Below are 56,992 nucleotides of genomic sequence, written 5' to 3' on the forward strand. Positions count from 1 at the left end.
CAAGCAGGCCGCCCTTCCTCCTACCCTGCCGCCGCGCCTGATCGGGCGGGATGCAGCGGCGGCCTATGTCTGCGTCTCGCCCGGCACCTTCGACAAGATGCAGGTGGATGGCCGGATGCCGCCGCCTCGGGTACTGGTGGATGGCCGGTTTGCGTGGGATGTCCGGGAACTTGATTCGGCGGTAGACTTGCTACCCCACCGTGGCGAGGAGGAGACGATCGCCGCAGACACCGGATGGACATGATGCCCCGCAAGCTGCCGCCGCACGTCGAGCGCAACCGAGTCAAAGGCAAAAACTACTTCTCCTTCCGGATCGGCAAGGGACCGCGCATCCGGCTTCCCGATGATCCGACAACGCAGGAATTCCGGGACGCCTACGCCGCAGCGATGGCCGGTGACACCAAGGAAAGGCCGAGTCCGAAGAAAGATAAGCCGGGCACGATCGGCGCCCTGGTGACGTCCTACAAGGCCAGCGCGGCCTATACCGGGCTCGGCGATGGCAGCAAGGCCGGCTACACGTCCCGCCTAGAGCAGATCAGGAAAGACCACGGCCACCGCGCGGTGGCTGGTCTGACACAGGATCGTATCCAAGAATTCATCCTAGATCCGCTGCTGAAGAAGAAACACAAGGGTGCCGCACTCGATACACTGAAGAAACTGCGCATCCTGATCCGTCACGCGATCGCAAAGAAGTGGCTGAAGGCCGACGCATCCATCGGCATCAGTCGGCCGCAAGGCAAAGAGATCAGGGCGTGGACCGACGCCGAGATGGCCGCATTCGAAACGCGCTGGCCTATCGGCACAAAGCAGCGCACGGCCTATGCGCTGATGCTGAACATGGGCACAGCCCGCATCGACACCCACACCATCACGTGGTCGCAGGTCGACAACGGCGCCTGTTATCGCCGCCGCAAGACCGGCGTCGCGGTCGACATGGCAGTGAGTGAGGATCTGCAGAGGGCCCTCGCCGCGATGCCACGCAAGGGCGATTACGTGCTACCGACCGAGTGGGGCAAGACGTTCACGGTCGACGGTTTCTCAGGCTTCATGCGCGATGCGATCTCGGCCGCCGGCATCAAGGATCTGACCTGTCGGCCTCATGGTTTGCGCAAGACGCTCGGCCGCATGCTGGCGGACGCCGGATGTTCCGCGCATGACATCATGGCGGCGCTCGGCCACAAGACCCTAGCTGAGGCGGAGCGCTACACCCGCGAGGCTGATCGGCGACGCGGCGGCAAGCGTGCTGTTGCCAGCCTCAACGAACACAGAAAGAGCAAGATTCCCCAAACCCCTCTTTTGCGTTTGGGGAAAATCGAAAAAAGTGAAGGAAAAACAACGCCGAGCCATGCGCAATGGCGCTCCCTAGCGGAATCGAACCGCTCTCTCCACCGTGAAAGGGTGGCGTCCTAACCGATAGACGAAGGGAGCAAAACTCCCGGCAAATCAATACGTTAGACGTGAGATATGCCGTACTGGCCGCTACCGGCGAACGGCCGCGACGGGCGAACGTATAGTGGCGATTGGCCGGACGGGCAAGCGTTCAGAACGCTTTTCCCGGACTGCCCGCCCAGGTCACCTGCGGGAGATTACCTGCACGACAATCCGGCCTCGATCGAGGTCCAGAAACCGCAATGCGACGGCACATGCGCATGGGCCCGCGAACCGCCCCCATGAATCAGGATGGCGGCGGCAAGCGCGACGACGACGGCGGGAACAATGAGTCTACGGAGCGACATGGGCCTGCGCATCGAACGACATCGTGGCCTAACTAAGGCCCGCAGGCCGGGTTGATGTCTGGCGACAGCGCGCTAGTGATTGGTCACGCTCGCGACGTCCTGACGATTGGTCGGCTGCGCCGCCGCCACCGGCGTCTGCTTGATACAGGTGCTGCAGATCACGAGCTTGCGCGCCAACCGGTCGTCCGCATCCGCTTCAGACAGTTGCGTCTCTGCCGTCGCCGGCGACGCATTCCGCGCATGCCGTCGCGGCTGCGGCTGATTGGGATCCTGCCCGGCCCCGTCCCAGGCCAGCGGACCGGTTCCCGGCTGCGGGGTCGTCATGCTGTATTGCTGCGAATATTGCGCGCAGGCGCCGAGCGCGATCGGGAGAAACAGCACAGCGGCCTTGCGGGCCCAGTTCCTGAATGCAGACATGATCACACTCACACGCTATTCGTACCGCGACATCGGTACTGCGACCTAAGAGCAGAACCGCTAAGAAATCGTTTGCCCTGATTGTTCCGTCGCATCCAACCGCGACGGCATCAAGACGGGATTGAGGCACCAAGACGCTCATCCGGAGTCCAACCATGCCAGGCATCAACGGTCGCTTCGACGGCAAGCGCGTGCTCGCCGATCTCAATGCGCTGCGCGCGATCGGCGCCTACAGGACCGGCGTGCACAAGCCGACATTCTCGGAGCCGCATCTGCGCTCGCTCGACTGGCTTGCGGCGCACCTGCCCGATGCCGACCTCACCGCGACGATCGACGGAATCGGCAACGTGTTCGGCACCAGTGCGAAAGCGGGACCGAAGCTGCTCGCGGGCTCGCATCTCGAAAGCCAGAACCATGCGGGCTGGCTCGATGGGCCGCTCGGCGTCATCTATGCGCTGGAGGCCGCGCGCGTCATCAACGGCGATCCCGGCATCAACGGCGCGGTCGAGGTCGCCGCATGGTGCGACGAGGAAGGACATTTCGGCAGCTTCCTCGGCAGCCGGTCGTTCGCCGGCGTCGTGACCGAGGCCGACATCGATGCGGCGCGCGACCGCTCCAGCGATCGCACCATGCGACAGGCGTTGCACGATGCGGGCTTTGCCGGCCGCCCGCGCCTCACCGCCGAACCTCGCCGCCACATCGGCTATCTCGAGGCCCATATCGAGCAAGGCGACACGCTGGAAAGCAGCCGGCTCAAGATCGGCGTCGTCACCTCCATCGTCGGCATCTGGCAATATCGCATCACGTTCAGCGGCGTGCAGAACCATGCAGGCACCACGCGGATGGCGGCGCGCAAGGATGCCGGCCTCGCGTTGGCGCGGTTCTGCGTCGCGATCGACGACAGCTTCCCTGCCCTGTGCGGACCGCGCACGGTCTGGACCACCGGCCGCATCACGCTGGACCCGGGCGCGCCGAGCATCATTCCAGGCCACGCCGATATGCTGTTCCAGATCCGCGACGACAATCCCGAGGTGATCGCGCGTCTCGAGGCGCACCTGCATCAGTTGGCGAAAGAAGCCAGCGCGCAGGGCCGCTGCGGCGTGAAGGTCGAGCGCATCCGCACCGGCGTGCCCGCGATGATGACGCCTGCCTTCCAGGATGCGATCGAGGCCGCGAGCGCCGCCTGCGCCGGCGGCAAATCAATCCGGATGCCGAGCGGCGCCGGCCATGACGCCCAGGTCCTCGCCACCATCATGCCGGCCGCGATGCTGTTCGTGCCGTCGATCGGCGGCATCAGCCATCACTGGAGCGAGAACACCGACGACGCCGATATCGTCACGGGCGCCGAGGTGTTCGTCGAAACCTGCCGCCGCCTGCTGGCAGGTTAGAGCGTTTTCGAGCGAAGTGGACACCGGTTCGCGTGAAGAAAACGCGTCAAAACAAGAATCTAGAGCTTCGGTTCTGATTCGATCAGAACCGAAGCTCTAGCCACCTTGCGAACGCCGCTCCGCGGCATTGTCGCCATCAGGTTGGGCCGCCCCGATTCCGGATCGCAGCGGAGCCAACGCGTGCGAGCTCTGCGCGATCCCTCTCCGCGCGGTGAAGAAGACATACAACAAGCAGATGTCGATCAGGATCGTGCCGGCCATGACGCTGTAAGCCCACGGGCTTTCCAGCAGCTTCACTTCGACCAACACGCGCGACAGTCCGAATCCCACGACCCATGCATCAAAGCTCATGCAAATCCGGCGAAACGTCTCGGCATCCAGCCGCCGGATCAGCCAGGCACCGAACGGGATGCCGACGACCACGCAGGGAACGAGCACGAACAAGATGCTCCGGCTCTCTTCGATGAACAGACCGAGCTTGTAATACGCGATCGCAGTCAGGCCGGACTCTGTCACCCGCACCAGTGCGAGACCGGCCCGAAACTCGTCTTTGACCAGGCCCTGATTGTTGAAAAGCATCGCCAGCGGCGGTCCCGAGATGGTCGTGACCGAGTACAGGACCCCGAGCGCCGTTCCGAACGGCAGACCGACCAGCCACTTCGACTGGATCGGCTTCCGCCAACCGGCCGCCTGCAGCAGGATAAGCGGCAGAATGATCGAGTAGGTGGCGAATTTGATCCAGCCGGGCTGCAGTGACGTCAGGGCAAAGGCTCCGACTGCGATGCCGGGCAGCATGCCGATGAGAATAGGCAGCACGCGCCGCCACACGGCCGGAACGCCGCTCAGGTTGATGCACAGAACATACAGGTTGACGAAGACTTCGACGATGACGACCGCAGGATTGAGAACGCGGTTGGTGTAGAAGACAAGCGCGACCGGCACGGTGAGCGAGGAAAACCCGTAACCCAGCGCACCATTTACAAAGGCCGCAAACAGGGCGATCACGGCAAGAACGATCACAGCAGAATCAATCGAAGACATCTTTGCCTTTTACCGGATCAGTCGCTTTGCCCGCGACATTATAGCCCATGGAAAGGGCCGAGGTGCCGAAACTTGCCGCCGCTACGTCGTGCCACGGCCACGCGCCGTGAAGTTCGCGCGATCTGCGGGTCGGCGACCTCGTCATGCCCTGAGCCACCTTGTCGGTGCGCCTCCCGTCTCACTCCGACACGCCATCGCCGTGCGGCTCGCGACATCAAAGCAAGCTGGCTGGACCGACAGATCGTCATCCGATCGCGGTTCGGGTACTGGGCACTGCGCCTGGAACGCCGCACGGGGCGTTTTCGCTGCCAGGAACTGCCCGGCAACCGGTAGTCGCCCACTGCTTTGAGCCGATCGAGGCCCGCGCCGCGCTTTCGCCGGCAACCGTGGCATATTGGACACGAGAAGGGCGTCAGCCGAGCCGATTCCTCAGTTGCCCGATTTGCAATCCGCTGAACTTGCTGCCATTTCTTCGGTACGCATCGCTTTGGTGCCGTAAAAGGGGCCGTCCGGCTCATGTTGTTGCTTGAGTCGCTTCCGACTGTGATTGGCGCCGCCGCCATCGCGCCCGCCCTGCTGGTGCTGTGGCTGGTGATTGCCGCCGACGAGCGCCCCGGACCGCCGGTGCAGGTGTGGCTCGCCTTCGTGCTCGGCGCGGCCAGCATCTCGCTGCTCGGCCTGGCGCGAGTCCCCTTCAATGCGCTGCTTGCCATTCCCGACAATCCCTGGGCGACCCAGGCGGTCCGCGCCGCGTTCGGCGTCGCGGCGCCGGAGGAGATCGTCAAGGTTCTCGTCATCGTCGCCATCTCGACGCGCCGCCGCGCGTTCGCCGATCCGATGGATACGGTGGTCTATGGCGCGGCCGCGGGCCTCGGATTTGCGGCTTACGAGAACCTCGCCTACCTCGTCCAGCACAAGGACATGTGGCGGGCGCTCGCGGCGTTGCGCAGCGTGCTCACGGTGCCGTTTCACGGCGCGCTCGGCATCATCGCCGGAGCCTACCTTGCGATCGCGCGCTCCGGCGGCGCGCTCGGCGCCTACCGGGGTCACCGTGACTGGGCGCGCATCACCAACTGGGCGCTGGTGCTGGTCGCGCCGGTCGCGCTGCACGCGGCGTTCGACTTTCCGCTGCTCGCGCTCCAGCGCATTCCCGATCTCAGCTCGACCACGCATCTGCTGCTTGGTTCGGCCAGCGTGCTGATCGGCTTCTCGTCGATCGGCTTTGCGATCCGCCTGGTGCGCCGCCTCGGCAGGCATCATGCCCCGCGCACCGACGTTGCGCGCGAGCGGCTGAGCCAGCTGCGGCGGATGTGGGCGCTGCTGCTGGTCGGCGGCGGCACCGGCTTTGCCGGGGTCTCCTTCCTGCTCACCTCGCTGCATCACTGGTACATCAATCCCGAGCGCAATGCGTCGTTCATCCTGGTCCCGATCGGCTTCACCTCGATCCTGATCGGACTGGCGCTGCTGATCGCGACCACCGCCGTCTATTTCCTCGGCCGCAACCGGATGCGGACCGCCGCGGAGGGCTTTCCGTCCACGCCGGGCCAGGGCTAGGATACGCCGCACGCTCGCAGACTTTACCGTCGCCGATTTGGAGAGCCGCGATGACCCTGTCCAACGATCTCGACAAACTGCGATCGCAGATGCAGGCCGCGGTCAAGCAACACTGGAAGGCGTTCCTGTTCGAAGGCATCCTGCTCGTGATCCTCGGGATCGCAGCGATGATCGTGCCGACATTCGCGAGCCTCGCCGTCACCATCTTCCTCGGCTGGATGTTCCTGATCTCAGGCATCGGCGGGCTGATCGTGACCTTCTGGGCGCGCAACATGCCGGGTTTCTGGTGGTCGCTGATCTCGGCCGCGCTCGCCGTGCTGGCCGGCATGGTGCTGCTGGCCCGCCCGATGCAGGGCGTGCTGACGCTGACCATCGTGATCGGCGCCTATTTTATCGCCGAGGGCGTCGCCACCATCATGTATGCGCTGGAGCACCGCCGCGAATTGTCGGGACGCTGGTCCTGGCTCTTGATCGCCGGCCTGATGGACGTCGTCGTCGCCTTCTTCATCATCGCGGGCTTGCCGGAGTCGGCGGGATGGGCGATCGGCCTCCTCGTCGGCCTCAATCTGATGTTCGGCGGGGCGACCCTGATAGGTATGGCGTTGGCGGCGCGCAACACCTGACGGCGAACCGGCTCGCCTGCGGATTTGGGGGGTGACAGGCCAATATCGCTGCGGTATAGAGCCCGCCATGATCACCGTCGCCACCAGCTATTTTTGGTACTTTAGCTACGACAGCTCGCTGGCGGCAGGAGGATCGCGCTCAATCTGAAGAATTGCAGCAAACGTCCAAAACAAGCCGCCAGACCTGGCGGCTTTTTTGTGTGCCGGCAGGTCCGAAAAATCCAAAGGAGCCAGCCGTGTTGAGTACGACAGACGATCTTCGCATCAAGGAACTGAAAGAGCTGAGTACGCCCGAAGAGGTGATGCGGGAGGTCCCGCGCACCCTGACGGCGACCCGCGTCGTAATGGGCGCCCGCAACGCCATCCACGCGATCCTCAACGGCACCGATGACCGCCTGCTGGTCGTCGTCGGCCCCTGCTCCATCCACGATCCCGCGGCGGCCGTCGATTACGCCGAGCGTCTCGCCGGCCTGCGCGAACAGCTCGCCGACCGCCTCGAGATCGTGATGCGGGTCTATTTCGAGAAGCCGCGCACCACCGTCGGCTGGAAGGGGCTGATCAACGATCCGGATCTCGACGGCAGCTTCGACATCAACAAGGGCCTGCGGCTTGCACGCAACGTGCTGTCGGCCGTGAACAATCTCGGCCTTCCGGCCGGCACCGAATTCCTCGACATGACGACGCCGCAATACATCGCCGATCTGGTCTCCTGGGCCGCGATCGGGGCGCGCACCACCGAGAGCCAGATCCATCGCGAGCTGGCGTCCGGCCTGTCGTGCCCGGTCGGCTTCAAGAACAGCACCGATGGTGGCGTGCGGATCGCGGCGGACGCGGTGAAGTCGGCGTCGCACCCGCATCATTTCATGGCGGTCACCAAGGGCGGCCGTTCGGCGATCGCTGCGACCAGCGGCAACGAGGACTGCCACGTCATCCTGCGCGGCGGGCGGATGCCGAACTATGATGCAGCGAGCGTCGATGCGGCTGCCGCCGAGCTCGGCCACGCCGGTGTCGCGCCGCGGCTGATGATCGACACCAGCCACGCCAACAGCAGCAAGAAGCCGGAGAACCAGCCGCTGGTTGCCGCTGACATCGCCCAGCAGGTCGCAGGCGGCGAACAGCGCATCATCGGCGTGATGATCGAGAGCAACCTTGTCGCGGGACGTCAGGACGTCGTTCCGGGCAAGCCGCTGACCTACGGCCAGAGCATCACGGACGGCTGCATCGACCTCGCGACGACGGCTGACGTGTTGAAGCAGCTCGCCGATGCCGTCGAGGCAAGGCGCAGCGTGCGGCGCGATGGCCTGCAGGAGCGTTCGGCCTGACGCGGCCGGACGGATTGAGCGTTGCCGGCGGGGCGGATATCGCGCTCCGCCGGTCTGTTCCGTAGCTTAGCAGCCGCGGCAGATGCTCTTGATCTTCTTGTCGAGCGCAGCGTCTTCCTTGTTGGCCTGGCTGTTCGGATCGCTGATATTCTTCTCGTTGCCCACGTCTCCGCGGCGTGGCTGACGATGTCCGACCGGCGCGTCCGGCACCCCCGAATTCTTCTGCATAGAGGACGATCCGCCCTGTTGCTGCGCCCATGCCTGGGACGTTCCAAGCTGGGGCGCTCCGACCGCAACCGTCATCAGAGCCATCACCAAAACAGTCTTCCGCATCTCGCGTCTCCGCTTCTCAACCCTATTGCGCCCGTTCCGGGACCGCGACGGTAGCACAGTTGCGTCGCCCCTGCGCTGCGCAATCCTGGACCTTCCGTATATCGGCCATGGTGCCAAGGAGCCATATTCTCGCCGCGACCAGCACCACAAAGAAGCCGAACATCACAGCATTTTCGACGCCGCGGCTGCCCCCCTCGTCGGGCGGCTCCTGCCGTCCGTCCCCGGCCCCGCTCATCGCGGCGGCTCAGGGTTGCGGCGGGTAAAGATGAACGTCACCGCAATAATCGACGATACGGTACTGCCGTTCCGGCGGATCTTCACGTTCGCGGGAAGCTGGCTGCGACAAATAGGTCGGGCCGATCGGCGCCTTGCCGTAGCCACCGGGAATGTCGAGCACGTAATCCGGCTGGCACAGTCCGGAGACACGCCCGCGCAACGCCCGCATCAATTCCTGTCCGGCTTCGATCGTGGTGCGCAAATGCGCGGTGCCGGGCGCAAGGTCGCCGTGGTGCAGATAATAGGGCTTGATCCGGCACTCGACGAAGGCGCGCATCAGCGCCGCGAGCGTCGCGGCATCGTCGTTGACGCCGCGCAGCAGGACGGACTGGCTCACTAACGGAATGCCGGCGTCGGTGAGGCGCGCGCACGCGGCGCGGGCGTTGGCGCCCAGCTCGCGCGGATGGTTGGCGTGGATCGCGATCCAGGTCGCCGCCCCCTCGACCCGCAGCGCCGCGATCATGTCCGGATTGATGCGTTCGGGATCGGCGATGGGGACACGGCTGTGAAGGCGGATGATCTTCACGTGATCGATACCAGCGAGGTCGGCCATGATCTCGGACAGCCGGCGCGACGACAGCATCAGGGGGTCGCCGCCGGTCAGGATGACTTCCCAGACTTCTTGATGGGTACGGATGTACTCCAGCCCGGCGCGGTACGCATCGTCGGACAAGGCCGAGGCCTTGCCCGGCCCGACCATTTCGCGCCGGAAACAGAACCGGCAATAGACCGCACAGACATGGACGAGCTTGAACAACACCCGGTCCGGGTAGCGATGCACGATCCCGGCGACCGGCGAATGCGCATCGTCGCCGATCGGATCGGCGTTCTCGCCCGGCTGCTCCACGAGCTCGTCAGCGCTCGGAATGAACTGCCGCGCGATCGGGTCGTTGACGTCGGTCGGATCGATCAGCGCTGCGAGTTCCGGCGTCACCGCGACCGCGTAGCGCGCAGCCACCTGTTCGAGCTCGGCAAGGGCCGCGACCGGCGCGAGGCCGGCATCGACCAGCTCGCGCGGCTGGCGCAGCGTTGCCGCCAGTTTCGGATCGATCCTGTTCATGGCTCTCCTGCAGGCGGCGTCCAGACCACCTGATCAATTCGTGGCGCGCCGCTCGCCAGCATCACCAGCCGGTCGAAGCCGAGCGCGACGCCGCTCGCCTCGGGCATCTGGCCAACGGCGGCAAGGAAATCGTCGTCGAGCGGATAGCGCTCGCCGTAGCGGCGGGCCTTCTCGTCCATCGCTGCGGTGAAACGATGGCGCTGCTCGGCCGCATCGGTCAACTCGCCAAAGCCGTTAGCGAGCTCGACACCGCAGGCATAGACCTCGAAGCGCTCGGCGACGCGAGGCTCGCCCGCCTTGGTGCGCGCCAGCGCGGCCTCGGGCGTTGGGTATTCGAACAGCACCGTCAGGCGGCCATGGCCAAGATTGGGCTCGACATGCTCGACCAGCACCTTGCTGAAGATGTCCGACCAGGTGTCGTCATCGGCGATCCGAACCCGCTCACGCGCGGCTGACGCCAGCGCCTTGCGGTCGCCTTCGCCGCCAGAGATCGTGGCCAGCAGGTCGATGCCGGCGAAGCGCTCGAAACCGGCGGCAACCGTCAGCAACTCCGGCTCCGCAAAGGGGTCGGCCATCCTGCCGCGGAATGAAAACCGCCCGATCCCGGTCGCCTGCGCCGCGTGTGCGATCACGACGATCGTGTCGGCCATGATGGCGTCATAACCGGCATTGGCGCGGTACCATTCCAACATGGTGAATTCGGGCAAATGCAGGTCGCCGCGTTCGCGATCGCGGAACACCCGCGCGAACTCGTAGATCTTTGGCTCGCCGGCCGCGAGCAGCTTCTTGCAGGCGAACTCGGGAGAGGTGCGCAGATAGCGTGGCGCCGACACGCCATCGGCCTGCCTGAGCTCGGTACGGGGGGCGTGCAGATGCGTCTCATTGCCCGGCGAGATCTGCAGGATGGCGGTCTCGACCTCGGCAAATCCCTGCTCCTCGAACCACGCCCGCAGCGCCCGCGTGATCGCGGTCCGCGCCTGCAAGAAGGGCCTGCGATCGGCGTAGCGCGACGGCGTCCACCAGGGCGATGGCTGGTCATGAGCGGTCATCGGCCGGCCACCCCAGCGGCTGTGGATTCAACATCAACAAGCCACCGCCCCGATTGAAGAGCCGCGCGCAAATCCTTGATTCCATACAAATACATGGTCGACACGGCCTTGGTCGCAGCGGAACGCGGCGAAGCGTGTCCCTTCTTGTCGAAAGTAGCCGGAATTGTCCATGTGCAGCCTCGGCTGAACCTGGGCAAGCGGCCCGAATTCGGGCGGCGGGAACGGCTGGCAAACTGCCGAATTCGGCCGCAAAAGACTGGCATCTCAGGGACAAATCAGTATGTTGCAGCCCGAAATCGCCGCCACGGCCGAGGGGCTGCCGGTCCGGTTTGCGCCCCCGCTTCTCAAATTCAGGAAAACACCTTTGAAAGTCATCGCCAGTTCCATCCGCAAGGGCAACATCATCGAGCAGGATGGCAAGCTCTATGTGGTCCTCTCCGCCGAAAACATTCATCCCGGCAAGGGCACCCCCGTCAGCCAGATCGAAATGCGCCGCATCGGCGACGGCGTGAAGGTGTCGGAGCGCTACAAGACCACCGATCAGGTCGAGAAGGCCACCGTCGAGGACCACAATTACAACTACCTCTATGAGGACGCCGACGGCTTCCACTTCATGAACAACGACAACTACGACCAGGTCCAGGTCTCCAAGGAGATCGTCGGCTCGTCTGCGCCGTATTTGCAGGAGAACATGACCGTGAAGCTGTCGATGCACGAGGGCAATCCGGTCGCGATCCAGCTGCCCCAGCGCGTGACGCTGGAAGTGGTGGAGACCGAGCCCGTCACCAAGGGCCAGACCGCCTCGTCGTCGTACAAGCCCGCGATGCTGTCCAACGGCATCCGCACCGGCGTGCCGCCGCACGTGTCCACCGGCACGCGCATCGTCGTCATGACCGAGGACGGTTCCTACGTCGAACGCGCCAAGGATTGAGCGGAAGGGTTGGGCGGCGCCGCGCGGTGACATTCGCAATGAATCATCACCGCGCATCAGGTTGTTGTTCAAGCTCAAACTTTCCGGAAAACTGCTACACACTTTTCCGGAACTTGCTCTAATCTCTCGCGATCAGACATGACCCGGGGAGTGCAGTGAACAGGACGGTCGTCAGCTTCATCAGTTGCTGGCTCGCAGCCCTGCTCTTGCCTTCTCCCGACGCTCATGCCGACGAATTCCGGACGCCTTCGATCTCGGCTATGCGGGTCGAATGGCGCTCGGTGCTCGACCAGCTCCGGCAAGAGATCACCACCCGGCCGGCCATTGCCTCCAGCTTCACGTTCGCCGGTCAGCGCCGCGTCCCGGCCACCGATCCGCGTGCGACGCCCGCGCTGGTGCAGCTGAACGCAGTGACATCGCCGCTGTTCCCCGGCATTGGGCGCAGCCCGATCCCGGTGCTGCTGCCGTTCGACCCCGCAAGCTATCTCGACGCCCGACAGAACGGCGCACCGGCCAGCCTGCCGGTCGCACGCTACCAGGCCGACTTCCGCGCGGCTGACGTCTTCCATGCCGGCGCGTCGGGCTATGACGCGGTGTTCTCGCTCGACCCCGGCGCCGGCGACGGCATGCCGCCGCGGACCTTTGCCAAACCGGTCGAGGTGCAGATCTCGGGCTCGATCCTGGTCTACGACCTCGCCGACCGGCTCGGCGGCAAGGGCGAGCCGGTCAAGACACTGGCCGCGCAGTTTCCGGACCTGCGCCGCTTCATCCGCGAAGGCTATGTCCGCTACGCCTTCACCCGCTTCGGGATTCCTTATGTCGTTGCGATCCAGTGCCTCGACAGCGCGCCCCGATCGAAGCGGCTCGCCTGCCGCGAGGCCTATCCGGTCGCCGAGCGCTTCCTGAAGGCGTTGCGCATCGCCGGCGGCCAGCCGTCACGGCCGCGCCGCGACATCGCCTCCGACATCGCCGAGCGGCCGATCGCTCAATCGGCGGACTTCACCTACCGCCCGAGCGGCGACATCGTTCCGGGCAGCGGCGGCCGCAGGCAGCAGGGCGGCCACGCCGACTTCACGGTGTACTCGCAGATCCGCTTTCCGCTCGACAAGGCGCCGGCCTTCGCGCACTCGCAATCCTTCGCCCGGCGCAAGGCAGGCGCGACTGTCGACGAGTATCCCTGGCAGGACAATTTCTGCGAAGCGCGCAGCTTCGAGGTCGGCCAATGCGCCAGCGGCTACGGCCATCAGGGCCAGGATATCAGGCCGGGCGCGTGTCCGGCCGACAGCAAGGACAGTTGCGATCCCAGGCAGCAGGCGGTCGTCGCGGTGCGCGACAGCATCGTGATCCGCTCGGCGCAGCAGCAGGCCGCGACATTGCAGGTCAACACAAGCACCGAGCATATCCGCTTCCGCTACATGCACATGAACCCGTCCGTGATGGACGCCGACGGCCTGCTCAACGGACGCCGCCTCAGCGAGGGCGAGAAGATCGGCGTGGTCTCGAACTATCTCGACCATCCCAACGGCACGTCACGGCATCTGCATTTCGACGTGCAGGTGTTCACGCGCGACGGCTGGCTCTGGGTCAATCCCTACACCACGCTGGTGTCGGCCTACGAGCGGCTGATCCGCGGCCGCGGCCGCGAGATCGGACCCGAGCCCGGGCCTGCGGCCGCCGTGGCCCATGCCCTGCCCGACGACGTCATGCATCGCATCGACACCCAGGAAGGTGGCGGCAATTAGCGCGAGCGGAGTGGACACCGCGGTTCGGGGCGCACAGCCAAAATATCGAAAACAACCCCATGCAAAGTAGCCGGCGGCCGTCGTCATCAGACACGACGACTTGACACGTCGGGCAACTCAGCGGCATTATTCCATTATTCCGAAATAGTGCAAACGTCGCTCGCCCGGGCGCCATGGCGCTCCGCGCCACATCGGTCGCGTCATTGCGCGGATTGGGAAGCTGCACCGCATGGTGAGCTGCGTCCGCCTATTTCTTCCACGGCGCATCGCCGCGTGCAGCAGCGTCCGCGAAGATGCCCTGCTCGTAGTCGATAAAGGCACGCACCATTGCGCGATAGGCGGCTTCCGCAACCTTCGGCGACAGCCCGTCCGCTTCCGCAAGCGCCATCGCCTTCTTCACGACAGCCTCGGCGCGCTCCGGGGCTTCGACCTGCGCTGGGTTGGCCTTGAAGCGCGCGGCTTCATGGACGTAGCGGCCGCGCTCGGCCATCAGGCGTACGATCTCGCGGTCGAGCCGGTCGATATTGCTGCGCACCTCGCCGAGCGTCTTGCAGCAGACACCGTTGTCGACGGTGGGACTGCCCCACAACGCCGGCGCGTCGGTCACGGGCTCCTCGGCCAGCGCCGCGGCGGGGATCAGAAGCATCAACAGAACCATCGGCAATCGCATCAAACGTCTCCCAGTCAGTGAGCACGATGGGCGATTGTTATGCCGATTTTACACGCGCGTGGAAGCCGCGATGGCGCTGCAGCCACCGCGAATTCCATTGCGAACCGCGGCGATGATCAACCGATGTCCATTCCGGCCAATACCTCACTGACCTTCTTCTGGGCGTCCGGGGGCAACGGCAGGATCGGACGCGGAGGTTCGGCCGCACAGATCCCTCTGAGATTGGCGATCGCGTAAACCACGCGCACGCTCGAGAATGTCTTGAGCAACTGCCAGACCGGTTGCAGCCGCGCGTCGAGCTGCCGCGCCCTGGCGGCATCGCCACTTGCCACGGCACGGACGATGTCGAGGCAGACCTTGGGGAAAATCCCTGCGAGCACGCTGTACCAGGTCTCGCCGCCCGCCAGCAGCGCCTCGGTGCAATTCCAGTCGGCACTGTAGCCGAGCGAGAATCCGCTCGGCACGATAGCGCGCAATTCAGCGATATGGCCCGGCAGCGCGGCAGCGTCCAGCGCGGGACTCTTCACCGCCAGGATTCCCGCAACATGACTCAAACGGCCGATCAGAGCCGGCGTGAATCGAAAATGCGTCGTGCCTGGATTGTCGTAGATGCAGATCGGCAATCCGCTTTCACGCGCCACTGTTTGAAAGTGCTCGAACACTTCGTCATCGGTCAACGGGGTATAGGACACCGGCGCCAGCAGGCCAGCCGCCGCGCCGGCATCACGCGCATCCTGCGCCAGTTTCACCGCATCATCGGTGCGCAGTGCGCCGACGCCGACCAGGAGCGGCGTTTTGCCGTCTGCCAGGGCTGCAGCCGCCTGCACGGCACGTCGCCGCTCATCGCGGCTGAAATACGGATATGAGCCGGTGCTTCCGAGCAGCCCGATCGAATCCACCTTCGCCGCAATCAAGGGCTCCAGCAACGCGCGCAGCGCTCCCGCATCGACTTGGCCATCTCTGTTCGAGGGCGTGATCGGGAAGGCGGAAAGCCCATTGAGATTGACCATCGGTTGCTCCTGTTCGTTGACCGCCGCGCGAGCGGCGAAATCGCATTGCGGTCGTCGCCGCCGCGCCATCAATCACAGCGCCGAATTCTGCTTGCAAGGTCCAGTTTGCTGCGGACTTCACAGCAAACTGGTCCAGTGCGCAGCGGCGCTTGCAGTCTGCGGAATTGGGCCGGCTTCGATCGGAATTGCCGGCGGCTATTCCAGCATCGTGGTCAGTTGCGCGCCTTCGTCCGCGACGAACACCGCGATCAGTTCCGCCGGCTCCGTGGTGCTGGCATTGGCCGAAACCATGTGGGTCGAGCCCGGCGGCTCGAAGAAGGACTCGCCGACCTTGAAGGTCTCAACCGGCCCGCCGCCGAGCTGGGAACGGATCTCGCCCTTGGTGATGTAGGCCGTCACCGAGCCGGAATGGCGGTGCGGCGGCGTGAAGCCGCCGGGACCATAGAACACGCGCACCACCGTAACCCGCTTGCCCGGCACGTTCGGCAAGGCATGCGAGGTGATGACCTCGACCTTGTCGAGCGGCGACGCCGCATTGGCGCTCGCGCAGAGCGGTGCAATCACCGCGGAGATCGCATCCATCGGGATCGGCAGCGCCTTGCCGATCACGAAGGCCGAGGCCAGTCCCGCAATCACGGCCAGCGCGACCACCCGCGGCGGCCGCGCGAATGAAAGAGACGGTGTCATCGCCATCGAGGTCATCGGTTGTTCTCCCCTGCCGATTGCCGTTCGTTCCGTCTCACGAAGCCGCTGCGGCCGCACGCCGCCGGCGCGGCGGCGGCGTCCAGCGATAGGCGGCGCCGAACCGGTTCCAGACATTGATCGAAGCGATCGCCGAGGTCAGGTAGGTCAGCTCCTTTTCGGAGAATTCAGCGGTGGCCTCGGCATAGACCTCGTCGCTGACGCCATTCGGCAGGGTCGTCAGCGCCTCGGTCCAGGCCAGCGCCGCGCGCTCGCGCGCCGAGAATTGCGGCACCTCGCGCCACACCACGACGAGGTTGAGCTTGTCGACGGGGACGCCGAGGCTCTCGCCTTGCAGGATGTGATACTGCACGCAGAAGGCGCAGCCGTTGATCTGCGAGGCGCGCAGCTTGACCAGTTCGAGCAGCTGCTTGTCGAGACCGGCCTTCGCCGCGAGCTGGCCGAGGTCACGCACGACGGCGAAGACATCGGGGGCGAGCTTCTCGAAGTCGGTGTATTCCTTGCGGGCATGTGACATTGGCTTGGCCTCATGTTATCAGTGTACTGACATATTATCAGAGCTCTGATATCAAACAAGACGCAGACATTCGCGAAGGCAACATGGCGGGAATGCAGAAACGAGGGAAATCCGGCGCAGCCCGGCGGCGCCCGGCGGGGAAAGCGGCGGCGGGCAAGGCAGCGATCGGGGCGGGATCGGCCGCAGACGCCCTGCCCGCCTCCGCCGTCCCGCCGCCCGGCGAAGGCAAGCGCGGCGAACAGGGATATCTCGCCTATCTGCTGCGCCAGGCGAATGCGGCCTCGCGGCTGTCGATGGAGCGCGAGCTGGCAGGCCTCGGCGTCACCTCTCCCCAGTTCGTCGTGCTGACGATGCTGAAAGCCTATCCGGGCCTCTCGGGCGCCGATCTGGCACGGGTGGCATTCCTGACGCCGCAGACCGTCAGCGTGATCATCCGCAACCTCGAGCGGGACGGCGCGATCCGCAAGACGCCGCACCCGGTCCACGGCCGGGTGCTGCAATGGACGCTGACCAGCCATGGAACCACGCTGCTGGAGAAATGCCGCCATATCGCCCAGGCCCAGGAGCGGCGGCTCGCCGCCGGCCTCGACACCAAGTCAGAGCAAATTGTTCGGCAATGGCTGTCAAAAATCGCCACAGATTTGCAGGATACCTAGTTCTTGCGGCGTCATGGCTTTTGGCCCACCTGGACGGCGCCGCTAGACTGGGCGCATGAAACAGCCTGATTCTTTGAAATCCCCTGCCCGCCGCGCCGTTCTGAAGGCGGCGCTTGCGGCTGGCATGACAGTCGGAACTCCGCTCGGCGCACTGGCGGCCGCGCCTCCGGGCTTCGATCAGTGGCGCGACAATTTTCGCGCCCGTGCACTGGCAAAAGGCATCTCCGAGGCGACCTGGAATCGTTGCATGGGACGGGTCGAACCCGACATGAGCGTGTTCAAGCAGATGCGCAACCAGCCCGAATTCCACGAGCAGATCTGGCAGTACATCAACCGCCGCGTCTCCGACTGGCGGGTCATCCACGGCCGCGAGGCACTGAAGAAGAACGAGGCGCTGTTCGCCCGCATCGAGCGCGACTTCGGCGTCGAGCGCGGCACGCTGCTCGCGCTGTGGGGCGTCGAGTCAGCCTATGGCGATCCACTGGTGCAGCAGAACCACATGACGCCGGTGTTTCCCTCGCTTGCCGCACTCGCCTGGAACGAGCCGCGCCGCAAGGCCTATTGGGAAACCGAGCTGATCAACGCGATGAAGATCGTGCAGCGCGGCTGGAGCACGCCGGCCGAGATGAACGGCTCCTGGGCCGGCGCGATGGGCCATTCGCAGTGGATGCCGGAAGTCTGGCTCAATGTCGGCTTCGACTATGACGGCGACGGCAAGGTCTCGCCGTTCGGCCGCCCCGACGACGCGCTCGGTTCGACCGCGAAATATCTCGTCAATCGCGGCAAATGGCACCGCGGCGAGCATTGGGGCTACGAGGTGCGCGCACCCGGCGGCGGCGCCGGCGGCAGCCGCACCTATGCGGCCTGGGCGAGCGCCGGCGTCGTCAGAGCCGACGGCCAGCCGTTCCCGCAACCGAACGCGTCGGCGCAGCTCTGGATCCCGGTCGCGGGCGGTCCGGCCTTCCTGCTCGGCCCGAACTTCAATTCGGTGAAGAGCTACAATCCGTCGATGAACTACGCGCTGGCAATCTGCCATCTCGGCGATCGCTGTCTCGGCGGGCCGCCCTTCATCCAGCCGTTCCCGGGCTCGGAGCGCGCGCTGACGCTTGCCGAGGTGCAGGAAATGCAGACGCGGCTGACCAAGGCCGGCTTCGACACCGGCGGCACCGACGGCCGCGTGGGCAACGACACGATGCAGGCGATCAAGGATTTCCAGACCAGGGCAGGCCTGCTGCCCGCCGACGGTTACGGCGGGCTCAAGGTGCTGGCGCGGCTGCGGCAAGGCGGCTGATCGGCGCTCACCGCGACCGAGGCTGCGTAGCCCGGATGGAGCACCGCGAAATCCGGGGCGGCTCTCGCCTGTGATATGACCGGTCCCGGATTGCGCTGCGCTCCATCCGGGCTACGACAGTTTGCTGCTAACGGGCCGCCGGCTGCCGCACCACGCCGCCGGCGTTCATGCCGCCGTCGATCACGAGCTCGGTGCCGGTGACGTAACGCGACGCATCGGAGGCGAGATAGAGCACGCCTTGCGCGATCTCGATCGCCTGGCCGGCGCGGCCGAGCGGCGTTGCGAACCTGGCGCGCTCCTCCGGATCGATCGGTGCGTTCTGGCCGGCGCCCGTCGCGCCGGTCGGGATCTTGCCCCAGATCGGCGTGTCGATGATGCCGGGATGCACGGAGTTGACGCGGATGCCGTCGTTCACCTGCGCGCATTCCATCGCGATCGATTTGGCGAACAGCCGCACCGCGCCCTTGGTCGCGCTGTAGCCGGAGAGTGTCGCCGCGCCGCGCAGGCCGGCAAGCGACGACATCATGATGATCGAGCCGCCGCCAGTTTTACGCATCAGCGGCAGCGAATGTTTCACCGACAGAAATACGCCGTCGATATTGATGGCGGTCTGCCGGCGCCAGTCTGCGAGCGACATCTCGACAATCGACGGCGCCCCGATGCCGATGCCGGCGTTGGAGACCATGATGTCGAGGCGTCCATAGCGCTTGCCGATATCAGCGACGACCTCGATCCAGCGCTCCTCGCTCGTGACATCCTGCGGCAGGAAGATCACCTCGCGCCCAGCCTTCTTGAGCCGCGCGGCGAGCTCGGGGCCCCTCAACTCGTCGATATCGGTCGCAATGACCGTCGCGCCTTCCTGCGCCAACAATTCGACGATCGCCTCGCCAATACCCGACGCGCCACCGGTCACCAGCGCGACCTTGCCTTCAACCTGTCCTGCCATGTGCACTCCCGACGTTTCTTATCTGATCACCGCCGGGCCCTGATCCGGTACCGCGACGTCGAGCACACGGAATTGCACACGTTCGGTGCCTTGCCAACGGTCGACTGCGAGAGAGCCCGCCACGTGCAATTGCTGGCCGCGATTTTGCGTCAAGGCGCTGCCGAGCTTCTGTCCGACCGAGCGGAATGCGATACCGTTGACGATGGAACCGTCGCCGGACTTGAAGCGCAGCCGCAAATGCGCCTGCCCGACCTCGTCGGCATAGACCAGCTGATGCGACGGCAGCGCGACCACCGGCTCCGGATTGGCGGCACCGAACGGACCCGCGCGATTGAGCGTCGCGGCGAATTCCGGCGTCACCGCGCGCGCGGTGACCGCGCCATCGATGAACAGCTCGTTCTCGTGGCGCGAGTTGGCAACGTCGGCCGCCAGCGCGCTTTCCATGTAGGCGCGGAATTCGGCGAGCTTCTCCTTGCGCAGCGTGACGCCGGCCGCCATCGCGTGCCCGCCGCCTTTCATCAACAAACCGTCGTGCACGGCCTGCCGCACCGCCTTGCCGATATCGACGCCGCCGATCGAGCGGCCCGATCCGGTGCCGATGCCGCCCGGCTCGAGCGCGATCGCAAAGGCCGGCCGCGCGAACTTCTCCTTCAGCCGCGCCGCGACCAGCCCGACCACGCCGGGATGCCAGCCTTCCGCCGCGGTGACGATGACAGCGCCCTTGTCCTCGAGCCCGAGCGAGGCCAGCGCCTCGGCTTCGGCCTGCGCCTCGGCCGCCTGCTCGATCACCCGCCGTTCGGCATTGAGGCGATCAAGCTCGGCCGCGATCCGCGCAGCCTCCGAGACATCGCCTTCGAGCAGCAGCCGCACGCCGAGATCGGCGCGCCCGATGCGGCCGCCGGCATTAATGCGCGGGCCCAGCATGAAGCCGAGATGCCAGGCCTCCGGCGGGCCATTGAGCCGCGCCACATCCATCAGCGCGGTGTGGCCGACATGGTCGCGGCGGCGCATCGCGATCAGGCCCTTGGCGACGAAGGCCCGGTTGAGCCCGATCAGCGGCGCGACGTCGGCGACGGTGCCGAGCGCAACGTGATGCAGCACGCTGAGCAGGTCGGGCTCCGGCATCTCGCGGGTCCAGAAGCCGCGCTGGCGCAATTCACGATTCACCGCAACCAAGGTCACCAGCACGAGGCCGACGGCAGCGAGATGGCCGAGCCCCGAGAGATCGTCGGGCCGGTTCGGATTGACCAGCGCGTCGACCTCGGGCAACTCGTCGCCGGTCTGGTGATGATCGATCACCACCACCGACATCCCGAGCTTCTTGGCTTCCGCCAGCGGCTCGATGCTGGTGGTGCCGCAATCGACCGTGACCAGCAGCGTCGCGCCCTTGGCCGCCAGCGCGCGGACGGCGTCGACGTTCGGACCGTAGCCTTCGAAGATGCGGTCGGGAATGTGGATCAGCGGGTCCAGCCCGCAATGGCGCAGATGCCAGGTCAGCAGCGCCGCCGAGGTCGCGCCGTCGACGTCGTAGTCGCCGAAGATCGCGACCTTCTCGCCGCGATCAGCGGCGTCGGCAATCCGCTTGGCCGCATGCTCCATCTCGGTGACAGTGTGCGGGTCCGGCATCAGCTTGCGGATGGTCGGGTCGAGGAAGTCGGCAACCTCGTCGATCGCGACGTCGCGGCCGGCCAGCACGCGCGCCAGCATTTCCGGCAGATTGTGCCGCTGCACGATCGCGAGCGCCCGCGCCGCCGCGCGCGCGTCCAGCCGGTCGCGCCAGAGCTTTCCGGTCAGCGACCGCGCCACGCCAAGGAACGCCTGTGGCGCCTCGACGGGAAGTGCGGATGCGTGGAGCGTCATGATCCCTTCTGGAGCCAGAGCGTTTTCGAGCGAAATGGGCGGCGGTTCGCGTGACCGAAACGCGTCAAGACAAACCTAGGGCTTCGGCTCTGACCCAATCAGAACCGACGCTTCGGGCAGGAATCGTAGCGCTTCAATGATTCGCAGACCAGTTCTAGCAACCCATCCGGGTGGCGATTTCCCCGAAATCCTTGGCCACGATGTCCCAGGCGCCGGTGGCCTCGAAATCGACTTTCTGCAACGGGCCGTATTCGGTCGACCGCGCGACGAACGCCGTCTTCAGGCCGTGCTTCTGCGCATGCTTCAGGTCGTAATTGTGCGCGGCCACCATCATCACCTGCTCCGGCGGCAGGCACAGCAGCTTCGCGGCGCCGAGATAGGTTTCCGGATCGGGCTTGTAGTGCTCGAACAGCTCGGCCGACATCACGAGGTCCCAGGGCAGACCAGCGAACTTCGCCATGTTGGTGAGCAGCGCGACGTTGCCGTTCGACAGCGGCGAGATGATGTATTTGCTCTTCAGCCGGGTCAGGCCGGCGACGCTGTCGGACCATCCGTGCAGCCGATGCCAGCCCAGCGTCAGATGTTGCAGGTCGGCCTCGGTGAGACCCTTGATGTCGAATTGCGCGACCAGCTTCTCCAGCGAGCGGCGGTGCAGGACGTCGAGGATGACGTAACCGTTCTGCGGGTTCTTGCGCACCTCGTCCATCGAGGCCGTATAGACCGCGCGCCAGCCGTCGACCAGCGCGGTCCAGTCGGCCTTGATGCCTGATGTCTCGCCCCATTTGGTGAAGTCGTTGATCAGGCTGGTGCGCCAGTCGACCACGGTTCCGAACACGTCGAACACCAGTGCCTTGACGCCGGAAAGATCGGACACGCTCGCCTCCCTTTTTCTTGTTGTTATTTTATCCCGTCGTTCCGGGGCGATGCGGAGCATCGAACCCGGAACCTCGAGATTCCACAATGCGCAATTGCGCATTGGGGCTCGTCCTTCGGACGCCCCGGAATGACAGTGTCAGCTTAATCCAGGTGGAATTTCTCCAGCTGGCGGTGCTCGGCCTTGATGTAGCGCACGGTGCCGGTGACCGAGCGCATCACGACCGTCTCGGTCTCGATCACGTCCTTCTTGAACTTCACGCCTGAAAGCAGCGAGCCGGTGGTGACGCCGGTGGCGGCGAACAGGCAGTCGCCCTTGGCCATGTCCTCGATGCCGTAGATCATCTTCGGATCGATGACACCCATCTTGTGCGCGCGCTCGCGCTTCTCCTCGGTGTCGAGGATCAGGCGGCACTGCATCTGGCCGCCGATGCAGCGCAGCGCGACCGCTGCCAGCACGCCCTCGGGCGCACCGCCGGTGCCGATATACATGTCGACGCCGGTCTCATCGGGCTTGGCACAGTGAATGACGCCGGCGACGTCGCCGTCGGTGATCAGCTGCACGGCAGCGCCGGTCGAGCGCACGCTGTTGATGATGTCGGCATGGCGCGGACGGTCGAGCACCAGCACATTGATGGCGGAGGGATCGACACCCTTCGCCTTGGCGAGCCGGCGGACGTTGTCGGCCGGCGGCGCGTCGAGCTCGATCACGTTCTTGGCATAGCCCGGACCGATCGCGATCTTCTGCATGTAGACATCAGGCGCGTGCAGCAGCGTGCCGCCATCGGCCATCGCCATGGTTGCGATCGAGCCCGGCATGTTCTTGGCGCACAGCGTGGTGCCTTCGAGCGGGTCGACGGCGATATCGACCTTCGGGCCGGCGTTGAGGCCGACCTTCTCGCCGATGAACAGCATCGGCGCTTCGTCGCGCTCGCCCTCACCGATCACGACCGTGCCCTCGATCGGCAGCTTGTTGAGCTCGCGCCGCATCGCGTCGACCGCGGCCTTGTCGGCGGCCTTCTCCTGGCCGTGGCCGCGCAGCCGCGCGGCCGACACCGCCGCGCGCTCCGTCACGCGCACGATTTCGAGCGTCAGGATGCGCTCGAGCAGCATCTGCGGCGGAACGGAAATATGGGTCGACATCGGCGTACTCCTTAAAGCCTCGGGGACAGGCCAGCCTGCCCGCATCAATCGTCTCACGCCCGACCCGTTCAGGCCATGCGCTAGTTTTTCTCGATCCGGATCACCTGCGGCCGGCCGCTGATGACCTTGTCGCGCTGCACTGCGGCCAGCGCACGATGCACCGCATCCTCACTGGTCGCATAGGTAATCAGAATGACCGGGACCGGTGAAGGTTTTTTGGCCGCACCGTTCACATCGACGCCATCCGGATGCCGTTGCACGATGGACTCCAGAGATATCTTCTGTTCCGCGAGCCGGGTGGCGATTGTTGCGGCAGTGCCTGCAAGATCGCGCGCCATCAGGCGGATATAGTAGCCACCCTCGTGGCGTTCCATCGGCGCCTTGGTGGTGTCGCGCAACCGCTCCACCGGACGTCCGAACGGCTTGGCACGGATGCCGCGGGCGACATCGGCGATGTCGGCGACCACGGCAGAGGCCGTCGCACCGCCGCCGGCGCCGGGGCCGACCAGCGTGATCGGCGGAATCCCCTCGCCGTCGATTGCGACAGCATTGGTGACGCCCATCACCTGCGCGATCGAGGATGATTTCGGCACCATAGTCGGGTGCACGCGCTGCTCAATGCCCTTTGCCGTGCGCACGGCAACGCCGAGCAGTTTTACGCGGTAGCCGAGTTCCGATGCAGCCTTGAGGTCTTCCGGCGTGATCGAGGAGATGCCTTCGACATAGACCGCGCTTTCCGCGACCTTGGTTCCGAAGGCGAGGCTCGCCAGGATCGCAAGCTTCTGCGCGGTGTCGTGACCGTCGACGTCGAATGACGGGTTGGCTTCCGCATAGCCGAGACGCTGGGCGTCCTTCAGGCATTCCTCGAACGACAAACCCTCCTGCTCCATCCGGGTCAGGATGTAATTGCAGGTGCCGTTGAGGATGCCGTAGACGCGGTTGACGCTGGTGCCGGCGAGACCCTCGCGCAGCGTCTTGATGACCGGGATCGCCGCACCGACCGCCGCCTCGAAATTCAGCGCGCCGCCGTGCTTCTCGGCCGCGGCGGCAAGCCGCAGCCCGTGCTTGGCGATCAGCGCCTTGTTGGCTGTCACGACCGACTTGCCGGCCTTCAGCGCGGTCTCGATCGCGGACAGCGCTGGATCGCCGGCGCCGCCCATCAACTCGACGAAACAGTCGATATTGGGATCTTCGGCCAGCTCCTGCGGGGTCTTGGCCCATGCGACGCCGCGCAGGTCGAGGCCCCGCTTCTTGGCTTTCGAGCGCGCGGTGACGGCGACGACGCGGATACCGCGGCCGCTGCGCTCGGCCAGCGCCCGTCCTTGCGTTTCGATGAGGCGGACGACATCGGCACCGACGGTGCCGAGCCCCGCTATGCCCACGTTCAGGGGTGCGACCATGGATTTAAGGGACCTGGAGATTAAGCAACCTGGAAGGATTAGCGTCGATTGGCGAGAGGAACGACGTTGTGCAACGTTTCGATGCCGCTTTCAAGGAAGCGGCGCACGCCGCGCGCGGCCTGCCGGATGCGCTGCTCGTTCTCCACCATCGCGATGCGGACATAGCCTTCGCCATGCTCGCCGAACGCAACGCCGGGCGACACCACGACGCCGGATTTCTCCACCATCAGGGTCGCGAACTGCATGCTGCCGACCGCCTCGAACGCCTTGGGCAGCGGCGCCCAGGCGAACATCGAGGCCTGCGGCGGCGGAATGTCCCAGCCGGCGCGGCCAAATGACTCAACCAGCGCGTCGCGGCGCTTGCGATAGGTGTCGCGCATCTCGCGGATGCAATCGTCGGGACCGTTCAGCGCGGCGGTCGCCGCCACCTGGACCGGCGTGAAGGCGCCGTAGTCGAGATAGGATTTGACCCGCGCCAGTGCGGCGATGATGCGCTCATTGCCGACCGCAAAGCCCATGCGCCAGCCCGCCATCGAGAACGTCTTCGACATCGAGGTGAATTCGACGGTGACGTCGAGCGCACCGGGCACCTGCAGCACCGACGGCGGCGGATTGTTCTCGTCGAAATAGACCTCCGCGTAGGCCAGATCCGACAGGATGAAGATGTCGTGCTTCTTCGCGAACGCGACCAGATCCTTGTAGAAGTCGAGGTCCGCCACATAGGCGGTCGGGTTCGACGGATAGCAGACGATCAGCGCGATCGGCTTCGGAATCGAATGCTGGATCGCCCGCTCGACCGCCTCGAAGAACTGCGGCGTCGGCTCCGACGGCACCGAGCGGATCACGCCGCCCGCCATCAGGAAGCCGAACGCATGGATCGGGTAGCTCGGATTCGGGCACAGCACGACGTCGCCGGGCGCGGTGATCGCCTGCGCCACGTTGGCGAATCCTTCCTTCGAGCCGAGCGTCGCAACCACCTGGGTATCGGGGTTCAGCTTGACGCCGAAGCGGCGCCCATAATAGGCGGCTTGGGCCTTGCGCAGGCCGTTGATGCCACGGGAGGCCGAGTAGCGGTCGGTCCGCGGCTTGCCCAGCGTCTCCTTGAGCTTCTCGATGACGTGGGAGGGGGTCGGCAGGTCCGGGTTCCCCATGCCCATGTCGATGATGTCGGCCCCGGCATTGCGCGCGGCCGCCTTGGCCTGGTTGACCTTTTCAAAGACGTAAGGCGGCAGACGGCGAATGCGGTAGAAATCTTCCATGGGACCCTTGCTCCGACAACCGCGATGCCAGAATCGTCCCCCTTGGTCTGCTTGCGGAAGCCGGCTCGGCCTCTTACAGAAATCGCACTGAATCAATGACTTAGAGCGAATTCAGGCGCACGATCTGGGGGCTGCGGCCGGATCTGCGGTTGAATTGAGTTTCTTTTAGCACGGACGCCGGGCGGCGCCAGCGCTGATCGGCCGATCTTGCGCGCTCACTTCCCGCTTTGGGCGGCCGTCGAGGCCTGAGCCTGGGCCTGGCGCTCACGTGCGGCGATCAGCTCCTGCTCGATCTTGGCCTGATCCGCCGGCTTGATCGTCGGATCGGCGCGGTCGGGCGGAATATCGTGCACCGGGAGGTAGCCGTTGGCATCCTTTTGCCGCGCTCGCGCATCGGCCGGCATGGCCATATCGGCGATCGTGCTCGAGCACCCGCTCAGCGCCACCATCGACGCGAGCAGCGCTGCGGCCGCGAGCCCCCTGTTCATTCGATCGATCGGCATGCGCCGAATTGTCCCCAACAAGCTAGCGCGCACGTCGCACGTTGCCGACACGGGTCGCACTGGTACGAGCCTTGCAGCGTCCCCGCTGCATCTAATCCTGGCTTTAGACGTTTCAAACCATTGTCGCCCGAAACGCCTAAACCGGGAACACCAAAAGCGACCCCTGAGGCTTCAATATGACGGAACAAAGATTTTTTTATCGCACCGCAACAGAGCGAAACATCGGCTTTTGACCGATTCTCGCTACCGCACCGCGCGATGACGCCCTCCAAACGACGCGATATTGTCCCTCAGATGAGCAACGTCAGTACCGACACCCAAGCCACCCCGAAATTCAACGCCGAAGCCTTCGCCATGAACATCGCGCGGGCGATGGAGAGCAGCGGTCAGGCGCTGGCAGCCTATCTCAAGCCGCGCCAGACCGGGGAAGTCCGCGACAAGCCGCCGAACGAGCTCGGTGAGGTCATCAAGACCTTCAGCGTGATCGCCGAATACTGGCTGGCCGACAAGGAGCGCGCCTCCTCGCTGCAGATGCAGCTCGGCAAGGATTACCTCGATCTCTGGGGATCCGCCGTGCGCCGCATGGCCGGCGAAGCCGATGCCAAGCCCGCGATCGCGCCGGCCCCGCGCGACAAGCGCTTCCAGGATCCGGAGTGGAAGTCGAATCAGTTCTTCGACTTCATCCTCCAGCTCTATTTGTTGACCGCGAAATGGGCGCAGCAGCTGGTCCACGACGCCGACGGAATCGATCCGCACACCCGCAAGAAGGCCGAATTCTACGTCCAGCAGATCACCAACGCGCTGGCGCCGTCGAATTTCGTGCTCACCAATCCGGAAGTGCTGCGCGCCACGGTCGAGACCAATGGCGACAATCTGGTGCGCGGCATGAAGATGCTGGCCGAGGATATCGAGGCCGGCCACGGCACGCTGCGGATTCGCCAGTCCGATTCGAGCAACCTCGAGGTTGGCGTCAACATGGCGACGACGCCGGGCAAGGTGATCTACCAGAACGAGCTGATGCAGCTGATCCAGTATTCGCCGGCGACGGAGAACGTGCTGCGCACGCCGCTCCTGATCGTGCCGCCATGGATCAACAAGTTCTACATCCTCGATCTGCGCCCTGAGAAATCCTACGTCAAATGGTGCGTCGACCAGGGCATTACGGTGTTCGTGATCTCCTGGGTCAATCCGGACAAGGAGCTCGGCAAGAAGACCTGGGCCGACTACATGGCCGAGGGCCCGCTCACGGCGATGGACGTGATCGAGAAGGTCACCGGCGAGTTGAAGGTGCACACCGCGGGCTATTGCGTCGGCGGCACCCTGCTTGCCTCGACGCTCGCCTATCTCGCCGAGAAACGCCGCCAGCGCGTGACGTCGGCGACGTTCTTTGCCGCGCAGGTCGACTTCACCCACGCCGGCGACCTCCTGGTGTTCGTCGACGAGGACCAGATCTCGGCGCTGGAACGCGACATGCAGGAATCCGGCGTGCTCGAAGGCAGCAAGATGGCGATGGCCTTCAACATGCTGCGCTCGAACGACCTGATCTGGTCGTATGTCGTGAACAATTATCTGAAGGGCCAGTCGCCCTCCTCGTTCGACCTGCTGCACTGGAATTCGGACGCGACGCGGATGCCGTCGTCGAACCACTCCTACTATCTGCGCAACTGCTACCTGGAGAACCGGCTGTCGACCGGCACCATGGTGCTCGACAACACGCTGCTCGATCTGTCGAAGGTGAAGGTGCCGGTCTACAACCTCGCGGCACGCGAGGATCACATCGCGCCGGCGGAATCGGTGCTCTACGGTTCGCAGTTCTTCGGCGGCCCGGTGAGGTATGTGCTGTCCGGCTCCGGCCATATCGCCGGCGTGGTCAATCCGCCCGCCTCGAAGAAGTACCAGTACTGGACCAACGACAATATCAGGGACATCAAGCTCGCCGACTGGCTGAAGGGCGCCGAGGAGCACAAGGGTTCATGGTGGCCCGACTGGCGCGGCTGGCTGGAAAGCCATGATCCGGAGACGGTGCCGGCGCGCATCGTGGGCTCGAACGGGGTGTCAGCGCTCGAGGACGCTCCGGGCAGCTATGTCCGCGTCCGCGCGTAGCGCCGAGTCTTCGCGTAAGCGCAAAGTCTTCGCGTAGCGCCAAGTCTTCCGCTCAGCTATAAACAGGTGGTCCCGACGGTCGGGAATCGAATTCACGTGAGGGGGAGACGATGACGCGCGAACTGTTCTGGCTGTCGCTGACGGTGATCCTGACCGGGCTGCTGTGGATTCCCTACATCATCAACCGCTGCCAAGTGCGCGGCCTGTCCGGCGCCATGGGCAATCCCTCGCGCACCGACAAGCCGCACGCGGAATGGGCCAACCGGCTGATGTTCGCCCATGACAACGCGGTCGAGAACCTCGTGATCTTCGCGCCGCTGGTCTTGATCCTCAACGCGGCCGACTATTCCACCAAATGGACCGTGCTGGCCTGCGCCGTCTATTTCTGGGCCCGCGTCGCGCATCTGATCGTCTACACGCTTGGGCTACCGGTGTTCCGCACACTGGCCTTCACGGTCGGTTTCATCGCCCAGGCGGTGCTGGCGATCGCGATCTTCAAGATCGTCTGAGCAACACATTCGCGCCGGCGGCGGCGACGACCGCGCCGGCGCTACTCCTCGCCCTTGCGCACCACGATGTGCAGCATCGTCGCGGGCACCTCGTCGAAACTCTTGATCTCGCTGGTGTCGGACGAGACTTGCGTCCACGCCCCTGACGCCGCGTAGGTCGCCGCCAGCCAGTCGGCGGCGGGATAATTGTAGTAGCGGCCGATGCTGTCGCGGCCATCGCCATGGCCGATCTTGTAGCTCGCGTAGAAGATGCCGCCGGGTTTCAGCGCCCGATGGACGCGGCCGAGGATGCCGGCCAATTCGTCGCGCGGCACATGCAGCAGGCAGGCGCTGGCCCAGACGCCGTCATAGGCCTCGCGATCCTCGAGCTGATCGAACAGCATCGCCTCGACGGGATGGTTGATGCGTCGCGCCGCAACCTCAGCCATCTCGGGCGATCCGTCGGTCGCACGCAGCACGAAGCCTTCGGCAAGCATGACAGCAGCATGATTGCCGGCACCGCAGCCGAGTTCGAGGATCGCGCCGCCCGGCGGCAGCAGCTTGAGAAAAGCTATCAGCCGGGCGGACGGCGCTTTCGCCCACCCGGCATAGGCCTCGGCATTGCGCCGGTAGAATTGCAGCGTGGCGTCGTCCAAGATGCGCCCCTCGCCGTCAGCTGTCGGCCAGCCCGAGCATCAGCCGCATGTTCTGGACCGCGGCGCCCGAGGCGCCCTTGCCCAGATTGTCGAGCCGGGCAACCAGCACGGCCTGGCGGTGCTTGTCGTTGGCGAACACGTAAAGCTCGAGCTGGTTGGTCTCGTTGAGCGCTTCCGGCTCGATCCGCCCGTCCTTGCTGGCCTCATTCTGCAGCGGCATCGCCGAGACGTATTTGCTGCCGGCGTACCACTTCGCCAGAACGGCTTGCAGGTCGGCGCCCGTCGGCTTGCCCGGCAACGCGTCGAGCTGTAGCGGCACCGAGACCAGCATGCCTTGCCGGTAGTTGCCGACCGACGGGACGAAGAGCGGGCGCCGCGTCAGATGCGAATAGAGCTGCATCTCCGGCACGTGCTTGTGTTCGAAGCCGAGACCGTAAAGGTGGAAGGCCGGTGCCGAACCATCCTCGAAGCTCGCGATCATCGACTTGCCGCCGCCCGAATAGCCGCTCACCGCATTGATGGTGACGGGATAATCCGCAGGCAGCAGGCCGGCGTCGACGATCGGCCGCAGCAACGCGATCGCACCGGTCGGATAGCAGCCCGGATTGGAGACCTTCCGAGCGGTACGGATCTTGTCGGCCTGGCCGGGCGCGAGCTCGGCGAAGCCGTAGGCCCAGTCGGGCGCGACGCGATAGGCGGTCGACGCATCGAGCACCTTCGGCGCCGAATTGCCCATCGTGTCAATCAGCGCGACCGTCTCCTTGGCGGCATCGTCCGGCAGGCAGAGGATCACGAGATCCACCTCCTCCATCAGCGCACGCTTGGCGCCCACATCCTTCCGCTTGTCCTCGGCGATGTGCTTCACCGCGACGTCGCCGATGGAATGCAGCCGCTCCTGGATGCCGAGGCCGGTGGTGCCCGAGCCGCCATCGACGAACACGGTTGCCTTGGTCGCACCGCTCTTGGTCTTTGGATTGGTATCGGTGAGGGTCATGGCACGTTCCTTTCGAGCTCATTCGTTTCGTTTGCTAACACATCTGGCCGCACCTGCGCCGCCAATCCGGGGCTGTTATCCCGAGATTGAGCGCATCCTCGTCCACGACAAGAACCCCTGCTCACGGAAACAGCGCAATCTGCTCCAGCCCGGTGGTTTCGGGCAAGCCGAACATCAGGTTCATATTCTGGATCGCCTGTCCGGCCGAACCCTTCACAAGATTATCAAGCGTCGAGAGCACGATGGCGCGGTTCTTGATCCGGTCGGCGACGACGCCGATCTGAACGTAATTCGAACCGCGCACGTTCTGCGTCTGTGGCAGCACGCCCTTCTTCGTCACATATACGAACGGCTCGTTGGCGTAGGCCTTTTCCAGCTCGGCGCGCACATCGTCCGGCGTAGCCCCGTTGAGCTTGACATAGGATGTGCAGAACTCACCCCGCGCCATCGGAATGAGATGCGGGGTGAAGTTCACTGTCACAGCCGAGCCAGCGGCTGCGCCGATCTCCTGCTCGATCTCCGCCGAGTGTCGATGGCTTCCGATCGAATAGGGCGACAACCCTTCGCCGGCCTCGCTGAACAGCGTGTTCTGCTTCAGTCCGCGTCCGGCACCGGTGACGCCCGACTTTGCATCGATGATGATCTCGTCGACGTCAATCAGCTTTGCCTTCGCCAGCGGAACAAGCGCCAGCAGCACCGCCGTCGGATAGCAGCCGGGACAAGCCACCAGCCGCGCGGCCGTGACCTTCTCCCGGTAGAGTTCGGTCAGCCCATAGACGGCCTCGTCCTGCAATTCGAGCGCCCGGTGCTCATGGCCGTACCATTGCGCGTAGCTGTCTTTGTTGCGTAGCCGGAAATCCGCGGACATATCGAGGATCTTGATTCTGGGATTGGCTTTCAGCACCGCGGCGATGATCTCTTGCGTCGTCCCATGTGGCAGTCCGCAGAACGCGGCATCGAGCCGCGTCCAGTCGACTTTTTCCCATTCCACGAGTTTTGGCAGGTCGAGCATGAAGAAGTGAGGAAACACCTCGCTCATCGCCTTGCCGGCATGGGTGTTGGCGGTAAGCGCGGTGATTTCGGCATTCGGGTGCCGCGCCAACAGGCGCACGGCGTCGGCGCCGGTGTAGCCGGACGCGCCCAAAATTCCGATTTTCTTCTTCGTCATTACGCGCTCCTCGGAAGCGTAGTCATCTCGGCCTGTACCATCGCGAAAGCCTGCGGGCGCACATCGCGCATCAAAGCCGCGATGTCCCGGGCACCGGCTTCGGCCTGCAATGCGAGCGTGTTGCCGACCGCCGCGAAATCGGTTTCAGACTTGTGCTGGTTCAGCTTGAAACTGCCCTCCACCTCTTCCACCATCATCTCGAGGCCCACGATAGCCTTCTTCATGGCTTCCAGCCGCGCGGCGGTCATCTTGCCCGACACCCACGGCTTTTTCGGCAGCAGCCGGTCCTCGAACTTGGCGCTCAGCACGTCGATCTGAACGGCAAGTTCCTCGTCCGACAGGGTCCGCACCGGCCCGGTCAGATGCACGGCCTGATAAAGCCAGGTCGGCACTTGATCGGGCGACACATACCAGTCCGGCGACACATAGGCATCCGCGCCGGTGACGGCCAGCAGCCAAGGGCCACCGTGCGCCAGCTTTACCAGCGGATTGTGACGGGCAACATGAAACAGCGCCTGCGGCGTACCGTCAGCGGCATAGGTCAAATAGAACGGCAGCGCCGAGGCGATCGGCTTGCCGCCGTCCCACGCGCAGGCGATGCCGAAACCGCGCGCTTCCGCGAACGCAAGGCTCGCGGCGCGGTCAGGCTTGAAAGGCGGTGGCGTATACATGGTCTTGAGCTCCTGCGTGACGAAGGAGCCGCCAGATCAAACCGCGTGTCTTTTTTCAGGAGAGCGCCGCGGGAGGAGATCCGGCGGCAGAGGCGATGGTCTTAAACGCGAGCGACCGCCCATACCGCGAGAATGCGGCGGCGGCGAGCGATGATGATGGTCGCGGCGTTGATCATGGGCGCGGCTATAAGGCCGCGCCCGTTTTGCGTCAAGGAGAACCGTTCAGATCGCCGGATTCCACGGCGCCGGCACGACGCGGTAGCCGTTGCCGTCCTTGACGACATTGCCGAGGCCCGGGAACGGATAGTGATAGCCCTGCACCTGGAGCCGCTCCGCGACCACCATGTCGTAGATCCGGCGACGGGTCTTCTCCGCGACGTCGCCGTCCTGGTCAAAGAACGCATGCCAGCCGGGATTGGCCGCGAACAGGTTCGGATTGTTGGTAACGTCGGACTGGATGAAGACCTTGTCCGCCCCCGAAGCCAGCACGTAGGAGGTGTGGCCCGGCGTGTGACCGACGGTCTCGACCGAGGTCAGGCCTGGCGCGATCTCCTTGCCCCACTCGTAGGGCGTGACCTTCTTCTTCAGGCCGGCCTCGAAGATATTGCGGTTGTTCTTGAACAGGCCCTGCATGCGGCCGGCGGGCGCCCGGCTCATCTCGCCGTCGTCCATCCAGAACTTCCATTCGGTCGCCGGCACCAGCACTTCGGCATTCGGGAACGCCGGCGTGCCCTCGGCCGTCAACAGGCCGTTCACGTGGTCGGTATGGAAGTGCGAGATCACGACCATGTCGACATTCTTGGGATCGAAGCCGGCCGCGGCGAAATTGTCGAGGAACTGGCCACTGGCGCCCTTTGTGCTGGCTTTCGCCAGCGCGCCATTGCCGGTGTCGATCACAACCAGCTTGCCGCCGGTGTTGAGCACGAGCGGCGCGTACCAGATCGACACCATGTCGCGCGGCATGAAGGCCTTCTCCAGCGCCGCGTTGATATCGTCCCGCTTCGCATTCGGGATGAAGGAATCTTCCAGCTTGAAGACATTCTTGCCGTCCGACACCGCGGTGACGAGGATGTCGCCGACCTTGTAGCGATAGAAGCTCGGCGCCTGCTTGTCGGCGACGGGCGCGGCGGCTACCGAAGGAACGACAGGCAGCAACGGTGCGGCGGCGATGCCGGCAGCGCCTGCGAGAGCGTGACGTCGTGTCAAATCCATGTGTTGTCCTCCAGCGAAACGGTGACGGCGATCATGCTTGTTGGGCGAGGTTTTACCAGCGATACAATCGTCGTGCGATGACGGTTGCGCGAGCCCGCCATCGTTCGGGCTAACCCCTGCGCCGTGGCCTTATTCCGAGGAGGGCCGCCGGCAAACGGCTCCCGCCACGGTTCGAGTTGCGGGCAGATTGGAAGTTCACAGGCCACCGAAGACGTTGCGCAGGAGCCCTAAAAAGCCGCCGCCGCCCAGCAATCCCTGGAGGCGCGTGCGGGCGAGCGCATTACCGCGGTCGGACGCCCTGCTGTACCATTTAATGGCCTCCTTGGTGTCCTGCGGAACGCCCGTGCCGCTTTCATAGGCGTACCCCAGATTGTATTGGGCCTCACTGTCGTTCTGATCGGCTGCAATCCGGAGCAACGCAATGCCCCGCGACAGGTCCAGCGGCAATCCACGGCCCTTGATGTAGAGCAGCGCGAGGTTTCCCTGTGCCCAGGCCGAGCCCTGATCGGCGGCCTTCGAAAACCAGTTGGCCGCCTGCTGATAGTCTTGGGCCAATCCGGCACCGTCCCGATACAGCCGCGCCAAGTGGGACTGACCGAACACGTCGCCCATTTCAGCGGCCTTGGTGTACCATTGCGCTGCGATCTTCTCATCGCGCGCCGTACCAAGCCCGTACTCATATGCATAGCCCAGCTTCCCCTGGCTGTAGGAATCGCCCTGCTCGGCAGCCATCAGAAACCAGCGGTTCGCCTCGGCGTAGTTGCGCTCGACGCTGTAGCCGCTTTCGTACATGTAGCCCACATAGGATTGAGCCCGGGCGTTGCCACGCTCGGCATAAGGTCGGAGCAGAGCCATCGCGCGCACGTAATTTTGCGCCTGATACGCGTTCACACCATCGGTAAAGTCGGCGCTGATTTCAGTGACGAGCGGCACCGGCCTCGGCGTCAATCCGATCGGCCCGTATTTGAACTCCGTGAACTTGTCCAAGCCAGCCTTGATCGCCGCGGCAAATTCCGCCGGACAGACAGCGGCGTCAACGCTGAACCGCACCAAGGCGCTGGAGCGGATCGTGTGGCCATCCAGCGTCGCGGTCGCGTTGACATCGATACGCCCCGTCGCGACGCCGTATGCCGTGTTGCCGCTGAAACTCTTGCTATAGGTGACCGGCGCTGGCTTTTCGTAGAAGTTCGTTCCCTCAGGCACGGTCAGCGAACTGGTCTCTCGATATTCAAGCGAGCGGCACGGAAACGCCCGGTCGGTTGTTGGCCCGCTGGTGGCTAGCAGCAGCAGCGAGGGGCGCGGGTCGGTCAGGGGCAGCATCCTGATCCGCTCGGGATGATTGAGGCCGACGGGCTTGCTGATCTGGAAGGTTGCGGTGATCGCGTAGCTGTCGGACAGGTCGCGCGGGTTCGGGAAGCTGTAGTCGCCGGTACCGCTCAGCCCCGCCTGCTCGATCAACTTCCTGGCGCCCTTCTGCCGGTCCACCGCGTCAAGGCCCAGTGCAACGGATCGTCCAATGGCTGCTCCCAGTCCATTGCCGGACAAGACCGAACGAGCCTCACGTGTGCCGTCGCTATGCAGCGTGTATTCGGTATCCGCTGCCAGCACGAAGCGCTGCGGTGCCGACATCGGGATACGGGCCATCGTCCCCTTGTCGATATTGAGCGCGGGTTTGCCGCCGAGATTCGGCGGCAAGGAATCGAACGCCACCAGCGACGAGGTCGGGTCGAGATAACGGTCAATTGCCGGAACATAGACGATCGCATGGTCGAAATTCTGCGTCGCGACCTCAGTCAGCGTGTACTGCGGGCCGGCATTCACCACGGCAAGATTGGCTTCGATCCCCTGAACTGCGAGCAACGCCTTGAGGATCGTCGCATGCGCCTTGCAGTCGCCGTAGCGCGCCGCGAGGACCGCGGATGCGGGTTGCGACGTCAAACCACCATCATCGAGCCCGATCCCAACGTACCGGATATTCCGCGCGACCCAGTTGTGAATTCGTTCAACTTTGCTTCGGGCGTCCGAGGCGTCGCCGACAATCTCGGCAGAGAGCTTTTTCAAACTCTCGTCAGGCCGCGCCATCGGCGCGTTGCGGGCATTCAACATCGCGGCAAAAGTCGCATAGTCCGCGAAGGTACTGACCTCGAACCGCCGCGCATCGTCGAATGCCCCCGCATCGAGCTCACGCGACGTCGGCGTTTCTTGCCTGAACAAAACATGATGGACGATCCGGTCGCCCCGCCTCTCCTCTTCATGTTCGACATTGCGCAACGCGACATGCAACGGCTTCGACGCAGGCACATCGAGCGTGAGCTCCATCACCTCGCGAGGTTGATCCGCCATTTGGCTCCAGTAGCCCGCAAATTCGCCGGGAAACACGGCTCTCTTCGCCTTGTAGATCAACCGCCCCTTGACCCTGTCGCCGGGAGCGACGTCCGGATAGGCAACCAAGCGCTGCCGCTGCTCGTCAAAATAGGGAGAGGAGGCGTCCGTCGAGGCAGGCTGGTCGCGGACTGCTCGTTCGTCGACCGCAATGACCCGGCCATCGGCCTTCAACGTAGCAAGCTCGCTGGATGACAGCTCACTAAAGTAGCTGTTGTAGCGGAAGGTTCGTTGAGCGAGTACCTCGGCCCCCTTCTCATTGAGCGCCTGGGCTTCGAAATCGAATATGGTCGTGCTCAGACCCTGCTCGTCGACAGTAATCTCATAACGGCTGACCGTCCGCCGCCAGCCTGGATCGATCCAGACCCGGTGCTGTTCCGCAGTCGTTGATGCCGTTGAGTCGGCTGCGGCAAAGCCCGACGGTGTCAGCAGCAGCAAAGCGGAAAGGAGACAGATGCGCGCGATCATGGTGATGCAAGCCCGGCGACGACCAAAACGTCGGCTGTTGAGCTAGCACCGGGAAATTACTGTCGCCTCGCCTGGATAGAAAGACTTTTAGGTTTCCCTTTTCGCGTGTGGGCACCCGCCTGATGTCGCGGACCGACCGCCCTACACCACCCGCCACATCCACTCGGCGACCTGGCCGATGACGTCGCCGAACAGCAGCAGCGCCGCCGACCAGACCAAGGCGGAGACGAAATTGGCGATCTGGAATTGCCAGTACGACATCTCGAAAATGCCGGCCGCAAGCGGCACCGAGGCACGCAGCGGGCCGAAGAAGCGGCCGATGAAGATGCTGGGCACGCCCCAGGTCTTCACGAACGCCTCGCCGCGCGGCAGGATCTCGGGGTAGCGCGACAGCGGCCACATCTGCGCGACCTGCTCCTTGTAGCGATAGCCGAACCAGTAGGAGACCCAGTCGCCGAGTGCAGCCCCGATGCCGCCCGCGATCCAGATCGGCCAGAAGCTGATTCCGCTGACGCCGATCAGGGCGCCGATCGCAACCAGCGCGCCCCAGGCGGGCACCAGCAACGAGATGAAGGCGAGTGATTCAGCGAACGCCAGCAGCATGACGATCGGAGCGGCCCAGGCCTGGTGGTGGCGGACGAATTCGGCCAGGGCCCGCGTAAAGTCTTCCATCTCGTCGAGTGCCTTCCGCTCCGTTGAACCTCGAATGAACCTTTCTAGCAGCTCGCAGCCTAAGAACAGGTAAGCCAGCCCATTGCGTGACATCAAGTCACAAAGGCGGGGATCAAACGTGATTTCCCGCAAGGCCCCTGCGCTCCAGGCTGGCTGGCATATCCCTCATAAGAAAAGGAATCACTTGATGATCGGGTCACTGATGATGTGCGTCGGCGTTCTCGTCTTGTTGTTCGGAATGCTCGCGGGCATCGCCATGGGTATCCAGCACGACTTCACGTTGGGGCCGGCACATGCGCATCTCAATCTCGTCGGCGGCGTGCTGCTGTTCCTGTTCGGCCTGTACTACCGGCTGGTGCCGGCGGCAGGAACCATGTTGCTCGCCAAGATCCAGGGCTGGCTGCATATCGTCGGCGGCATCCTGTTTCCGGCTGGCGTTGCCGCCGTGTTGCTGAAGGGTCCCTCGTTCGAGGCGGCACCGATCGTGGGATCCTTGATGGTGGTCGCCGCAATGGCCCTGTTCACGATCGTTGTATTCCGCACCTCGCGGGCGTAATCGCAGGCTCCTATCTACACAGGCGGCTGGGCCCTCACGGCGCGGCCGCCCCCATTTGGCAGCCCATCCGTGGCATAGTCAGAGCAACCGATTCGCTGCGCCCAGTCCGGCGCGCCACTTGAAGAACCATGTCCAAGACATTGAAATCGAACGCAAAAAACAAATCTGACGAAGATCTGTTCGGAGCCCCGGAGCGGAAGGGACGCGCCCCGGCGAAGGCTGCTTCCCGACCCACGGGAGGCGCCGAAGCCGGCTATACGGCGGCTGATATCGAGGTGCTGGAAGGGCTGGAACCGGTCCGCCGGCGGCCCGGCATGTATATCGGCGGTACCGACGAGAAGGCGCTGCACCACCTGTTCGCCGAGGTGATCGACAACTGCATGGACGAGGCGCTCGCCGGCCACGCCACCTTCATCGACGTGGAGCTGACCACCGACGGCTTCCTGACCGTGACCGACAATGGCCGCGGCATTCCGGTCGATCCGCATCCGAAATTCCCGAAGAAGTCGGCGCTCGAAGTCATCATGTGCACGCTGCATTCGGGCGGCAAGTTCGACTCCAAGGTCTACGAGACCTCGGGCGGTCTGCACGGCGTCGGCGTCTCCGTGGTCAACGCCCTCTCCTCGCGCCTCGAGGTCGAGGTCGCGCGCAGCGGGCAGTTGCACCGCATGACCTTCGAGCGCGGCCATCCCAAGGGCAAGCTCGAAGACCTCGGCAAGATCAACAACCGCCGCGGCACGCGTATCCGCTTCAAGCCGGACACGGACATTTTCGGCGCCAAGGCGGCCTTCAAGCCGCAGCGTCTGTTCAAGATGACGCGCTCGAAAGCGTATCTGTTCGGCGGCGTCGAGATTCGCTGGCGCTGCGACCAGGAGCTGCTGAAGGGCGTCGAAGACGTCCCCGCGGAAGCCAAGTTTCACTTTCCCGGCGGCCTGAAGGACTATCTCGCCGCGGCGATCCACGCCGACACGCTGGTGCATCAGGATATCTTCTCCGGCAAATCCGGCCGCAGCGGCGCGCATGGCGCGTGCGAATGGGCGGTGGCCTGGACTGCCGATGCCGACGGCTTCCTGTCGTCCTACACCAACACGGTGCCGACACCCGATGGCGGCACGCATGAATCGGGTCTGCGCAGCGCACTGCTGCGCGGCTTGAAGGATCACGCCGAGCGCGCCGGCCAGGGTAAGCGCGCGGCCTCCATCACGTCGGAAGACGTGATGGTGGGCGCGGCGGTGATGCTCTCGGTGTTCGTGCGCGAGCCTGAATTCCAGGGCCAAACCAAAGACCGCCTCGCCACCGCCGAAGCGCAGCGCATCGTCGAACAGGCGATGAAGGATCCGTTCGACCACTGGCTGTCAGGCAATCCGAACCAGGCCAACCGGCTGCTCGACTTCGTGATTGATCGCGCCGAGGAACGGCTGCGCCGCCGCCAGGAGAAGGAAACCGCGCGCAAGACCGCCGGCAAGAAGCTGCGTCTTCCCGGCAAGCTCGCGGATTGCTCCGATGCCGGCACCGAAGGCTCCGAACTCTTCATCGTCGAAGGTGACTCGGCCGGCGGCAGCGCCAAGCAGGCGCGCGATCGCAAGACACAGGCCGTGCTGCCGCTGCGCGGCAAGATCCTCAACGTCGCCTCCGCCGGCAAGGACAAGCTGACCGCCAACGCGCAGCTCTCCGATCTCGTGCAGGCGATCGGCAGCGGCACGCTCGCGCACTACCGCGAAGAGGATCTGCGCTATCAGCGCATCATCATCATGACCGACGCCGACGTCGACGGCGCACACATCGCATCGCTCCTGATCACCTTCTTCTACCGGCAGATGCCGCGGCTGATCGACGAGGGACATCTCTATCTGGCGGTGCCGCCGCTCTACAAATTGAAGCACGGCACCAAGTCGGTCTACGCGCGCGACGACGCGCACAAGGAAGAGCTGCTCAAGAGCGAATTCAACGCCAACGCCAAGGTCGAGGTGAATCGCTTCAAAGGCCTCGGCGAGATGATGCCGGCGCAGCTGAAGGAGACCACGATGGATCCGGCCAAGCGCACGCTGCTGCGCGTGGTGCTGCTTGCCGACGATCGTGAAGGCACCGCCGACTCGGTCGAACGGCTGATGGGCACCAAGGCGGAAGCCCGCTTTGCCTTCATCTCCGACAAGGCCGAATTCGCGAGCGACGATCTGCTCGACGTCTGAGGCCCAACCAACTGATTTGAAATGATTTTTCCGGCCGCCCCAGATCGGGGCGGCCGTTTTCATTCGCCCTTTCGGAGAGTGCCTGCGGTTTCGTTTTCGGGCCGTTGTGTCTCACCCGCAACAGCATTTCCGGCGGAACCACGTATAGTCCGGACATGAGTTTCGGGAATCGGTGCCATCGCGCCCCCGTCAGCGACCCGATCGAACGCTAGTCGAGGATTTGGATATGAAGAAGATTTTGCTCGCTCTGACCGCGGTTGCTGCGATGACGGGTTCCGCGTCGGCTGCCGATCTGGCCGCCCGCCCCTACACCAAGGCCCCGGCCCCGATCGCAGTGGCGCCGAGCTGGACCGGCTTCTACATCTTCGGCGGTGGCGGCGGCGGCGTCTGGGACGCTGACACCGGCGTCCAGTCGACCGTCACGGGCGCGCCGATCCTCGGCTTCAACCAGCGCCAGGGCGGCGATGGCTGGTATGGCACCGTCGGTGCCGGCTACGACTGGCAGACCGCCAACAGCTGGGTCCTCGGCGTGTTCGCCGACGGTCAGTTCGGCAGCCTGAAGGGCACGATCCAGGATCAGGGCCTCGGAATCGCCGGCAACATCAAGAACGACTACAGCTGGGCCGCCGGTGCGCGCCTCGGTTATCTGGTCGCTCCGAACGTTCTGTCCTACGTCAACGCCGGTTACTCCAGCTCGCACTGGAAGGGCACCACCCTGTTCAACACCGCAACCGCTCTTCCGGTCGGTGGACACACCAACGGCTTCGATCGCAGCGGCTGGTTCGTCGGCGGCGGCGTCGAGAACAACCTGAACATCTTCGGCATCACCGCGCCGGGCTGGTTCATGAAGACCGAGTACCGCGCCGCTTACTACGACAACAAGAACATCTCGGAACTCGCCGACGGCACCAACATCTCGAACGGCCGCGACATCACCTTCAAGCCGCTTGTCCAGACCATCAGCACCTCGCTGGTCTACCGCTTCAACTGGACCGGTCCGGTTGTTGCCAAGTACTGAGCTGAGTACTGATCCCTGCTGACAAAGCAGATGAAAAGCCCCGGCATTGTCCGGGGCTTTTTTGTTGCCCGAACGGCTTCGAGAATAATCTCGCGCGCACGCCTCCCGGTGCAGGGCCGACCGGCCGCGCCCGATCTGGTCAGCGCTCTGACGATCGGGCACTCTCGCCCCAGGTTCAAACCACAGCGGACAACAACGCGGACAACAACAATGAGAAACGGACAGTTTGATCTCTCGGGCCGGGTCGCGATCGTCACCGGCGGCAATGGCGGCATCGGGCTTGGCATGGCGCGCGGCCTGGCGGATGCCGGCGCGGCGGTTGCCGTGGTCGGCCGCAACGAGGCGAAATCGAAGGCCGCCGTCGAGGATCTGGGCAAGCGCGGCGTCAAGGCGATCGCGGTGGCAACCGACGTGACCGACAAGGCCGCCGTCGCGGCGATGGTCGAGCAGGTCATCGGCGAGCTCGGCCGGATCGACATCCTCGTCAACAACGCCGGCATGAGCATCCGCAAGCCGCCGCACGAGCTTGAGCTCGACGAGTGGAGCCGCGTGATCGACACCAACCTCACCAGCGCCTTCCTGTGCTCGAAGGCGGCCTATCCGGCGCTCAAGGCCTCGGGCCACGGCAAGATCATCAATATCGGCTCGATGATGTCGATCTTCGGCGCGAGCTTCGCTGCGGCCTATGCCGCCAGCAAGGGCGGCATCGTGCAGTACACCCGCGCCTGCGCCAACGCCTGGGCCCCCGACAACATCCAGGTCAACGCCATCCTTCCCGGCTGGATCGACACCGATCTGACGAAGGGCGCGCGCCAGCAGGTCGCCGGGCTGCACGAGCGCGTGCTCGCACGCACGCCGGCGGCCCGCTGGGGAGCCATCGACGACTTCTCAGGGATCGCCGTGTTCCTCGCCTCGCCGGCGTCGGACTTCGTCACCGGCACCGCGATCCCCGTCGACGGCGGCTATTCGGTGATGGCCTGAAACACAGGATCCATGAAACACAAGAGCCCCGGCGCTGGCCGGGGCTCCTGCATCCTGTTCGCCTCAGTAGAGTTCAGTAGCGCGCGATCACCGGCGCGTCGAACTTGTAGTTCATACGCACCACCGCCCATTGGATGTCGCGCGGCTTGGCGTCGAACGTGTAGGTGCCCGCAGCGGTCCCGGCGAGCTGATAGGTCTGACGCTCGAAGGCTGCGTAGTTGTATTCGACGCCGATGGTCCAGTTGCGGGTGATGCCGTATTCCCAGCCGGCGCCGACCGTCCAGCCGCTGGCCCAGTGGGTCTGGCTGCCGGAGCCGGTTGCCGGCGGAACGTTGTCGACGACGGACAGGCGGTTGTTCACGCCGGCATAGCCGCCCTTGAAATAGAGCAGATTGTTCTGGATCGCGTAGCCGGCACGGCCGACGATCGTCGCCATGACGTTCGAGCGCCAGCTGAATTGATCGTCGCGGGCGACGCCGAATACCGTGTTGGTGACGCGGCCGGAATTGTCGAGCCCGGAGATCGTGCCCTCGACGCCGAACACGAAGTTGTTGGCCTGCCAATTGTAGCCGATCTGACCGCCACCCATGAAGCCCGAGCCGCGTTGCCGAAAGCCCTGGCCGGGTGCGAGATCGCCGAACGCCGTCGTGTTCGCGCTGTTGACCCACTGCTCATTGGTCCAGGCGCCGCCGAGATGGCCGCCAATGTAGAAGCCGGACCAGTTGTAGACCGTTTCCACATAGGCCGGCGCCTTGGTGTATGGACGGGCGGCAAGGTCGGCGGCCGATGCAGCACCGACGCCGAGCGCCGTGGTCACGGTGAGCGCAGCAATGAATTTGGCATGAGACATGGTGGCATCCCCAGATTGTCTGATGGGGATGAGCTTTCCCAGAGAGACCCTTACCAAAAGCAAACCGCGGGAACCGGTCGCGCAGAATCCACATGCGTCGGTTTCGAATCATGTCTGCCTGTTGCAATCACGCAACTTCTAACGGCTCCCTTAAGGAGCTGTTATCCTTGATAAATTCCTTCGCCGCGCGCGATGCCTGTCAGCTCGCCGCCGGCGAATGCACGTGCTCCGGCCGCACCCCGACCGCAACAAGACGCGCCGTCAGCCCTTGCAGCCAGGGCATCGCGGTAATCAACCGCAACGCCAACGGCACCGGTTGATCGCCGCCCTTCAGCGCGGCGCTGATGATATTGTTCTGCGCGATCACCTGCATGCGCTGGGTTACCCGCACCGGGAATTCGCGGCGACGCCGCACGGCATCGAGCTCGTCCTCCGTCGGACAGCCCTGTGCGAGCTTGGCCGCCAGGATGTTGGCGGTCGCGACCGCGTCCTGCACCGCGAGGTTGACGCCGACGCCGCCGATCGGCGACATCGCGTGCGCGGCGTCGCCGATACAGAGCAGGCCGGCACGGCTCCAGCGCGTCAGGCGATTGATCGCGACCGTGAGCAGCTTGACGTCGTCAAAACTCTTCACGTCTGCAATGCCGGCCTTGAGAATCGGCGCGAGCCGCAGCACGTCGTCGAGCAGCGCCGGCAATCCCCTCGCCTTCACGGCCTCGTATTGTCCCTTGGCGATCACATAGGCGCACTGCCAATAGTCGCCGCGATCGAACGTCACCATCATCTTGCCGTGGTCGATGCGGGCGAACAGATTCTCGGTCTCGTCCCGACGCCGCCCGACGCGAAACCACAGCACGTCCATCGGCGCGCCGATCTCCTCGACGACGAGGCCGGCACGCTCGCGCACGATCGAATGGCGGCCGTCGCAGCCGATGGTGAGATCCGCCTCGATCTCGATGGGGCCATCAGGCGTGTTGACGTGGACGCCGGCGACAGCATTGCCGCGCCGGATCAGGTCGGTCGCCTCGGCGCTCATCAACACCTTGAGCGAAGGGAAACGCTTGCCGCTCTCGCGCAGGAAATTGAGGAAGTCCCACTGCGGCATCATCGCGATGAACGGATATTTGACGCTGAGGCGGCTGAGGTCGGCGATCCGCACCGAGGTGCCGCCGAACATGCCGTCGAGCTTCTGGATGTTCTGGTGCGGCAGCTTCAGGAAGCCGTCGATCAGACCGAGCTCGTCCATCACCTGCAGGGTCGACGGATGCACGGTGTCGCCGCGGAAGTCGCGGAAGAAATCGGAGTGCTTCTCCAGCACCACGACATCGACCCCGGCGCGTCCGAGCAGATAGCCGAGCATCATGCCGGCCGGCCCGCCGCCGACCACGCAGCAGCGCACCTTCATCCGACGCGTCTTCGGCGCCGCCGGCTTGCCTGCATCCATGATGCCGTCCTTATCGCTGCTTCGACCCTCAGGTCTCGATTGTAACGCGGACCGGACGGCAAGGATGCAAGGCTATCGCCTGAACATCTTGATTTCCGACACGCTGCCGTCGCGATAGGTCAGCTCCACCGAAACCGATTTGGTCTGCGGCGCGAGCTTCAGATAGGGCTGCGCATCGGACGGGATTGCGCTCGGATCGCGCGAATTGCAGGCTGGCATCTTCAACACCTTGTCCGGCACCGCGGTGTCGATGCCGATCCGCACCTCGCGGATCGCACAGCGATACGACATCAGGTGGGTGTAGTAGACCAGCAGCCCGTTGAACTCGCGGAACGACAGCCAGCTCGTCGCGGTCATATCGAGGATCTTGCGCTGGTCGCGGATCAGCGCGGCGTCGGGGTCGAACTTGATCGGGAACGGCCCCTGCATCTCGCCCTGCGTATCGACATAGCGCAGCTCGATCGTCGCCGCCGGCGCATCGGCCGGCAGCTCGATCGATGGATTGGGCATCCGCTTGCGCGTGCGCGGATCGAGCGTGTCCATGAAGCCGGTTTCGCGGAAGTCGCCGCTATCGCCGATCCGCCAGGAGATGCCGAGCGTCGGATCGGCGATCGAGAACACGACGGTCCAGCCGCCATTGTGCCGCGAGAAGCTCGCGATCGGCGCGTTGATGGAGTCCTCCTTCGGCAGCTTCGGCACCGAGACCGGCGGCAGCGCGGCCACCTGCTGCGGCGGAGCGGACGGCTTGGCCGCCTCCGTCTGCCCCTTGGCGATCCCGTTCAGGAAGACGTCGTCGACCATCTGGTCGAAATAAACCGGTATCTGCTTGTGCTTCACGGTCTCGGCCATCTCGCTGACCAGCCGCCGCGTGCGCTGGGCAACCTGCACCAGATTTTCACCAGGCTGCAGCAACTCCCTGGCAAACGTTCGCGTGAACACCGAATTGGGATTGGCGTCATCGTTCGACAGCCGGTCGAGCGCGGTCTGGCGCGGCCCCGCCGAAAACACCGAGAACACGCCTTCGGGCAGCTGCGTCATCGGTGCGAGGCCACCGCCGCCGGCAACCGCGCGCGTGCCGGCGCGCTCGAATGGATTGTTGCGGCAGGCGTCGAACACCAGGATCGAGGTGCGCGCCTTCTTGTTCTGCAACCGCTCGATGATGCGGTCGGCGAGAACCGAGGCGTCGCGCACCAGCTCCTCCTGCCCTTCGGTGGCGGCCGGCACGTCGGTCGGCAGCAGGAAATTCTGGCCCGCGATCTCGAAGCCGTGGCCGGCATAGAAGAAGAACGCGGTGTCGCCGGGTTCCACCGCACGGTCGAAGGCGAGCAGCGTCTCGGAGAACGCCTGCCGGTTCAAATTCTCGGCCACCATGACGTTGAAACCGAGCTGCTTCAGCGTGTCGCCCATGGTGCGGGCGTCGTTGACCGCCTTCTGCAGCTTGGGCACGTTCCTGTAATCATTGTTGCCGATCACCAGCGCGACGCGCTTTTCAGCCTGGGCGGGCGCCGCCGATGCGACAAAGGCGACCGCCAACAGGGCCGCTGATAGTCTCGAAAGCCAGCTCTTCATCCCAATTCCCGCCTGCACGACAAGTGCGCCGCTCGCGCGACCGCCGCCTAATAGTCGGATCAGCCGTTTGGCCGGTTCAAGGCCGACGCCGGATCGCCGCAGTGACCGCCGCCTTGGCGCCCCTCTCAGCTCCCATGAGGCGTCCCGTCCGTCCCAGGTCAAGTTTCTTTTTACGGCCCGCGTGATAGATTCCTGCTTCCATCCGGCGCGAGCTCTCCGCACGTCCCAAGGGCATTCCAGGGGCTTTTCCGTGTACATATGGTCCACTGAGCAGGTCGATCCCCGGGATCGCTTCGACTATTGGCGCGAGGTGCGCGCCAAGGGGTTGTTCGGCGTCACCGCGGAACTCGAACCCGAGCGGCGCCGCGACTTCTTCGGCGAGTTTTCGCTGCGTCAGCTCGGCGATGCCGGGCTGGTCGAGTTGCGTGCCTCGCCCTACCGCGTCGAGCGGCGCACCGGCGACATCGCGGATGCGCGCAGCGACAGCCTGTGCGTCTACCAGCAACTCGGCGGTGGCGGCTGGTTCGGCGGCGCGCGGCTCGATGAATTCGCGGTGCGCGACGGCATGTTCGCGACCAGCTATTCGGACCTGCCCTATCGCACCGTTCCGCTGCACGATGACGGCTTCCACCTGCGCATCATCAAGATCCCGGTGACGAACATCGTCCCGCCGGGTGCCGAGCTCGGCGAACTGGTCCCAAGGCCCATGCAGGATGAGACCGCGCTGCAGCCTCTGTTGGAATCCTGCTTCCGCGACCTCGTCGAAGGCCATGATGCCACCGCGGCGGATGCGGCCCCGATGGTGCAGGCACTCGCCCATATCGCGCTCATCGAGCGCGGCATCATGCGGCCGAAGAGCCGGCTCGCGCAGCAGGCCCTGCGAAGCGCGCATCTGTCTCTGGCCCGCCGCCTGATCCGGCGGCATCTCGCGAATGCGGCGCTGACGCCAAGCCTGATCGCCGGCCTGCTCGGCATCTCGGTTCGTCATCTGCACATCCTGTTCGAGGAAACGGGCAAGACCTTCTCGGAGACGGTCACCGCACTTCGGCTCGCGCAAAGCCGCCGCCTGCTCCGCGAGCAATCCGGGCAGACGATCGCCGAGGTCGCGTTCGCCTGCGGCTTCGAGAGCCTCGCGACGTTCTACCGCCTCTTCAATGCGTCCGAATCGATGACCCCGGGCGATTACCGGGCACGGGTTGCCTAAACCCTCGATCCAGACCGGCGGGACACCGGGCACTTGCGGGTTGCTAAAGCGCCGTGATGCCCGTAATCGGGATTCCCAGCGCCACGCGCCGTCCTCGTCGTCCCCGGAATCCTGATGTCGAAGAAGATGATCAAGCCTGGACCTGACCTGCTGACGCAGGTCAATCAGGCTTTTCTCGACTACGGCTATAGCGGGCTGTCGATGGTCGGGCTGGCCAAGGCCTGCGGCTTCACGCAGCGCGCGCTGTACTACTACTTCAGCAACAAGGAAGAGGCGTTTCGCGCCGTCATCGCTTGGCGCCACGTCGAGGATGTGGCACTCGCGCTGGAGGCCGGCCAGTCCGTGCGGGCGAAGGGCGGCGGCGCGCTGGATATTTTCGCGACGATTGTCGACGTCCGCTACGGCGAGACGCGGCGCCGCCTCACCCATTCGCCGCACACCGTTGAGCTGAATGCCGAGGCCTTCAAGCGCTGCCGCGATTTGATGATCAAATCCGCCATCTCATTCCAGGCCGATCTGGAAAGACTGGTGATCGACTTGCAGGCCGCACGGCTCCTGAAGCTGAACGGCGCGTTCAAACCGGCGCAGATCGCGCAAGCGCTTGCGGACGGCGCACGCGCCGTGAACCAGGCGCTGCCGCCGATCGCCCGTGACGACTTCTCGGCCCGTTACCGCCAGATGTGCGCGATGGTGCTCTACGGCTGCGCCGTGATGCCGAAGCGGAAGTAATCCGCACGACGGTCCGCGCGCGCGGCCGTCGCCAATCAGCAAAACCCTCCCGACTATCGACCATCAGGGACCGGCCGGACCATTCGGCCGGGCCGTGGATAAGTTTTGCCGCTTGTTAGCTATTTCATATTTTACATGACTATGTGAAATATACGATATTGCATCGCAAGACCTTTGGAGGCGTCTCGAATGGCTGACATGGGACAAACCGACGACCCGGCCAATCATGGCGCGATCCCGCGTCCTCTGAACCGAAGTGATCAGCCTGCGCGCATTGAGAAGATAATTTCCGGCGATTTCGCCAGAACCGCGCTGGCGCTTCGCCCGGGCTCGGCACAGCCAATTTCCTTGCCGGCGACGCGCGCTCTGCTGCAGAGCGAGGGGTCACGCACGATGCGCACCAAGCAAGAGGATCACAGCCCGGAAACGCCATCCACCGGCCCGGCTCGCGCTCTTGCTCCCGAGGCCGTGGACCTGCGCTTAGATCCGACTGCAGCCCTCGCGCTTGCCCGTCGGAGCTCTCCGACGACAAGGAATCGCGGCTGGGCGCCGTTGCTCGAAGCCTGCCTTGCCGATTTCAAGGAGGCCACCGAGGCCGGTGATACCGCGAGCATTCCTGCGCTGGTCAAGATCGTGGCGGAGCTCGCGTTGATCGAGCGGGGCGCGATCAGGCCAGGCAGCCGCCGCGCCCAGCAGGCGCTGCGCGTCGGCCGGCTCAGCCTCGCGCGCCGCCTGATCACGCGCCATCTCGCAAGGCCGGCGCTGTCACCGGGGATGGTCGCCGACATGCTCGGCGTCTCGGTCCGCTACCTGCACGTTTTGTTCGAAGCGACGGGGGCGAGCTTTTCGCAGACCGTCACCGCCGAGCGCCTGAGCGAGAGCCGCAGGCTGCTTTGTGAAAGGCCGCCGCGGCCGATCGCCGATATCGCCCTCGCCTGCGGGTTTGGCAGCCTGGCGACGTTCTACCGGATCTTCGGCGCATCCGAGGGCCTGACGCCGGGCGAGTACCGGGCTGCGGGGCACTAGGACAACGGCGCTGAGCTTGCGCCGGCCGGACGCGGCCCGTGCAGCATGGTGCCTAGCGGCCACACCTGCGCTCATTTCCGCGGCAAGTGCACTTCGGATCGACGGCATGCGCGCACTGAGAAGACAGCGCACGACCGTCGCGCGAGAAACGGACAGATACAATGGGGCGTGGGGCAAGGTGATGATCGGCATCGGCGGCAGGCTGACGATGTGGCGCGGCGCGCTGCTCGGCTCGGCGTCACTGATTGCAATGGCCTCTACCGCCGATGCGCAGGTGGACTGCACGGGCGTCGGCACCGCCAACGTGCTCTGCGACGCTGCCCATCCGTCGAACGGCGGGCTCAGCGCGAGTTACAACGGCGATCTGACCGTGAACGTCAATGCCGGCGCCGGGATCACCACCCGCGGCGTGACCGTGAGCGCCTCCGGCAGCATCACGTTCAATCACAACGACCCTGCCGGCATTACGGGATCGATGTACGACGGCATCCAGCTCCTCGGCAACCAGGCACCAATCACCTACACAGGATCGGCCGACGTCACCGCCAACTGGTACGGAATCAACGTTTCGACCAGCGGTCCGGTCTCGATCACGCAGACATCAGGCACGATCACGGCTGGCACCGGCATCAGGGTCACGAGCGCAGGACCGGGGGGTAGCGTCAACATCAACACGGTTGGCAGCCAGATCGTGGCCCCGAATGGAATGGGAATCTACGTCCTGACCAACGGCAACCAGTCAGACGTCACGATCGCGACAGGCGCCGTCACCGGCAACACAACCCAAACAGGCAGCGGGATCTACGTCCGCATGGGACAGGGCGGCCAAAATGCGCGCAATCTTTCCGTCACGACCAACGGCGCGGTCGTCGGCGGCATCGATCTCCAGAATGGTGGCATCGGCACCGTCGATCTCACAACGAATGCGAGCGTCCTTGGGGGTATCAACCTCCTGGCCGGCAATTCAGCCAACACCAATGCGTTCACAGTGAAGCTCAATCAGGATGTCACCGGCAACGTCAGTCTGCTGAACTACGGCTCCGGCACCAACACGGTCCGGACACGCGGCATCACCGGCGGGACGCTCTCCGTGTCCGGCGGCGGCGGCGCCAACAACAGCCTCGTCGTGGACGGCAATATTGCCAAGGGAAACGGCCTGGACCTGGCCTATTACGGGGCCCTGGCGACCGTCAGTTTCTCTCGTGCCAGCGGCACCAATACCGCGACCTTCAATGGCGACATCTCCGGAACCTTCGACACCAGGACTTCCACCTCCGCTTCGGCCGGTGGCAGCGTCGCCGGCCTTGCCGCCGGATTGGGAAGCACATCCACCAACGGCTCGGCGGCGCTGAACGTCAACGGATCGATCACGGTCACCGGCATGACGCCGTCCGGCAAAGTCGCAAATGTGACCGGAGCGTCCCTCGGAGCCTCCGGCGTGGTCCCGGTCGACTTCAATCTGCACGGTGCAGTGACGGCAACGTCGATCAGCGACACCGCGTCGAACGTCGTCGGCATCAGCGTGGGACAATACAATCAGGCCGCGACGCGGCTGACCGCCGACGGTGCCGTGACAGCCACCGCGATCGGCGCCGGCGGCACGGCCACCGGAATCTCGGCCGCAACCACCAGCCTTCCACCGACCTTCATCAATACTGGCACGCTTACCGTTCGCGCCAATGCCGACGTCACAGCTGCCTCCGACGGCGCCGCGACCGGTGTCGCGCTGACCCGCGGCGACACCAGACGCGCTGCCGAGACCGCCGGGCTCGGCGGCATCGACCTCGTCACCAAGGGGACCGTGAGCGCCACCTCGACGAGCGCGGCGGCGATCGGCATCAGCGGCGTCATCGTCAATGGCGCCGACAATTCCGCAACGTTGGCGCTGCGCGCCGAAGGCAATGTCATTGCGAACGGCAAGGCCGCCGGCAGTTACGGCATCTTTGCCCAACGCGATGGTCTCGGCGACATCAAGATCGATGCGCTGGCCGGCGTACAGAGCTCCGGCATCGGCATCTCGGCCTCGCGCTCGACACCAGGCAACATCTTCATCGCGACCGGCACCTTCGTCACCGGCACCACCGGCATCGTGACGTCGGGCGGCACCACCACGCTGATCGCCAACGGCACCATCACCGGCACCGGCGGCACCGCCGTGCAGTTCGGCGGCACCAACGATTTGCTGCAAGTCCAGTCCGGCGCCGTGTTCAACGGCAATGTCATCGGCACCGGGACCAGCATCCTGCAGTTCGGCGGAACGACCGCGACGAGCTTTGATCTGTCGAAGCTCGGCAGCGGCGCCCAATTCTCGGGCTTCGCCAGTCTTGGATTTCTTGCAGGCTCGAACTGGAGCTTCACCGGCAACTCGACCTTTGCCGGGTCCGTCAACGTGGATGGCATGTTCATCCTCAACGGCGCGATGCCGAACGCCAACGTCACGGTCGGCGCGACCGGCACGCTCGGCGGCAACGGCACCATCGGCAACGCGACCATCAGCGGCACGCTGTCGCCCGGCAATTCGCCCGGCACGATCACGATGGCGAGCCTGACCATGACGGCGGCGGCGACTTATCTGGTGCAGGTCACCAACACGATCAGCGACAAGGTGAACGTAACCGGCGCGGCCAACATCGCCGGCAAGGTTGTCGTCGATCCACTCGAACGGATCACCAAGAAAACCACCTACACCATCGTCAATGCGGGAACGCTGAGCGGCACATTCGGCTCGGCAAGCCTGCTGCTCGCCAACAATCTCGCCCGCAATCCGGTGCTGAGCTATGTCGGCAACGACGTTCTGTTGTCGGTCGATCCCGGCCTGCTCTCGCCGATCCTGCCGGCCAATGCCAGCATCAACCACAAGAGCGTCGCTGCTGCGATCGACAACGGCCTGCTCGGCGGCGCCAACCTCTCCACCGCGTTCAGCGCGATCTTCAAGCAGTCGAGCGACAACCTCCTGAACGGCCTGACCCAGCTCTCCGGCGAGACCGCCGCCGGATCGCAGCAGACCACCTTCAACGCCATGAACCAATTCATAGGCACGATGCTCGATCCCTTCATCGACGGCCGCGGCGCGACGGCGCTGCCGGCCGGCGCCACGCCTTACGCCGACGACGATTCCCTGGCCTATGCAGCGAAGCGTTCAACCAGCGACGCTGCCGCCGCGATCTATCGCAAGGCGCCGATTGCCGAGAGCTACGATCCGCGCTGGAGCGTGTGGGCGGCGGCCTACGGCGGCTCACAGACCACCGACGGCAACGCGGCGCTTGGCTCGAACAACACCACAAGCCAGGCGTTCGGCACCGCCATCGGCGCCGACTACCGCTTCTCACCGAACACGATCGCCGGCTTCGCGCTCGCCGGCGGCGGCACCAATTTCAACGTCGCCAATGGTGGCGGCGGCCGCTCCGACCTGTTTCAGGCCGGCGCCTTCGTCCGGCACAATGTCGGCGCGGCGTATCTCGCCGGTGCGCTGGCCTATGGCTGGCAGGACGTCACCACCGACCGCACCGTGACGGTCGGGGGCCTCGATCGCCTGCGCGCCGAGTTCAATGCCAACGCCTGGTCGGGCCGCGCCGAAGGCGGCTATCGCCTCATTGCGCCATGGATCGGCGGCATTGGCCTGACGCCCTACGCCGCCGGCCAGTTCACGACATTCCAGCTGCCGGGCTACGCCGAGCAGGCCATCGTCGGGGCCAACACCTTTGCGCTGGCCTACAACCCAAAGAGCGTCACCGACAGCCGCAGCGAGCTCGGCCTGCGCGCCGACAAATCCTTCGCGCTCTCCAATGCGGTTCTGACGCTGCGCGGCCGTGCCGCCTGGGCACATGATTTCAACCCCGACCGCAGCATCGCCGCGACCTTCCAGACCCTGCCCGGCGCGAGCTTCGTCGTGAGCGGCGCAGCCCAGGCGGCTGATTCCGCCCTCACCACCGCCTCTGCCGAACTGAAATGGGCCAACGGCTGGTCGGCGCTCGCCAGCTTCGAGGGCGAATTCTCCAACGTGACCCGCTCCTATGCCGGCAAAGGCGCGGTCCGCTATGCGTGGTAGGCAGCCCGACCCGCGGTGGGGCCGGAGCGACGGATTTGAGTGGAAAAGCGGCGCGAACGCCCCTCGCCGAGGCCCCGCCGTCAGATAGCCGGCCGGTGATTCATTTGACCGCCAAATGACGGAAACGACGGTTATTTTGGCGAAAACATTAAGCTTTTTCGGCTATCCGGCTGGTTCCAAGATTGACTTTACCGCTTTCGCCCCTATGTTGCGGGCAACGCGGCCCTCGGATCGAAACGCGATTCGTCAGGTTTGCCGTCCGTCAGCGTTAGTCAGAGCCCCCGAGCTTTATAGAAAAGCGAGCCGTTTCGGGGCCGAACGCGACAGCCTTTTACCTGCGATGCCGAACGGCGGTTTCGACCAGAGGCTCAATGTCTTTTTCCAATCTAGGCCTGTCCGATAAGGTCCTCGCCGCAGTTGCGGCCACCGGTTACACCACCCCCACTCCCATCCAGGAACAGGCAATCCCGCACGTCCTCGCCCGGCGCGACGTCCTCGGCATTGCCCAGACCGGCACCGGCAAGACCGCTGCCTTCGTTCTCCCGATGCTCACCCTGCTCGAGAAGGGCCGCGCGCGGGCACGCATGCCGCGCACCCTGATCCTCGAGCCGACCCGCGAGCTTGCCGCGCAGGTGAAGGAGCAGTTCGACAAATACGGCGCCGGTCAGAAATTGAACGTGGCGCTGCTGATCGGCGGCGTCTCGTTCGGCGACCAGGACTCCAAGCTGATGCGCGGCGTCGACGTCCTGATCGCAACGCCCGGCCGCCTGCTCGACCACACCGAACGCGGCGGATTGCTGCTCACCGGCGTCGAGCTGCTGGTGATCGACGAGGCCGACCGCATGCTCGACATGGGTTTCATTCCCGACATCGAACGCATCTGCAAGCTCGTCCCGTTCACGCGGCAGACCCTGTTCTTCACGGCGACGATGCCCCCGGAGATCAGCCGCATCACCGAGGCCTTCCTGCACAATCCGGCCCGGATCGAAGTCTCCAAGCCCGCGACCACCGCGGTCACCGTGACGCAATTGCAGGTCCCGGCCGGTCGCGAAGCGCACGACAAGCGCGAGATCCTCCGCCGCCTGCTGCGCGACGCCAAGGACCTCAACAACGCGATTATCTTCTGCAATCGCAAGCGCGAAGTCGCCGTCCTTCACAAATCACTCCAGAAGCACGGCTTCAGTGTCGGCGCCCTCCACGGCGACATGGATCAATCCGCCCGCACCGCGGCCCTCGATCAATTCCGCAAGGGCGAGATTCCGCTGCTCGTCGCCTCCGACGTCGCCGCCCGTGGCCTCGACATTCCCGCAGTGAGCCACGTCTTCAATTTCGACGTACCGCATCACCCTGACGATTACGTCCACCGCATCGGCCGTACCGGCCGCGCCGGACGCACCGGTACCGCGATCTCCATCGTCACCTCGCTCGACAGCAAGTCGATGACTGCGATCGAGAAGCTGATCGGCCAGCCGATCCCGCGCGCCGAAGGCGACTACACCGTTCACAGCGAGGCCTCCGACGAGGACGGTGCGCCGCGCCGCTCGCGCAGCCGCGAGGGCTCGCGCGATGGTGCCCGTGGCGGCCGCAAGCCGCGACGTGAACGCGAGCCGCGTCACGGTGAACGCGAGGCGCGTCACGGTGAGCGCGAGCCGCGTCAGGACCAGGAGCCCCGCCAGGAGCGTGCAGCCAAGCCGGAGCGCGAACCGCGCCACGGCCGCAACTCCTCGCCCCAGGCCACCCCGTCGCACGTGCCGTCGATCGGGCGTGCGGAGCCGCGGCGGCCGCAGCGCGAGGTGGACCACGAGCCCGCCGATCATTCGCACCTGCCCGCCTTCCTGCTGCGACCTGTGCGCGCACGCGCCTAAGGCCGACTCCGATGCCGCCGCGACAGCGGCGGTATCCTGCGGAATCCGTCTCGCCGCCGGCGACCGATGCCCACGCTGTTTCCTCGCGTTTGAAGCAAATGCGCGCAGTTTTCGCGTCGCTTTGACGTGCGAGTGAAGAACTTGCGAAAGCCGAACCCGATCCGCGGCGGAGTTACGCTCGTACGACATTAGTCGCGGCGAAATCCCCGTAGTTCCACTGTTTACCTTGCCTTCATTCTCGTCCCGTACCCTCGCGCAAATAATTTAGTCATTGCTGCCGGGCATGACCGGCAATGCGTGCATTGAGGACGTAACAGTGGTCAAGCTGCTGGACGAACACGAACGTACGTTGGCTTTTGCCGAAGTCGCGCTTGGTCAGATCCGCTCGCTTCGCCAGACCGCCGTCCCCCGCAACTATGAGATCTGGTACGTCTACGCGACCGGATACAACGCACCGCTCAACAAGGTCATCAACGAGACGCTCGCGCGCAGCGGCAAGCTCTCTGAATCCGATCTCGAGCAGATCTACGAAACCTACCTTTCGCACATCAAGACCTCGGACCGCATCGACAAGGTCGGCGCGCGCGTCATCGGCGAGATCGATGCCGTCATGCGGCTGATCACCGATGCGCTCGGCGTGTCCGCGACCTATGACGCGAGCCTCGTCGGCGCCAGCGACCGCCTCTCGACCGCGACCACTCGCGACCAGATCAAGACCATCGTCGAGGGGCTGGCCAAATCGACGCGCGAGATGCGCGAGACCAATCAGGCATTGGAGAACCGGCTCGCGCTGTCGAAGTCGGAGATCAGCGACCTGCAACGCAGCCTCGAGGCGATCCGCGCCGAGAGCCTGACCGATCCGCTCACCGGCCTCGGCAACCGGAAATATTTCGACCGCTCGATCGACATGGCGGTCCAGGCCGCATTGGCGAGCGGCGAGCCGCTGTCGCTGCTGATGTTCGACATCGATCACTTCAAGTCGTTCAACGATTCCTACGGCCATCTCACCGGCGATCAGGTGCTGCGGCTAGTGGCGCAGTCGCTGAAGCAGACCATCAAGGGCCAGGACATCACCGCCCGCTATGGCGGCGAGGAATTCGCGGTGGTGCTGCCGAACACCGCGCTGCGCCAAGCGCTGACGGTTGCCGACCACATCCGCCGCGCCGTGATGTCCAAGGAGCTGAAGAAGAAGTCGACCGGCGAGATCCTCGGCCGTGTCACCATCTCGGTTGGCGTCTCCATGCTGAAGCCGGCCGACGACACGGACTCGCTGATCGAGCGCGCCGACGCGTGCCTCTATGCCGCCAAGCGCGCCGGCCGCAACCGCGTGATCTGCGAAGCCGATCCGGAATACAGCGCCGAGACCCAGACCCGCGTGGCGTGACCGGTCCGCGTGTTTCTCCCCATCGTCATTGCGAGCGAAGCGAAGCAATCCATCTGCCCGCAAATGCGGATAGATGGATTGCTTCGTCGCTACGCTCCTCGCAATGACGCGGATCGATTCAGTTAGCTGCCTCTCGACGAGGACGGCTTCCTTTCCACGCGCTTCTTCTTGGCCGACGGCCTCCTCGCGGCCGTCTTCTTCACCGCGGCCTTCCTTCCCGCCACGTTCTTTGCAGCTGCCTTCTTCGCTGGCGCCTTCGCCGTCCGCGCAGCCGGTAGTTTCCTCGGCCGCTTGCGCAGCGCGGCGCGCTGGGCGGCGCCGAGCGCCGAGCGTGCCCAGACCGCAAGCTCCTCGGCATCGTCGAACAGCCGCGCCGGCAACTGCCAGTACGAGTTCACCGTCACCGTCTTGGCGCGGGTCTGGTACTGGAACGGTCCGCAGCCTTCGGCCTCGAACTGCGGGATGGTCTCCTCGTCGGCGCGGAAGTAGAGCCCGGCGCGCAGCGCGAGCGCGAAATTGGTGCCGTCAGCGGAGATGCCGTAGCCGGAGAACATCCGGCGCAGCGTGACCGGGCCGAAATCGGCGAACAGATCGGTGAGGAATTCGCGGTCCATATGCCCACCCTTGTTCCAGCGCGGCCGAACGCGGCTGCCGCAGCCTGTTGGCAGCGCAGTATGGTCGACGACGGCGTCGACATGCAACGATGGTGGGTGTCGGATCCAAGGCGCGAGCGCGATTGCGCGCTCGCGAGGGCGCAGCAGCGATCAGACCGTCGCCGGCTTGAGCTGCACCGATTCGCCGCAACCGCAGGCGGAGACCTGGTTCGGGTTGTTGAACACGAACTGGGCCTGCATCCTGTCGGCCACGTAGTCCATCTCGGTGCCGAGCAGGAACAGCACGGCCTTCGGATCGACCAGGATCTTCACGCCCTTGTCCTCGACCACTTCGTCGGTCGGACGGATCTCGTGGGCGTATTCAACGGTGTAGGATTGTCCGGCGCAGCCGCCGTTCTT

The 56,992-nt window shown here is 64.8% G+C and carries 49 protein-coding genes, 1 tRNA gene and 1 pseudogene (2 of these 51 only partly in view); 22 read left to right on the forward strand and 29 right to left on the reverse strand.

Annotated elements, in window-relative coordinates:
- Together Q0030_RS04420 and Q0030_RS04425 are read left to right on the forward strand one after the other, a co-directional pair.
- On the forward strand, window positions 1-244 hold the 3' portion of the coding sequence (locus Q0030_RS04420; RefSeq protein WP_298363441.1) for a hypothetical protein. It extends 5 nt beyond the left edge of the window; 244 of the gene's 249 nt are visible here — the last part of the coding sequence; the start codon falls outside the window, past its left edge; its stop codon occupies window positions 242-244.
- Window positions 245-768: 524 nt separating this feature from the next.
- A pseudogene (locus Q0030_RS04425) lies at window positions 769-1,209 on the forward strand (tyrosine-type recombinase/integrase); the annotation flags it as partial.
- A gap of 144 nt (window positions 1,210-1,353) precedes the next feature.
- Here Q0030_RS04425 and Q0030_RS04430 read toward each other — a convergent pair.
- Together Q0030_RS04430 and Q0030_RS04435 are read right to left on the reverse strand one after the other, a co-directional pair.
- A tRNA-Glu gene (locus Q0030_RS04430) sits at window positions 1,354-1,428 on the reverse strand.
- Between the two features lie 380 nt (window positions 1,429-1,808).
- Complete coding sequence (locus Q0030_RS04435) at window positions 1,809-2,153, reverse strand: hypothetical protein (RefSeq protein ID WP_298363442.1); 345 nt, start codon at window positions 2,151-2,153, stop codon at window positions 1,809-1,811.
- 155 nt (window positions 2,154-2,308) lie between these two features.
- Here Q0030_RS04435 and Q0030_RS04440 point away from each other — a divergent pair, with 155 nt between their 5' ends.
- Window positions 2,309-3,541 carry a Zn-dependent hydrolase gene (locus Q0030_RS04440; RefSeq protein ID WP_298363444.1) on the forward strand — a complete coding sequence of 411 codons (1,233 nt, stop codon included), beginning with the start codon at window positions 2,309-2,311 and terminating at the stop codon, window positions 3,539-3,541.
- A gap of 96 nt (window positions 3,542-3,637) precedes the next feature.
- On the opposite strand, the gene Q0030_RS04445 is transcribed toward Q0030_RS04440, so the two are convergent.
- Window positions 3,638-4,582: a sulfite exporter TauE/SafE family protein gene (locus tag Q0030_RS04445; protein ID WP_298363445.1), complete on the reverse strand. Its 945-nt coding sequence runs from the start codon at window positions 4,580-4,582 to the stop codon at window positions 3,638-3,640.
- A 516-nt stretch (window positions 4,583-5,098) separates the two neighbouring features.
- Here Q0030_RS04445 and Q0030_RS04450 point away from each other — a divergent pair.
- The 3 genes from Q0030_RS04450 to Q0030_RS04460 all read left to right on the forward strand — a co-directional run bounded on the left by Q0030_RS04450 (window position 5,099) and on the right by Q0030_RS04460 (window position 8,081).
- Window positions 5,099-6,136: a PrsW family glutamic-type intramembrane protease gene (locus Q0030_RS04450; RefSeq protein WP_298363447.1), complete on the forward strand. Its 1,038-nt coding sequence runs from the start codon at window positions 5,099-5,101 to the stop codon at window positions 6,134-6,136.
- Window positions 6,137-6,186: 50 nt separating this feature from the next.
- The gene (locus tag Q0030_RS04455) at window positions 6,187-6,759 is read left to right on the forward strand and encodes an HdeD family acid-resistance protein (protein WP_298363449.1); all 573 of its coding nucleotides are present in this window, start codon (window positions 6,187-6,189) and stop codon (window positions 6,757-6,759) included.
- Between the two features lie 236 nt (window positions 6,760-6,995).
- A complete protein-coding gene (locus Q0030_RS04460) occupies window positions 6,996-8,081 on the forward strand; it encodes a 3-deoxy-7-phosphoheptulonate synthase (protein WP_298363451.1) in 1,086 nt (361 codons plus the stop codon).
- Window positions 8,082-8,147: 66 nt separating this feature from the next.
- Here the strand turns inward: Q0030_RS04460 and Q0030_RS04465 are convergent, their stop codons facing one another.
- From Q0030_RS04465 to epmA, 3 genes are all read right to left on the reverse strand, one after another.
- On the reverse strand, window positions 8,148-8,414 hold the full coding sequence (locus Q0030_RS04465; protein ID WP_298363453.1) for a hypothetical protein: 267 nt from the start codon (window positions 8,412-8,414) through the stop codon (window positions 8,148-8,150).
- A gap of 244 nt (window positions 8,415-8,658) precedes the next feature.
- Complete coding sequence (locus Q0030_RS04470; protein WP_298363455.1) at window positions 8,659-9,750, reverse strand: lysine-2,3-aminomutase-like protein; 1,092 nt, start codon at window positions 9,748-9,750, stop codon at window positions 8,659-8,661.
- On the reverse strand, window positions 9,747-10,799 hold the full coding sequence (gene epmA, locus Q0030_RS04475; protein WP_298363457.1) for an EF-P lysine aminoacylase EpmA: 1,053 nt from the start codon (window positions 10,797-10,799) through the stop codon (window positions 9,747-9,749). Before epmA ends, Q0030_RS04470 begins: the two co-directional genes overlap by 4 nt.
- Before the next feature lie 364 nt (window positions 10,800-11,163).
- On the opposite strand from epmA, the gene efp reads away from it, so the two are divergent.
- A complete protein-coding gene (efp, locus tag Q0030_RS04480) occupies window positions 11,164-11,730 on the forward strand; it encodes an elongation factor P (protein ID WP_173643398.1) in 567 nt (188 codons plus the stop codon).
- Between the two features lie 155 nt (window positions 11,731-11,885).
- Entirely contained in the window at window positions 11,886-13,472 is a 1,587-nt protein-coding gene (locus Q0030_RS04485; RefSeq protein WP_298363460.1) for a M23 family peptidase, read from the forward strand.
- A gap of 247 nt (window positions 13,473-13,719) precedes the next feature.
- Here the strand turns inward: Q0030_RS04485 and Q0030_RS04490 are convergent, their stop codons facing one another.
- The 4 genes from Q0030_RS04490 to Q0030_RS04505 all read right to left on the reverse strand — a co-directional run bounded on the left by Q0030_RS04490 (window position 13,720) and on the right by Q0030_RS04505 (window position 16,371).
- Window positions 13,720-14,142 (reverse strand): chorismate mutase, encoded by a 423-nt coding sequence (locus Q0030_RS04490; RefSeq protein WP_298363463.1) that lies wholly within the window; start codon window positions 14,140-14,142, stop codon window positions 13,720-13,722.
- Between the two features lie 116 nt (window positions 14,143-14,258).
- Window positions 14,259-15,152 (reverse strand): dihydrodipicolinate synthase family protein, encoded by an 894-nt coding sequence (locus Q0030_RS04495; protein WP_298364569.1) that lies wholly within the window; start codon window positions 15,150-15,152, stop codon window positions 14,259-14,261.
- Window positions 15,153-15,347: 195 nt separating this feature from the next.
- Window positions 15,348-15,854 (reverse strand): cupin domain-containing protein, encoded by a 507-nt coding sequence (locus Q0030_RS04500; protein ID WP_298363464.1) that lies wholly within the window; start codon window positions 15,852-15,854, stop codon window positions 15,348-15,350.
- A gap of 37 nt (window positions 15,855-15,891) precedes the next feature.
- Window positions 15,892-16,371, reverse strand: coding sequence for a carboxymuconolactone decarboxylase family protein (locus Q0030_RS04505; RefSeq protein WP_298363465.1), 480 nt, complete (start codon window positions 16,369-16,371; stop codon window positions 15,892-15,894).
- Window positions 16,372-16,454: 83 nt separating this feature from the next.
- On the opposite strand from Q0030_RS04505, the gene Q0030_RS04510 reads away from it, so the two are divergent.
- Together Q0030_RS04510 and Q0030_RS04515 are read left to right on the forward strand one after the other, a co-directional pair.
- A complete protein-coding gene (locus Q0030_RS04510; RefSeq protein WP_298364571.1) occupies window positions 16,455-17,027 on the forward strand; it encodes a MarR family transcriptional regulator in 573 nt (190 codons plus the stop codon).
- 55 nt (window positions 17,028-17,082) lie between these two features.
- Complete coding sequence (locus tag Q0030_RS04515) at window positions 17,083-18,318, forward strand: lytic murein transglycosylase (protein ID WP_298363466.1); 1,236 nt, start codon at window positions 17,083-17,085, stop codon at window positions 18,316-18,318.
- 127 nt (window positions 18,319-18,445) lie between these two features.
- On the opposite strand, the gene Q0030_RS04520 is transcribed toward Q0030_RS04515, so the two are convergent.
- The 7 genes from Q0030_RS04520 to Q0030_RS04550 all read right to left on the reverse strand — a co-directional run bounded on the left by Q0030_RS04520 (window position 18,446) and on the right by Q0030_RS04550 (window position 26,302).
- Entirely contained in the window at window positions 18,446-19,264 is an 819-nt protein-coding gene (locus Q0030_RS04520; protein ID WP_298363468.1) for a glucose 1-dehydrogenase, read from the reverse strand.
- Window positions 19,265-19,282: 18 nt separating this feature from the next.
- Window positions 19,283-21,124, reverse strand: coding sequence for a single-stranded-DNA-specific exonuclease RecJ (gene recJ, locus Q0030_RS04525; protein WP_298363469.1), 1,842 nt, complete (start codon window positions 21,122-21,124; stop codon window positions 19,283-19,285).
- 154 nt (window positions 21,125-21,278) lie between these two features.
- A complete protein-coding gene (locus tag Q0030_RS04530; RefSeq protein ID WP_298363470.1) occupies window positions 21,279-21,998 on the reverse strand; it encodes a haloacid dehalogenase type II in 720 nt (239 codons plus the stop codon).
- A 143-nt stretch (window positions 21,999-22,141) separates the two neighbouring features.
- On the reverse strand, window positions 22,142-23,140 hold the full coding sequence (glpX, locus tag Q0030_RS04535) for a class II fructose-bisphosphatase (protein WP_298363471.1): 999 nt from the start codon (window positions 23,138-23,140) through the stop codon (window positions 22,142-22,144).
- A gap of 80 nt (window positions 23,141-23,220) precedes the next feature.
- Window positions 23,221-24,540, reverse strand: a complete 1,320-nt coding sequence (locus Q0030_RS04540; protein ID WP_298363472.1) for a homoserine dehydrogenase — start codon at window positions 24,538-24,540, stop codon at window positions 23,221-23,223.
- Window positions 24,541-24,578: 38 nt separating this feature from the next.
- Window positions 24,579-25,799: an LL-diaminopimelate aminotransferase gene (locus tag Q0030_RS04545; RefSeq protein ID WP_298363473.1), complete on the reverse strand. Its 1,221-nt coding sequence runs from the start codon at window positions 25,797-25,799 to the stop codon at window positions 24,579-24,581.
- A 215-nt stretch (window positions 25,800-26,014) separates the two neighbouring features.
- Entirely contained in the window at window positions 26,015-26,302 is a 288-nt protein-coding gene (locus Q0030_RS04550) for a hypothetical protein (protein WP_298363474.1), read from the reverse strand.
- Window positions 26,303-26,596: 294 nt separating this feature from the next.
- On the opposite strand from Q0030_RS04550, the gene phaC reads away from it, so the two are divergent.
- On the forward strand, window positions 26,597-28,405 hold the full coding sequence (gene phaC, locus Q0030_RS04555; RefSeq protein ID WP_298363476.1) for a class I poly(R)-hydroxyalkanoic acid synthase: 1,809 nt from the start codon (window positions 26,597-26,599) through the stop codon (window positions 28,403-28,405).
- Between the two features lie 110 nt (window positions 28,406-28,515).
- Window positions 28,516-28,914 (forward strand): MAPEG family protein, encoded by a 399-nt coding sequence (locus Q0030_RS04560; protein WP_298363477.1) that lies wholly within the window; start codon window positions 28,516-28,518, stop codon window positions 28,912-28,914.
- 41 nt (window positions 28,915-28,955) lie between these two features.
- On the opposite strand, the gene Q0030_RS04565 is transcribed toward Q0030_RS04560, so the two are convergent.
- From Q0030_RS04565 to Q0030_RS04595, 7 genes are all read right to left on the reverse strand, one after another.
- Window positions 28,956-29,549, reverse strand: a complete 594-nt coding sequence (locus tag Q0030_RS04565) for a class I SAM-dependent methyltransferase (RefSeq protein ID WP_298363478.1) — start codon at window positions 29,547-29,549, stop codon at window positions 28,956-28,958.
- Window positions 29,550-29,565: 16 nt separating this feature from the next.
- Window positions 29,566-30,543: an N-acetyl-gamma-glutamyl-phosphate reductase gene (argC, locus tag Q0030_RS04570; protein ID WP_298363479.1), complete on the reverse strand. Its 978-nt coding sequence runs from the start codon at window positions 30,541-30,543 to the stop codon at window positions 29,566-29,568.
- Between the two features lie 121 nt (window positions 30,544-30,664).
- Window positions 30,665-31,711: an N-acetyl-gamma-glutamyl-phosphate reductase gene (gene argC, locus Q0030_RS04575; RefSeq protein ID WP_298363480.1), complete on the reverse strand. Its 1,047-nt coding sequence runs from the start codon at window positions 31,709-31,711 to the stop codon at window positions 30,665-30,667.
- Window positions 31,711-32,382, reverse strand: coding sequence for an FMN-binding negative transcriptional regulator (locus tag Q0030_RS04580; protein ID WP_298363482.1), 672 nt, complete (start codon window positions 32,380-32,382; stop codon window positions 31,711-31,713). Before Q0030_RS04580 ends, argC (Q0030_RS04575) begins: the two co-directional genes overlap by 1 nt.
- Before the next feature lie 222 nt (window positions 32,383-32,604).
- A complete protein-coding gene (locus Q0030_RS04585; RefSeq protein WP_298363483.1) occupies window positions 32,605-33,594 on the reverse strand; it encodes an MBL fold metallo-hydrolase in 990 nt (329 codons plus the stop codon).
- Between the two features lie 195 nt (window positions 33,595-33,789).
- Entirely contained in the window at window positions 33,790-36,444 is a 2,655-nt protein-coding gene (locus Q0030_RS04590) for a DUF3857 domain-containing protein (protein ID WP_298363484.1), read from the reverse strand.
- A 141-nt stretch (window positions 36,445-36,585) separates the two neighbouring features.
- Window positions 36,586-37,116, reverse strand: coding sequence for a DedA family protein (locus Q0030_RS04595; RefSeq protein ID WP_298363485.1), 531 nt, complete (start codon window positions 37,114-37,116; stop codon window positions 36,586-36,588).
- 187 nt (window positions 37,117-37,303) lie between these two features.
- Between Q0030_RS04595 and Q0030_RS04600 the strand changes: the two genes are divergently transcribed.
- The 4 genes from Q0030_RS04600 to Q0030_RS04615 all read left to right on the forward strand — a co-directional run bounded on the left by Q0030_RS04600 (window position 37,304) and on the right by Q0030_RS04615 (window position 41,860).
- The gene (locus Q0030_RS04600; RefSeq protein ID WP_298363487.1) at window positions 37,304-37,672 is read left to right on the forward strand and encodes a hypothetical protein; all 369 of its coding nucleotides are present in this window, start codon (window positions 37,304-37,306) and stop codon (window positions 37,670-37,672) included.
- A gap of 128 nt (window positions 37,673-37,800) precedes the next feature.
- Window positions 37,801-39,861, forward strand: coding sequence for a DNA topoisomerase IV subunit B (gene parE, locus Q0030_RS04605; protein ID WP_298363488.1), 2,061 nt, complete (start codon window positions 37,801-37,803; stop codon window positions 39,859-39,861).
- Between the two features lie 226 nt (window positions 39,862-40,087).
- Window positions 40,088-40,879: a porin family protein gene (locus Q0030_RS04610; RefSeq protein ID WP_298363489.1), complete on the forward strand. Its 792-nt coding sequence runs from the start codon at window positions 40,088-40,090 to the stop codon at window positions 40,877-40,879.
- 210 nt (window positions 40,880-41,089) lie between these two features.
- Window positions 41,090-41,860: a glucose 1-dehydrogenase gene (locus tag Q0030_RS04615; RefSeq protein ID WP_298363490.1), complete on the forward strand. Its 771-nt coding sequence runs from the start codon at window positions 41,090-41,092 to the stop codon at window positions 41,858-41,860.
- A gap of 73 nt (window positions 41,861-41,933) precedes the next feature.
- Here the strand turns inward: Q0030_RS04615 and Q0030_RS04620 are convergent, their stop codons facing one another.
- The 3 genes from Q0030_RS04620 to Q0030_RS04630 all read right to left on the reverse strand — a co-directional run bounded on the left by Q0030_RS04620 (window position 41,934) and on the right by Q0030_RS04630 (window position 45,723).
- Window positions 41,934-42,710, reverse strand: coding sequence for an outer membrane beta-barrel protein (locus Q0030_RS04620; protein WP_298363491.1), 777 nt, complete (start codon window positions 42,708-42,710; stop codon window positions 41,934-41,936).
- 199 nt (window positions 42,711-42,909) lie between these two features.
- A complete protein-coding gene (locus Q0030_RS04625) occupies window positions 42,910-44,154 on the reverse strand; it encodes an FAD-dependent oxidoreductase (RefSeq protein WP_298363492.1) in 1,245 nt (414 codons plus the stop codon).
- Window positions 44,155-44,226: 72 nt separating this feature from the next.
- Window positions 44,227-45,723 (reverse strand): caspase family protein, encoded by a 1,497-nt coding sequence (locus tag Q0030_RS04630; RefSeq protein WP_298363493.1) that lies wholly within the window; start codon window positions 45,721-45,723, stop codon window positions 44,227-44,229.
- Window positions 45,724-45,973: 250 nt separating this feature from the next.
- On the opposite strand from Q0030_RS04630, the gene Q0030_RS04635 reads away from it, so the two are divergent.
- From Q0030_RS04635 to Q0030_RS04660, 6 genes are all read left to right on the forward strand, one after another.
- Window positions 45,974-46,927, forward strand: coding sequence for a helix-turn-helix transcriptional regulator (locus Q0030_RS04635; RefSeq protein WP_298363496.1), 954 nt, complete (start codon window positions 45,974-45,976; stop codon window positions 46,925-46,927).
- A 114-nt stretch (window positions 46,928-47,041) separates the two neighbouring features.
- Entirely contained in the window at window positions 47,042-47,656 is a 615-nt protein-coding gene (locus Q0030_RS04640; protein ID WP_298363497.1) for a TetR/AcrR family transcriptional regulator, read from the forward strand.
- Between the two features lie 189 nt (window positions 47,657-47,845).
- Window positions 47,846-48,682, forward strand: coding sequence for a helix-turn-helix transcriptional regulator (locus tag Q0030_RS04645; protein WP_298363499.1), 837 nt, complete (start codon window positions 47,846-47,848; stop codon window positions 48,680-48,682).
- A 106-nt stretch (window positions 48,683-48,788) separates the two neighbouring features.
- Window positions 48,789-52,730: an autotransporter domain-containing protein gene (locus tag Q0030_RS04650; protein WP_298363501.1), complete on the forward strand. Its 3,942-nt coding sequence runs from the start codon at window positions 48,789-48,791 to the stop codon at window positions 52,728-52,730.
- A 371-nt stretch (window positions 52,731-53,101) separates the two neighbouring features.
- The gene (locus Q0030_RS04655) at window positions 53,102-54,595 is read left to right on the forward strand and encodes a DEAD/DEAH box helicase (protein ID WP_298363504.1); all 1,494 of its coding nucleotides are present in this window, start codon (window positions 53,102-53,104) and stop codon (window positions 54,593-54,595) included.
- Window positions 54,596-54,911: 316 nt separating this feature from the next.
- On the forward strand, window positions 54,912-55,979 hold the full coding sequence (locus Q0030_RS04660) for a GGDEF domain-containing protein (RefSeq protein ID WP_298363505.1): 1,068 nt from the start codon (window positions 54,912-54,914) through the stop codon (window positions 55,977-55,979).
- A 122-nt stretch (window positions 55,980-56,101) separates the two neighbouring features.
- Here Q0030_RS04660 and Q0030_RS04665 read toward each other — a convergent pair whose 3' ends face one another.
- Together Q0030_RS04665 and Q0030_RS04670 are read right to left on the reverse strand one after the other, a co-directional pair.
- Window positions 56,102-56,593, reverse strand: a complete 492-nt coding sequence (locus Q0030_RS04665; protein WP_298363506.1) for a TfoX/Sxy family protein — start codon at window positions 56,591-56,593, stop codon at window positions 56,102-56,104.
- Window positions 56,594-56,743: 150 nt separating this feature from the next.
- Window positions 56,744-56,992: the 3' portion of an iron-sulfur cluster assembly accessory protein gene (locus Q0030_RS04670; protein WP_018271449.1), read on the reverse strand. It continues 141 nt past the right edge of the window; the window shows 249 of its 390 coding nt (coding positions 142-390); the start codon falls outside the window, past its right edge; it ends in the stop codon at window positions 56,744-56,746.

It is taken from the genome of uncultured Bradyrhizobium sp., from assembly GCF_947648125.1.
In the GTDB taxonomy this organism is placed as follows: Bacteria; Pseudomonadota; Alphaproteobacteria; order Rhizobiales; family Xanthobacteraceae; genus Bradyrhizobium.

What these genes read in the sequence shown, in the direction of transcription:
- Q0030_RS04435 (WP_298363442.1), bottom strand. Translation starts at nt 2,153, where the DNA reads ATGTCTGCATTCAGGAACTGGGCCCGCAAGGCCGCTGTGCTGTTTCTC.
- Q0030_RS04440 (WP_298363444.1), top strand. Translation starts at nt 2,309, where the DNA reads ATGCCAGGCATCAACGGTCGCTTCGACGGCAAGCGCGTGCTCGCCGAT.
- Q0030_RS04445 (WP_298363445.1), bottom strand. Translation starts at nt 4,582, where the DNA reads ATGTCTTCGATTGATTCTGCTGTGATCGTTCTTGCCGTGATCGCCCTG.
- Q0030_RS04450 (WP_298363447.1), top strand. Translation starts at nt 5,099, where the DNA reads ATGTTGTTGCTTGAGTCGCTTCCGACTGTGATTGGCGCCGCCGCCATC.
- Q0030_RS04455 (WP_298363449.1), top strand. Translation starts at nt 6,187, where the DNA reads ATGACCCTGTCCAACGATCTCGACAAACTGCGATCGCAGATGCAGGCC.
- Q0030_RS04465 (WP_298363453.1), bottom strand. Translation starts at nt 8,414, where the DNA reads ATGCGGAAGACTGTTTTGGTGATGGCTCTGATGACGGTTGCGGTCGGA.
- Q0030_RS04470 (WP_298363455.1), bottom strand. Translation starts at nt 9,750, where the DNA reads ATGAACAGGATCGATCCGAAACTGGCGGCAACGCTGCGCCAGCCGCGC.
- epmA (WP_298363457.1), bottom strand. Translation starts at nt 10,799, where the DNA reads ATGACCGCTCATGACCAGCCATCGCCCTGGTGGACGCCGTCGCGCTAC.
- Q0030_RS04490 (WP_298363463.1), bottom strand. Translation starts at nt 14,142, where the DNA reads ATGCGATTGCCGATGGTTCTGTTGATGCTTCTGATCCCCGCCGCGGCG.
- Q0030_RS04495 (WP_298364569.1), bottom strand. Translation starts at nt 15,152, where the DNA reads ATGGTCAATCTCAATGGGCTTTCCGCCTTCCCGATCACGCCCTCGAAC.
- Q0030_RS04500 (WP_298363464.1), bottom strand. Translation starts at nt 15,854, where the DNA reads ATGACCTCGATGGCGATGACACCGTCTCTTTCATTCGCGCGGCCGCCG.
- Q0030_RS04505 (WP_298363465.1), bottom strand. Translation starts at nt 16,371, where the DNA reads ATGTCACATGCCCGCAAGGAATACACCGACTTCGAGAAGCTCGCCCCC.
- Q0030_RS04510 (WP_298364571.1), top strand. Translation starts at nt 16,455, where the DNA reads ATGGCGGGAATGCAGAAACGAGGGAAATCCGGCGCAGCCCGGCGGCGC.
- Q0030_RS04515 (WP_298363466.1), top strand. Translation starts at nt 17,083, where the DNA reads ATGAAACAGCCTGATTCTTTGAAATCCCCTGCCCGCCGCGCCGTTCTG.
- Q0030_RS04520 (WP_298363468.1), bottom strand. Translation starts at nt 19,264, where the DNA reads ATGGCAGGACAGGTTGAAGGCAAGGTCGCGCTGGTGACCGGTGGCGCG.
- recJ (WP_298363469.1), bottom strand. Translation starts at nt 21,124, where the DNA reads ATGACGCTCCACGCATCCGCACTTCCCGTCGAGGCGCCACAGGCGTTC.
- glpX (WP_298363471.1), bottom strand. Translation starts at nt 23,140, where the DNA reads ATGTCGACCCATATTTCCGTTCCGCCGCAGATGCTGCTCGAGCGCATC.
- Q0030_RS04540 (WP_298363472.1), bottom strand. Translation starts at nt 24,540, where the DNA reads ATGGTCGCACCCCTGAACGTGGGCATAGCGGGGCTCGGCACCGTCGGT.
- Q0030_RS04545 (WP_298363473.1), bottom strand. Translation starts at nt 25,799, where the DNA reads ATGGAAGATTTCTACCGCATTCGCCGTCTGCCGCCTTACGTCTTTGAA.
- Q0030_RS04550 (WP_298363474.1), bottom strand. Translation starts at nt 26,302, where the DNA reads ATGCCGATCGATCGAATGAACAGGGGGCTCGCGGCCGCAGCGCTGCTC.
- phaC (WP_298363476.1), top strand. Translation starts at nt 26,597, where the DNA reads ATGAGCAACGTCAGTACCGACACCCAAGCCACCCCGAAATTCAACGCC.
- Q0030_RS04560 (WP_298363477.1), top strand. Translation starts at nt 28,516, where the DNA reads ATGACGCGCGAACTGTTCTGGCTGTCGCTGACGGTGATCCTGACCGGG.
- argC (WP_298363479.1), bottom strand. Translation starts at nt 30,543, where the DNA reads ATGACCCTCACCGATACCAATCCAAAGACCAAGAGCGGTGCGACCAAG.
- argC (WP_298363480.1), bottom strand. Translation starts at nt 31,711, where the DNA reads ATGACGAAGAAGAAAATCGGAATTTTGGGCGCGTCCGGCTACACCGGC.
- Q0030_RS04580 (WP_298363482.1), bottom strand. Translation starts at nt 32,382, where the DNA reads ATGTATACGCCACCGCCTTTCAAGCCTGACCGCGCCGCGAGCCTTGCG.
- Q0030_RS04585 (WP_298363483.1), bottom strand. Translation starts at nt 33,594, where the DNA reads ATGGATTTGACACGACGTCACGCTCTCGCAGGCGCTGCCGGCATCGCC.
- Q0030_RS04590 (WP_298363484.1), bottom strand. Translation starts at nt 36,444, where the DNA reads ATGATCGCGCGCATCTGTCTCCTTTCCGCTTTGCTGCTGCTGACACCG.
- Q0030_RS04595 (WP_298363485.1), bottom strand. Translation starts at nt 37,116, where the DNA reads ATGGAAGACTTTACGCGGGCCCTGGCCGAATTCGTCCGCCACCACCAG.
- Q0030_RS04600 (WP_298363487.1), top strand. Translation starts at nt 37,304, where the DNA reads ATGATCGGGTCACTGATGATGTGCGTCGGCGTTCTCGTCTTGTTGTTC.
- parE (WP_298363488.1), top strand. Translation starts at nt 37,801, where the DNA reads ATGTCCAAGACATTGAAATCGAACGCAAAAAACAAATCTGACGAAGAT.
- Q0030_RS04610 (WP_298363489.1), top strand. Translation starts at nt 40,088, where the DNA reads ATGAAGAAGATTTTGCTCGCTCTGACCGCGGTTGCTGCGATGACGGGT.
- Q0030_RS04615 (WP_298363490.1), top strand. Translation starts at nt 41,090, where the DNA reads ATGAGAAACGGACAGTTTGATCTCTCGGGCCGGGTCGCGATCGTCACC.
- Q0030_RS04620 (WP_298363491.1), bottom strand. Translation starts at nt 42,710, where the DNA reads ATGTCTCATGCCAAATTCATTGCTGCGCTCACCGTGACCACGGCGCTC.
- Q0030_RS04625 (WP_298363492.1), bottom strand. Translation starts at nt 44,154, where the DNA reads ATGGATGCAGGCAAGCCGGCGGCGCCGAAGACGCGTCGGATGAAGGTG.
- Q0030_RS04630 (WP_298363493.1), bottom strand. Translation starts at nt 45,723, where the DNA reads ATGAAGAGCTGGCTTTCGAGACTATCAGCGGCCCTGTTGGCGGTCGCC.
- Q0030_RS04640 (WP_298363497.1), top strand. Translation starts at nt 47,042, where the DNA reads ATGTCGAAGAAGATGATCAAGCCTGGACCTGACCTGCTGACGCAGGTC.
- Q0030_RS04645 (WP_298363499.1), top strand. Translation starts at nt 47,846, where the DNA reads ATGGCTGACATGGGACAAACCGACGACCCGGCCAATCATGGCGCGATC.
- Q0030_RS04650 (WP_298363501.1), top strand. Translation starts at nt 48,789, where the DNA reads ATGCGCGCACTGAGAAGACAGCGCACGACCGTCGCGCGAGAAACGGAC.
- Q0030_RS04655 (WP_298363504.1), top strand. Translation starts at nt 53,102, where the DNA reads ATGTCTTTTTCCAATCTAGGCCTGTCCGATAAGGTCCTCGCCGCAGTT.
- Q0030_RS04665 (WP_298363506.1), bottom strand. Translation starts at nt 56,593, where the DNA reads ATGGACCGCGAATTCCTCACCGATCTGTTCGCCGATTTCGGCCCGGTC.